Origin of the sequence: uncultured Lactobacillus sp. (genome assembly GCF_947367085.1) — a bacterium.
Taxonomy (GTDB): Bacteria; Bacillota; Bacilli; order Lactobacillales; family Lactobacillaceae; genus Lactobacillus.
Genome location: NZ_CANBCP010000007.1, coordinates 1 through 57,671 on the forward strand (window position 1 = coordinate 1; position 57,671 = coordinate 57,671).

The following is a 57,671-nucleotide window of genomic DNA, read 5'->3' on the forward strand; positions in this document are numbered from 1 at the left end:
ATCAAAAGAAAAAGGACTTGCATCTGATACCAGCCAAAGCACAGATACAAGTTCCATGAGTTACAATTTATCTGAAAATAATAATACTATTGTCTTTGAGAAAAAAGAAAGAAATGATAATTTACCTCAGATAAGTTTTGGTAGTATGCCAAATGATGGTGGAAGTTTCATTATTTCAGACAATGAATTTAGGTCTTTACCAATAAGCAGAAAAATTCTTTTTAAAAAGTATGTAGGTTCATCTGAATTTATTAATTCTAATATTAGATATTGCTTGTGGCTTTATAACGTTAAAGAGAATAAATACGCTGATGATATTTATGTGAATAACATAATCAACAAAGTGAGATCTTATAGACTTGAGAGTAAGAGAACGGCAACTCAAAAATTAGCAAATTATCCACAACTATTTGGAGAAATCCGATGGCATAATTCAAATGCAATTATCATAACGTGTATCTTCAAAAAATAGATTGTATGTTCCGATGGGGTATATACAACCAGATACGGTTATTTCTGATTCTGCTATGGCTATATATGATGCACCTTTATGGTTACTAGGGCTGCTTGAATCACGTATGCATATGACATGGTTAAGGGCAGTTGGTGGACGATTAAAAACGGATTATCGTTATTCAGCGAGTCTTGTCTATAATACTTTTCCGGTTCCTAAATTGTCTACTCGTCGTATTAATGAAATAGAAGGTCTTATTTTAAATATTCTGGATATTCGTGAAGAAGAAGGTGGAACCTTGGCAGAATTATATGGTTCTCCACTTGCTGAAAAGAATCCAAAACCAATGAATTCACGTCTTTTAGATGCTCATCAAGAACTTGATGAGGTAGTTGATAGAGCATATAAGTCTAATGGATTTAAAGATGATAATGAAAGATTGTCATTATTACTTGATATGTATAGTGAAAAGGTAGGGAAGGGTAATGAGTAGAGTGCCATATGCATTATTAATAGGAATTGAAAATCAATTAGAAAGTATATTTAACACTAAACAAGAATTAATTGATTTGACTCAATACTTTGCTAAAAGTGTTGGTAAAGAAGTCCCCCTTACTGACGTTGTGGATGGGACTAAACGAGAAATTTTAAGAAAAAATATAGGCTGCCTTTCTGATGATGAAATTTTTGACTTCATGTCCCAATTGGAAAAACTTAGTTATATAAAATATGAAGAGTATCTTTGTGAAGAAATAGATGAACTATTATCGTATCAAGATAATGGGAGTAGTAAATCAAGAGGAAGTATCACGGATTTGTTAAGTTGTTATCCTCAAAAAATAAAAAATCAATGGAGAAAAGCTTGTTTATTCTTTGATAAAGGGGATTATAGAGAATCACTGGATGATATACGGCTGACAATAGAATTATTGGTTAAAGAAATTACAAGATCAGAAAAGTCATTAGAAAATCAAAAGAGTAATTTGGGGAAATTCTTTAAAGTGAAAGGTATTAATAATCAAATTGTAAATTTATTCTGGAAGATGCTTGATATGTATATGAATATTCAAAATGATGAAGCAAAACATGATGTGCCTGAAAATCTAGGACATGAAGAAATAACCTTTTTAATGAATCAAGCTAGCTTAATTATTAGGTTCTTAGTAGATTGTGATAGTAAGGAATTTTAATTATGCAAGATAAAAATGTTGTTGAAGTAACATATCATCAAACCGGTAAAAGTACAAATACCAATGAATTAGGAATGCGTGAGATGCAGGCGCGTGTTTATCAACATAGAAATACTCAATATCTTTTAGTTAAAGCTCCACCTGCATCTGGTAAATCTAGAGCGTTAATGTTTGTTGCTCTAGATAAGCTAGCTAATCAAGGTATCAAGAAGGTTATTGTAGCTGTACCAGAAAGAACAATTGGTAGATCTTTTACAAATACAGATTTAATAAAATATGGTTTTTATGAAGATTGGCGTGTTGATCCTAAATATGATCTAACACTACCAGGCAGCGATAGTGGTAAAGTACAGAAATTAGTAGATTTTTTAAATTCAAAAGATGGAAGAATTTTAATTTGTACGCATGCCACTTTGCGCTTTGCTTACGATAAAGTAGGGGATGATCATTCATTTGATGATATCTTCCTAGCAATTGATGAATTCCATCATGTTTCTTCTGAAGATAGTTCAGTACTTGGAACAGCTTTGAAGAATATTATGCATAATTCTTCTGCACATATCATGGCGATGACCGGCTCATACTTTAGAGGAGATTCTGCACCTATTCTTTCGCCAGAAGATGAACAATTATTTGATAAGGTTACTTACACTTACTATGAACAACTAGATGGCTATCAATATTTGAAATCTTTTGGAATAGATTATAAATTTTACAGAGGTTCATATTTAGATGCTTTAGATGAGGCGTTAGATACTGATAAGAAGACAATTATTCATATTCCAAGTATTAATTCCAGTGAATCAACTAAAGATAAATATAATGAAGTAGATTCAATTTTTGACGCTATAGGCGATATTGTTGATCGAGATGAAAAAACAGGTATTTACAATATTAAAGATAAAAGAGCTGGTAAAATCTTAAAGGTTGCAGATTTAGTCAATGAAGACGGAAGAGAAAAGGTACAAGATTATCTAAGAGAAGATCTTAAAGGTCCTGATGATTTAGATATTATTGTTGCATTAAATATGGCTAAAGAAGGCTTTGATTGGCCATGGGCAGAACAGGCTTTAACTATTGGTTATCGTCATTCATTAACTGAAATCGTTCAAATTATTGGTCGTGTAACGCGTGACAGTTCTAATAAAACACATGCTCAATTTACTAATATGATTGAACAACCTGATGCTAAAGATGGTGATGTTGAATATGCCGTGAATCAGATTTTGAAGGCTATTACTTCATCCCTATTGATGGAACAAGTTTTAGCACCTGAAATTCATTTAAAGAGAAGAACTCATAAGGATCAAAAATCAACAGGTGATGCAGACATTCTAATTAAGGGTCTGAGAGAACCAACTTCTAAACGTGTTCAAAGTATTATTGAAAATGATTTGCCAGATTTAAAAGCTGCAATTTTACAAGACTCTGATGTTAAAAATGGTATTGCTGCAAATGTTGATGCCGAAGTTATGAATAAGGAATTAATTCCGAAAGTTGTTATGACACGGTATCCAGATTTAACTAATGATGAAATTGATCAAGTTAGCCAATATGCAGTGGCGGATACAGTATTACGGCATGCAGAAGTAGAAACTGCTAAAGATCAACAAGGCAATACAAATGCATTTTTAAAGATGGCAGATAAATTTATTAATGTTGATGATTTAGATATTAATTTGATTGAATCAATTAATCCATTTCAACGGGCGTATGATGTCATGTCACAAAATATTGATAGTGATACTTTACGGATAATTGAGAGAACAATTGATGCAAAGAAATATGATTTCTCGGATGAAGAACTTATACAATTGTATAAAAATTCTAAAGTATTCGTAGAAAGAGAAGGTCATGCACCAAATAAAGATTCAAATAATGAAGAAGAAGTCCGTATGGCATATGCTTTGGCTAAACTGAGTGATATGAGAGCTAGAAGGAATAATCAAAATGGATAATAATCGTCCTATTCATTCTTTAGATGATATTTTAAATGACGATTCTGCCCTGTTTACTAACAATACTTCTAAATCACTTAATTCAAAGTTATTTGATACAGGCAAATTAAGAGAGATTAAGAAGGAACAGGAGAATGTTCCTGAGAATAAGTCCCGTAGAAAAAAGATGGATGGCTTTAACAAATATCGTCCATTGTTTGAAAGAGTCCATCAAGAATTAGCTTCAGGCAAACGACAATTGGTTCGTTTTGATAATAATGAAATTGAGCGTCATAAATTTTATGTTCTTAATGGTCAATTATTATATATAGAATCAATAGGATCAGAATTTAAGAATAAAACGCGCAGTGCATCACAAACAGATGCTAGATTGCATGTGATCTATGATAATGGGACTGAAAATTATCCATTAAGAAATGGTTTAATTGCTTCGCTCTATGGTAGTAGGCAACGCGGGGTTTATGGTAAAGCTGTTACAGAACCAGATGAACAATTTACTTTTGAAAATGAAGATCAAATTACTGGGTATGTCTATGTATTAAAGTCTCTAAGTAATAATCTTGAAATTAAACGAATACAGGAAGATCACGAACTGTATAAGGTTGGTTTTACTTCTGGAACTGTAGAGCGTAGAATAGCTAATGCTGAAAATGAACCAACATATTTATATGGACCTGTAAAAGTTGTTGCAGAATATCAGGTTGTAAATCTAAATCCAGAAGTCTTAGAGACTTCACTACATCACGTATTAGAGCAATACCGTTTAGATGTAGATATAAAAGCGGGAAATGGTAAAATTATTCATCCTCGTGAATGGTTTTTAGTTGATTTTGATACAATTAATAAATATATCAATGAGATCATAAGTAAGCTGCAAATTTCTAGTAATTATTAAGAGGGCTCTTAGTTTATTTAAGTGGGTAACACTCATATTTTGTGATGCCAAAGAAAGTATCAAAGAGTGGTATGTCTGCAGGTGATAATTAGTACGAGTGCAGTTTCCAATATTTTGAATAAACATAATTATAAATGCGAGTAAAATATACCAAACAAAAAAGCCCCAACTTGTGTTGGAGCTTTTTTCTATAACCAATCTTAACTACTGTCTTAATTAGCTAACGGTCTAACCGTTATTTCCTCATGAATCATATTAGACTTTTTATGAAAGAGAGTCAATTAGTTTGGTTAGGATTGATATAAAAGTATTGATTTTTTGATTATCAGAATACCATTCACTGTGCCGATTGAATCTCTGAATAAGACGCTTCCCTTCTCTAACTCTGTGATCTGCTAACTTTTTGCTTTGAATTTTTCGATGAAGATAAAACGTGGAAATTAAGTCATTTATCTTCAAATCAGTGATATAGTCTTTTGAAATACCCATCTGTTCCCCAATTGACATAACAGCTGCAGATGGATGACGTAAAAATTCTTTGTCCGAAAAAAGATTTATCAAAAAGGGATCACTATGCGCACATGCATTTCTAATATTTTTACAAAACTTTAGATGAGCGTGGATTTGTCTAAGATTCTTAGTTTTATACTTTTTATAGTAAAAGTCAATAAATAGAGATAAAACACCAAATGATGAAATTTCCATAAAGACCCAAATTGGCATATTAGAATGATATTTATTATACAAATCCTGTAAATATCTATTTTTCTTTAATTGAGTTAACGTATGTTCATATTGCGTAGGATATTTATCTTTAAATTCTTGGATTATTGAGTAACCATCTTCATTTGGATTGTTGGAAATATTGGTAATAATAAAAGTTTTGATACCATGCTCTATGTCTAATGTAATCTCTAATAGATACTCTCTTAATTGCCCGTCAATTGCAGCTAAATCTGTTAGATAAGCAAAGTCTAAGTTAATGTATTTACCCTCGGTATCTTTAGCAAAATTTTTTCTATAAGAGCCCAATTTGAAATAATAGTTGGTTGTATCTAACATATGTTGGGCTTCTGATGTGTTCAGGTAATTGAAGGTTATTCCCTTAGTTTTAAGGTGCTGTATAAGCTCTGTTGTAGTACACATTTTTTTGTGTGACATATTTTAACCTTGATCTGTTAATGTTATATGTTAATTATATCAGATCGTATGTTCGCTAATATCTATACATTATTTTAAAATGTTAAAAATTTCCTTCTTATTCGTTTTTACGTTAGGTAACGCTTTGTGTTATAAGGTATATCATTCATGTTGTAACTTCAATTGATGGAATGACTGCAGACTTTGTGCAAATTCCATAAGATGTTTAAGTAAGATTTCTACACGAATTGTAGATAAAATGTAACCATATTAACCGGGTAGCTTATGATATCACCAGTAAGCTGTTTTCCACTATTGAGTGGGAATAAAAGTGGATATAAGATAAGCTCGCAATTAATTTTGCGGGCTTTTATTCATGCAATTGATTATATTTATTTCCCCATTTTTCCATTTCTAGAATTAATGGAGTGAGGGTTTTGCCTAATGCAGTTAGTTGATAGCTGGTTTTAGGTGGTACACTTGGAAAAATCGTTTTATCAATAATTTGATCATTTTCTAATTCCTTTAATTGAAGTGATAACATTCGTCTTGAACAGTTGGGCATCAGTTTTTGTAATTCATTGAATCGGCAATTCTTTTCTTTGATTAAATGATAGATAATAACGCTTTTCCATTTCCCTGAAATAATTTGAAGCGTACTTTCAACAGGGCAACCTTCGGCGCAGTTATAAATATGATGTGGCATTTTTTCATCCTTCTCGTATTGATATTAATATCATTCTAAAGCTTGCAATTTAAATGAGCTAGGGAAGAATTTGTTACTTAGTAAGAAAAAATTCACTTCTTGTTTTTATCATTCATCTACTTACAATTAATTAGTAAATAGAAAAGGAGATAAAAAATGAAAGCAATTGGATTTAAAAAGCATTTAAATATTGATGATCCCGAAAGCTTGATTGATTTTGAAACGCCAAAACCAACTGTTAAAGGACATGATTTATTGGTCAAAGTAAATGCAGTATCAGTTAATCCGGTAGACGTTGGAGTGAGAAAAGGTGGACGTGCAGTGTTAAAAACTCCAAAAATAATTGGCTGGGATGCATGCGGTGTAGTTGAAGAGATAGGATCTGATGTTAGCTTATTTAAACCAGGTGATCGAGTATTTTATGCAGGTTCATTTATTCGTTCAGGTAGTGATAGTGAATATCAACTTGTTGATGAAAGAATAGTTGGTCATGCTCCTAAGTCTTTAAAAGATAATGAAGCAGCCGCAATGCCTTTAACTTCACTTACAGCTTATGAAGCCTTATTTGAACAAATGGGGTTACTTTGGAGTCAACAAAGTAATCAAGATAGAACAATTCTAATTATTAATGGTGCAGGTGGAGTAGGATCAGTGGCTACTCAATTAGCTCATTTGGCTGGCTTAACCGTTATTGCTACTGCATCTCGTCCAGACAGTATTAAATGGACGCAAGATCATGGTGCTGATTATGTCGTAAATCACCGTGAGGACTTGGTAAAACAAGTAAAAAGATTAGGATTCAAATATGTTGACTATATTTTAGAACTAAAGGATTTAGATGGTCACTGGAAAGAAATGTGTGAACTAATTAAGCCTGAAGGACACATTGTTTCAATTACTGAAAATCGTCGACCAATCAATTTGAGATTATTAACTAAAAAGAAAGCGCACTTTTCATGGGAATGGATGTATACCAAATCCTATTATCAGACCGAAAATATGATCAGCCAGCATGATATTTTAGATAAAGTTGCTCAGATGTTGGATAGTAGAAAACTTAAATGCACTATGACCAAGTCATTAACACCTTTGAACGCTACCAATTTGCGAAAAGCTCATAAATTAGTAGAAAGTGGCCATATGACTGGTAAAGTCGTGGTTTCTAGTTGGAAGAACTAAATATAAATAGTTATTGGAAATAATGATTATTGATAAAAAAGCTCGCAATTTGCAGACTATTTACAATATTTTTCTTGTTGAGAAAGGTAAAGTCTAATCAATCATACTAAGTTCCCCTGTTCTCATTTTGAAAAAGAAAGTAGCCATTTCTTTAGCTGAATAGTAAGGATGTAATGTCCAGAAACGAATGATTCCGATTAAGGCAGAAATCCCGTAAAAGGAAAATAAATCCTGCATATCTTTTGAAATATCTAAATGCATAATGGGATGCGACAGTTCTTCCATTTGTAGTAGATGAGTCATTAATTTATTTGAAAAAGCTAAATCACCATTATCACTTAGGAGAATTTTTATCGTATTTAAATTTTGTTCAAAAACCTTTAAAAAATTAGTTAAATATAGAATGCCGTTTTCAGATTTAACAGATAATTTATTAAGCATTTTATTGTGCGGCTTAGTAATTTTAGTGAAAAAATCTTGCTCAATTTGTTCTACAATTCCCCATTTATCATCAAAATGACGGTAGAGGGTAACTCTATTAATTCCGGCTTGTGCCGCAATTTCGCTCATAGTGACTTTATTTAGACTTTTTGAATTCATTAACTTTAAAATCGCAGTTTCGATCTTCTCATTTGTCTGATTATTTTTATTGATATATTTATTCAAAATGCAACACTCCATTTAATTTTGTAGTTAAAGTATAACCGATTTTCTTATAAGATTAGACCAACAAATAAGAAATGAGGAAGTAAATATGACAACTACTTTTAAGAAACACTGGTCAGATTATAAATACAATGACAATATGCTGCAAGATGCTTTGATTAAACACGTCATGGATTTGATGCCATATCGTATGAGTGATGAAGGCGAAGTGCTTGAAGTAATTATGAATATTAAGGAAAGCGACGAGCAAAGCTGGATTAGTGCTTGGAGTAATATGGCAGCTCATTTACAAAATCGAGCTCATCATTTTGAGAAGGATGGTAAGAAAATTAGTGCATCTAGCAGTTATTTACGTGCTTCGACTTATTGGCGAGTATCGCTAATGTATTTCGGTGATTGGCAAGATCCTCGGATGAAAGATTACTCTCAAAGAAGCCAAGATTGCTATGATCGCTCTCTTGAATTAAGTGGCTATCCCGGTGAAGCGATAAAGATTCCTTATGAAAATACATATTTGCCTGGTCATTTTTATCGCTCACCATATGCTAAAGATGAAAAAGCACCGCTACTAATTGTAGTTCCTGGTCGAGACACCTGGGCAGATGACACTATCTGGGTAACTGATGCGGCAATTAAGCGTGGCATTCATGCTTTAACATTTGATGGTCCCGGTCAAGGAATGGCTTTGAGATTGCAAAACTTAAAATTTAGACCTGACTTTGAAAATGTGCTGGGACCAGTAATTGATTTTGCACAAGGATTAGATGAAGTAGATGACAATCGAATAGGCGCAATGGGAATGAGCTTTGGTGGCTTTCTAGTTCCCAGAGCTGCTTCATTTGACAATCGTTTGAAATTCATTATTTCTGATCCAGGCAACATGAACTGGGGTGGCATGATTGCTGGACGCTTAGAAAAAGCACTTAAAATGCCTGCAATGATCAGACCTAAGATGATTGACTTTGTTTTAAAAGATTATGAATGGAAGCACGGGGCAACTGATAAGACAATTATTAATGAATTGCAAAAGTACAATAATACAGATATCGTTGATGATATTAGGACAAAGACTTTAGTATTAGATGGCTCTGCAGAGGTTACACACGGTGCTGCTAAAAAGTTCTATGATGCTCTGAATTGTCCTAAAGATTACATGTTGTTTGATGAAAATTCCACTGCGCAGCAACATACACAAATGGGTGGCTATGCCACTGGAACGGAGTATATCATGAATTGGATTGAAGATAATATTTAGATTGGTGATGTCATATGAAAATATTTTTAATAGGTGCTACTGGTCGAACTGGTACAGATGTGTTAATGCAAGCTTTAGCACAAAATGATAAAGTTGTTGCTTACGCTAGACACCCACAGAAGTTGAGTGAACATTCCAACCTGAAGGTAATTAAAGGAGAATTGACTGATATTAATAGAATGTCTAGAGCAATGAAGGGCTGTGATGCAGTTTTAGTAACGCTGGGTAATCCAATGTCAAATAGTAGTGGTCGGCTATTTGCTTTTGCAATTTCAAATATCATTAAGGCAATGGATAACTCGGGTGTTAAAAGATTAGTTAGTCTATCTGCTTTAGGTGTAGGCAAGACTTATGACAATACCAGATATCCTTATAAAATGGGAGCTAAGGGATTCTTAAAGGGAAACTTTGCTGACCATGAAGCTGGAGAAAGTAAATTATTTGCGTCTGATTTAAATTGGACAACTATACACCCGGGTCCACTATTTAATGGTGATAAAACTAAGAAGCCACTAGTGAGGGATGCCGAATCGGGATTCAAAATGCCAGGTGCACCTCGTACTTATCGTGGTGATGTAGCTCAAGTAATGCTTAGAATAATCAATAATCCGAAAACGTACGGCAAGCAGCTAATTATGTGCTCAAAACAAGATAATGTGAAATAAGGAACATCATAAAAACATAGATCTGTTAATTATAATCATATTTTTACCCTTGCATTATTAACAAAACCCCACTTTTGTTAATAATTAATTACACTGGTGGGTAAGGTAATTGACAAAATGGTCATTTGTCAAAATAAGAACGGATGTATATTTACTATTAGCATAGAGAACTAAAGCTGCTATTGATCAACTAGAACAAATGAGCTGGATTAAGAAAGTTGGTTCTAGGCCTAAGCAACATCAATTGAATGTGTAGATTTTAGTGTACGCTAAAAGGCGTTACTTTATAGTGGTTAAAGCTATTGAGTAACGCTTTTTTATTTTAGTGAAAATTATAGTGATTAATTTTATTTAGATATTCCTTTCGTTGCCTCAAAGTAGAATTTGTAACACCACCAAAATGAATCCAATGACGATCTTGCATCCCTAATTGGTTGAGAGTTTTATTAATAAAAATACGTTTAATACCGTTTCCTAAAAAGAACTTGACATAAAAAGTTGGTGAAGTTGAAGTAGTCAGAACATAAGTATGTTTAATGTTGGTTAATTCGCCATGAATGCCAGTTTTGCTTACAGTATGTGATAAGCCTTTTCCTTCTTTCATAACTTTGTCAATAAAGCCTTTAAGCATTGACGGGATACTGTTCCACCAAAGTGGAGTAATGAAAATTATTGCTGAAGCTTCTTTTAAGTAATTTAAGTATTTTGTTACTAGAGGATCATGAGTTTTGCCAGTGTGAAATAAACGTAACTCTTCTTTATCATAAATGGGATTAAATTGTTCCTGATACAAATCAATTACTCTAAAGCTTTTGTGATTATGAGCTAAATTTGATTTTACTGATTCTAAAATTGCATGGTTAAAACTTTTTTCGTAAGGATGACAATAGATGATTAAGTAGTCCAATTTAATTCTTTCCTTTCAAAAATTGATCTAATGTGTATTCCAATAATTGTGCGTTCTAGTAAGTAATTGCTATTTAGATGAAGGGGGTTGATAATCGTTAGTGTCGATTAGGTGAATAGTTTGATTTATAAGTTGTTCTTCTGTTGTCATTTTTATCCTCTTTTTTATAATGCTGTTATTTCTACGATTAAATGATAACACCGTTATCATTACGCTGCAAAAAATTTATTATAATGCGAGCTAAGGAGAGTAAAAATTCGATTAATAGCCTGAATATAAGTAATGACTTTACCATATTTATTAAAAAAGGCACCATTTAGTAAGAGTTTTCAACCAATTATTAACATCTTGTTATTTGTGCCACTTTAATTGTTATACTTAGCTTATCTTTTAACAAAAGGAGAATAACTGTTTGTGAAGATTAATTGTCATGTTGATAGTTCGCTAGATGAGGAACATGGCGAAATTTGGGTTCGCCAAATCACTCCAGAGCTGACAAATCTACTTAACTATTTGAATGGTCATAAACAAGTTTTATGGGGTTACGCCGATGGTGAACTAAAACCTATTAACTATCAAGATATTTTTGCCATTCAAACGAGCAGCCAAGGAGTTGACATTACTACAATTAACCACCATTACAAGTACCATAAACGAATTTCAATTTTGAAGAATGAATTAAATGCAGATTTTATTGAAGCGTCCCAAAGTGCTATTTTCAATTTTCGTCATATTGATCACTTAGAATTGCTTGATAATGGAATGATTAACGTTATTCTGAAGAACCATCAACGTATACCAATAAGTCGTAGGAAAGTTAAAAATTTGAAAGAGAGGTTAGGCATATGAAAAAATATCATTTGTTGCTAATTAATGGGATAGCTCTGGGTGAATTATTTGGATTAGTATTCTCTCTCTTCTTTAGTTACCTCTATGGTTTAAATAATTATGTTCCTTCAGCTCCAACCTTTACAGATCATTTTACGCGTCCACTGAATGCCGTTTTAGTTTCAGTAATTTTGTGGGGTCTAATGGGATTAGTCTTTAGTGCTGGTGCATTAGTATTTAAAGTGAATTATTGGACACTTCGTAAACGTACGATTGTAAATTTTGCTGTTTATTACTGTGGATTTACCCCTCTAGCAATTCTGGCCGGCTGGTTTCCTTTAAATGTAACTAATTGGCTATTTTTCACTGGAATATTTGTCCTCGTTTACGTTTTAATGTGGATGATAAATATGTATTTGGTCAAACGAGAAATAAAACGAATCAATCAAAAAATTAGAAGATAATGCGCACAGGTCCCAATATTTTGCGTTTTTTTGATTTTAGTGAAAATTATAGTGATTAATTTAGATATTAACAATCAAAATTACAGTTTATTGTAAACTTGTATATACAAAATGTATAATTGTAATTACAAAGAGGCGGCGAAAGGATTGAGTATGATTACCCAGCAGCCCAAACGGGTTTTGTTTGGACATGAACTATATCCAAACATTTGGCTTAAAGGGGCTTTTATTTTACAAAAAATTACTAAGAAACATATCTTTGCGGATGGAAATAAGCGAACAGCTTATGTTGCTACTAAACTATTTTTGAAAAAGAATGACTATCATTTTGAATTATCTAAGAAGGAAGGCATTATAATGATGCTTGAAGTAACTACCAAAGAAGACAATGAAAAAAGCTCGCAATTAAATTTGCGAGCTTTTAGTATAAGTGATTAGATGAATCTACTCTGCTTTTTCCCTGAAAAAGAAATATGTAAATAAGCAATAAACTATAAAACCTAAGTATAGGATATTAGCAGAATTAATGGTGTTAATTACATATCTATCAAAAATATAAGCGAGTCCCAAAACAACAAAAAGATAGCCCCAACTGCCATAGATGAATAATCGATGTAGATTAGGTGGGAGATGCTTTTTATGTTTGATTAAAAGAGAAAGATAATTTCTTTGAAACGCATAAAATGCAAATAAGTATAAGGCTATGCTAAGAATTAGGAAGGTTATGCCCCAAGTAATAAGTGATCCCATACTAGAAAAGTGACTAAAGCCATTGATCATTGGCCCAATAAAACTTAAAACACTTAAAATGCTAGCAACGACAATGAATTTATCGTAAGTTTGATGAAATTCTTCAATTGTAGATGTCAATTTATTTCTTTGCTCAGGAATATCAAAGTTTTGCTGCTTCAGATGATTAAATTTACGCATAACAAGAAGACTATAAATTAATAGTCCAAACGCAATTGCAAGGGTAGCAACTGCTGCTGCATATCCGGTCATAGCAATAATCTGATATAGCTGCTTATTTGACTCGAAAAATCCTGCCAAAGGCATGCCAAAAGAAATCCATACAGGACTGAAAACAACAAGGGCTGCAGCTAAGGCACGCAAGTTTGAACTTTTCTTAGCAGCAGATAAATATTTTTGCACTAAGTCATCAGATAAAATAGGGAGCTTTTCATCTACTGGTACATCTTCTAGCTTTATTTCAAAAGATGGCGCACCACTTTTCAACAAATAATCTGTAGTAACACCGAACAGCTCTGATAAATTAACGATTTTTTCGATATCCGGAATAGATTGATCACTTTCCCATTTAGAAACGGCTTGGCGGCTGACATTCATTTTTTCAGCTAAGGTTTCTTGAGAAAGATTATTCTTTTTACGCAATTCTGCGATTTTTTGACCTAATCTCATGATTAAATGTCCTTTCTTCATTTGAATGATCTCAATTTATAAAAAATCTTAGTTGCAGACAACCACTTTTTGTTTGCATAGCATGCAACTAATGGTTGCAAATTGGGTGAAAGAGTAAAAAATCATACTGAAGTATTAATTATAAACCTTTATGGGACGGTTTTTATAAGTATTATTTCCTAGGAAATAGGTCAAAAGAAAATAGGAGTGATTTCAGATAGGAAAAACCTTTATACTTAAGATAGATAAAGACATTTATAAGTCAGTAAAAGGAGAAAGAGCGACTTTTGACTAAAAAGAAATTAATAAAAAAATACTGGTGGCTTGCTGCTATCTTAGTAATAATTTTGTGTGGAATATTTTTTCTACCTTGGAACTCCAAAAATAAAGTCCCTGTACATCATCGCTTAAAAAGGCAGCCTGCCTTAATTGATAATACAAGCACTCGTCCAGCAGCCTATTCAACAAAGCAATTTAAGGAGGTCTTGTCTAAAAATTATCCTGATGTATACAAAAATTTGAATTTTAAGCAAAAACCGACTTTTTATGTAATACCGGGTTTGATTCAATCAGCAGCAATTAAATATACTCCACCAAATCAGGGAAAACCTGGGATTGCTTATGACATGGATCCACAAGGTCTAGCGATAATTCACCACAAATATTTAATTATTTCCGCATATAGCAAAAGTAAAACTTTTGACTCAGTTCTTTGGGTACTCGATTTTAAGACGGGCCAGTTTGTAAAAACAATTGCTTTAAACAATATTGATCATGTCGGTGGTATCGCCTATGATGATGACCACGATCGCTTATGGGTAGCCACGATCAATCAATATCAACGAGCCCAAGTTCAATCAGTGACTCTAAAAGAAATTGAAAAGTATGATTTAAAAAAGCAAAAACGTCCGATCAAGTTTGAACATGCAACCAATTTAGCAGCTCCATTAAAGACATCATATTTGACTTATCATAAGCATAAACTTTATATAGGTTATTTTGACAAAATTCATGGTGGGCAGCTTTTTGCTTATAAGCTTAATAAAAAAGGTTTGTTCAAAAAAGATAAAAAGGAATATGATTTTGCCTTTCCAGATGAAAATTGGTCTACATATTCTCAAATTCAGGGAATAAGTTTCGACAAAAAAGATATTTTACTATCTGAATCGTATGGTGACTTTAATTCCCAACTATTAATTTTCAAGAATAAATTAGATAAGCCTAATTACAATCTTGATCCAGCTGAAGCTGATAAGATCATTGTTTTACCGCCGTATTTAGAGCAGATTATCGGAAAAGATGGAGAAATATACCTACTTTTTGAATCTGCTACAGCATTATATCGTCAAAATCCTAACGTAGTCCACATGGATCGGGTCGTTAAGTTAAAAGTTAAATTTAAAGATGGAGTGGCTACTGAAAGATAGCTACAAAATAAGGAGAGTTAATAATGTCGTTAATAATTAGAACGGTAAGAATGTCCGACCTAGACGCAATTGTTGAGCTTGAATCAAGCGCTTTTGACATGCCACAAGAGATGACGAGAAAAGATATGATTGGTCGAATTGAAAATTACCCTGATACCTTTTTAGTTGCACAAAAAGATGGCAAAGTAGTGGGACACGTTTTTGGTCCCGCAGCCGTGGATCGCTATATCAAAGATGAATTGTATTTTAAAAATCATCCTAATCGCAAGGAGGATCAGTACCAGACTATCTTAAGCTTAGCCGTTTTGCCTGAAGTGCGAAAAAATGGAATTGCGACACAATTACTCATGCAAATGGATAAGATTGCTAAAAAAGCAGGCCGAAAGGCTGTTTCACTAACTTGCTTACCAGAATTATTCAATTTCTATGAAAAGCGCGGTTTTGTCAATGAGGGAAAGACCTCAGAGGACATCCCTGATCCTGATGGGGTAAGTAGTTATAACATGGTCAAAGAGTTGAAATAAGAAGCCACTTGTGAAGGATGCGCTAATTTTTCCCATTGTTAAGTGCAAAATTTCGTGATATAACAACTAATATCTTAGGTACTTGCAGGCGATACCTAGCACAACATTGCCGTTGACAGAAAGGATATTCAATGAGAATTAATGTTTTGCAACATACGCCAAATGAAGGCCCAGGTACTATTGAGCAATGGGCACAAGATTATGGTCACGAGATGTATATCTATCACCCATATCAGTTTGGCAATCTTCCAACTGCTGAAGAAACTGATATGCTGGTAGTTCTTGGTGGTCCAATGAGTCCGAATGATGATCTGCCTTGGATTAAGCAAGAGCGGCTTTTGATTAAGCAGTTGCTTGACCAGCACAAGCCAATTTTTGGAGCATGCTATGGTGCACAACAGATTGCTAAGACGCTTGGCTATGATGTGAAAAAAGCACCACATAAGGAAGTGGGTTGGGCGCCAGTATATTTAAAGAGTAATCTTATCTCAGATATTCCTGAGAAGTTAACGGCCCTTCACTGGCATGAGGAAATGTTTGAAGTTCCAAAGCAAGCGGAGTTGCTCTTTAGCAGTGATTTGGTTAAAAACCAAGGATTTGTAATGGATAATGTGATTGGGCTTCAATTTCACTTTGAACCTGCGGCAGATAATGTGCGTGAAATTGCTATAAACGACGATCAGTATCCATTAGATCACAACGATTTGCACCAAACTAGCGAAGAGATTATTGCTCATGGTGTTCCTGCTGAGAATAAGAGAGTAATGTATCGCTTGTTAGATTATATTGCTGAGAGACAATAACGTTAGTTCGAATATATATCTAAAAACCGCGATCATTTTTTTGACCGCGGTTTTTGTATAGGGATGATGCATGATGAGAAATATTAGTTATCAGACGATAAAAACACCTATTGGTTTACTTGAAATTTCTGCTACTAATGAGGCGATTGTTACAGTTAAGCCAACGAAAATTGAAAAAGAATTAACATCTTCTGCAGCTTCTAGTAAATTAGTAGAAAAATGTGCCAAAGAATTAGAAGAATACTTTGCAGGTCAACGCCAGCAGTTTGATATACCATTAAACCCCGAAGGGACCGATTTTCAAAAGCGAGTATGGCGGACACTTGAAAAAATTCCATATGGTGAAATCAGAATTTATGGTGAAATTGCACAAATGATGGACAAACCGAAAGCTGCTCGAGCAATTGGAATGGCTAACCATAATAATCCGATTTTGATCTTAACGCCATGTCATCGCGTTGTTGGGGCTGATGGCAGCCTGACCGGCTATGCGGCCGGGATTGAGAATAAGAAGTATTTGCTTGAACTCGAGAAAATGAATGTCGGGCAATTTCATTAACTTGTTTACCAAAGCTATTTAATCTTTATGAAAAACAAAAGATGAAGGAAAAACTTCAGATGATCTTTCTGGTCGTGACGGGGTAAGTAGTTATAATATGGTTAAAGAGTTGAATTAAGAAACCTTATAAAGAAAGGTATACGCTAGTCAATGTTTACACGTTGGGTAGCGTTTTTTATGCTCTAAAATTTTCCATTCATGTTTAAATTCTAACCACTCATTTGAAAGTTCGATACACCAATCTTATTTATCGCTATTCTTTAGTTAAATCAAAGAAAGGAAAGTAATTCTATGTTAATTGAAACTTATGATTTAACTAAAAAATATGGTCAAAAGCTTGCTCTAGATAATGTTAATTTAAAAATTGATCGAGGTCAGCTTGTAGCCTATCTTGGTACAAATGGTGCAGGAAAGTCTACTACGATAAATATTTTAACTGGGCTGATGAAGCCGACTTCCGGCACAATCAAGTATGCAAATAATTTAAAAATTGGCGTTGTTTTTCAAAATAGCGTTCTAGATGATAATTTGACGGTCGAAGACAATCTTGATTTACGAGCCCGTATGTATAAAAATTTTTCTAAAAAATGGCTTAATCAACTAATTGATTTAATTGGAATTAAGAAATTTTTGAAACAAAAATATGGCACTTTATCTGGTGGACAAAGAAGACGGGTAGATATTGCTAGAGCTTTGATTAATCATCCAGATTTGCTATTTTTAGACGAACCAACGACAGGATTAGATTTACAAACTAGATTAGTAATCTGGAATTTATTACAAAAATTACAAAAACAGCAGGGCTTAACCATCTTTTTAACAACCCATTACTTGGAAGAAGCTGAAAATGCAGATCGAATGTATATCCTAGAAAATGGTGAAATTTTAGCTGATGGCTCAGCTCAGCAAATTAAAGAAAAGTATGCACCGACTAAATTGCTCATTGATGTCCAAGAAAAAGCAAAATTAAGAACTAACTATAAAGTAAGGATAGTCTCAAGTCATCAACTTGAAATTGATGGCTTACCTGCAAATGAAGTAATTCAGTTTTTAGATGAAAATCACAATATTATTAATGATTTTGAATATCAAAAAGGTTCAGTTAACGACGCTTTTATTAAGGTTGCAGGAAAGGAGCTTCAATAATGTTGGCTTTACTTCAAAGAAATATTAAAATTTACTTTTCAAATGTTCCGGGTGTAATTATGTCATGTCTCGGTGCATTGATTTCCTTCTTCATCTATATTGGCTTTTTACAAAAAAATTTAGAAAGCTCTTGGTCAAACGTACCCAAAGCTAGTGAAATGCTAGACTTGTGGATGATTGCGGGAATTATAGCGATTGCCGGAATTACTACATCATTTCAAGCATTAGGACAGTTAGTAAAAGATCGCGAAACTAGGACTAGTGATGACATGAAATTAACTGAGATTTCATCTGCTGGTCAAAATTTGGCTTATGTTTTATCTAGTTCATTTGTTAGCTTTGTAATGCAGATTGTTACTTTTATTGTTATGGGTGTTTATTTTACTGTAGTTGATAAAATTACAATTCCAAGCAGTGCTTATTTTCCAGCTTTAGGATATATGTTACTAGGAGCGATTGGAGCTACTTTGCTTAATGAGATAATTGTTTACTTTATACATTCATCGACTACTTTTAGTAGGTTGTCAGCAATTATTGGTGCAGCGGCTGGATTTGCAGTAGCGACTTATATGCCATATGGAACTTTATCTCATACTGCACAAACTTTGGTAAAATTAATTCCAAGTAGTTATGAAGCTTCAGCTATGAGAAGTTTATTGCTTAATCACATTAGTAAAAGTCAATTGAGCCCAAGTATGAGAACAGAATTGATTAATTATCTTGGAATTCATTTCAAGATCAATGGTTATCGTCTAACAACGCTTGATAATGCATATGTGATGCTGGGAATGATTGCATTGTTGATTGGAGTTATTGTAATAATGTCTTTTCAAGCTGATAGAAAGGCAAAAGCATAAGTTGAAAATTAAATTTCAAAAAGACTCATCCCTAGAATTAGACGAAATTGAAGTTGAAGTTCGAGCATTAGAAGAAAATACTACAGTTAAAAAATTAATTAATTATGTAAATAAATTTGGTAAACGAAATCGTTCTCTGTTACCAATTAAAACAGAAGATCGAATTGCTACAATTAAAGTAGATGATGTAATTAAGATTGAGGTTCAGTCGACAAGTTTAACTTATTTCACTACAAATGAAATGATAAAAACGTCGGGAAGACTGTATCAGGCAATCGAAAATTTAAATGAAAATTTCGTACAAGTTTCGCGGCATTCTGTTATTAATTTAAATTATTTGGAGTCAATTGAGAGTGGCTTTGCTGGTAATATGGTGGCAATCTTAGCAGGTAAGTTGAAAGCAGACGTTTCACGCCGCTATTTGCCGGAGTTAGAAAAGGAGCTGGGACTTTGATGAGATTGTTTGGTAAATGTTTTGACTACTTTGTTACAGGAATGGGCTTCGGTGCGATGTCTTATTTATGTATTTTAGCTTTTGCTAATCCTGGAGTTGCTCCAACTGTTAAAGGTGTAGTGTCTGTTTTTATTATTTCGGGATGTATTGGGCTACTTGCACTTCTTTTTAGTTCTGACTTACCGATCACCATTGCTATTGGAATTCATTTTGTGGGTACGCTTTTGCTGTTTTTATTAATGGAGTTAATCAATAATTGGCCAATTGATATTTGGACTTTATTAGTCTTTATCCTACTTTATGTTATTATTTGGATAATTTGTATTTTAGAACAGTTAAAAACAATTAATAAGCTTAACGATAGGATTAAGCGTAGAAATATGAATCGAAAATAGCAACAATTTATCTTAGCTAATCATGGAATAAGAGTAAGAAAGGTTAAAATCATGAAATTTAATACAATTGATGTCCATGGGTTAAAGATGTTTTACCGCGAAAGCGGTAATGAAGATTTGCCCGCATTTTTACTTTTACATGGCTTTCCAACTTCAAGTGCATTATTTAGAAACTTAATGCCAATGTTAGAAAATAACTTTCATGTAATCGCGCCAGACTATATTGGTTTTGGTCAATCAGCTTCACCAAGCCATACAGATTTTAAGTATACGTTTGAAAATTTAACTGACTATGTAGATGATTTTTTAACTGAATTGAGAATTGATAAGTTCTACATGTACGTCTTTGACTATGGTGCACCAATTGGCTTCAATCTTGCGGTGCGTCATCCTGAGAGAATCTTAGGTATTGTCAGTCAAAATGGGAATGTCTATCAAGAAGGTTTGGGCAAAAAGTGGGAAGGACGCAAAGAATATTGGGCTCACCAAACCAAGGAATTGCGTGAACAATACAAGTCCGCTTTTGCACCAGAAACAATTAAGGGTCAATATCTAGGTGGTGAAAAGCCAGGGGCTGTCGGTCCAGATGGTTATACTTTAGATATTTTTTACACGCACAAGCCTGATTATGCGGAAAATCAATCTGATTTAATCTTTGATTATCAAAGCAATGTCGCAAATTATCCTAAGTATCAAGAATATTTGCATCAATACCAACCGGAGCTGATTGCGGCTTGGGGCAAAAATGATCCAAGTTTTATTTATCCTGGTGCTCAAGCTTTTGAAAAAGATGATCCAAATGCGGAAGTTCATCTGCTTGATGGTGGACACTTTGTTCTTGAATCACATTGGCAAGAGATTGGCCAATTAATCTTAGATAAGTGGGCTAAATAAAAAACTCCCTAAAAAGGGAGTCTTTATCATTCGCAATCTCGATAAAAGTAAATATCGGCTTTATTTTCTTGAGCAGTTGCGCGGTAATCTCGATTATTAAAGCCACCAATTTCAAAGTGATTCTTTAAATAAAATAGGCAAGCTGACAAATTATTATCTTGTGCGATTGTATAAACGCCTTGCATTTTTAATGTGTGTGCTTCATTTATGCATGCTTCAATTAACTTACTGGCAATGTGGTGGCCGCGATAATTTTGGTTAACTTTTAAATCATCTAGATAAAGATACTTAAACATTCCTCTACTTAAAATTGCAATACCAACACATTTTTCCTTATCATAAGCACCAAAGTAAATTAACTCAGGATTGTATTGATAATCTTCATCAGGAAAGGGTTGTGAACTTATAGTTGAAAATTTTTTAATCTCATAGTCCCATAGTCCATTTTTTAAGCTTGGAATTAACTTACCCCAGATTTTGAATGGTTCGTTTGGCAAGTTAATATCTTTTTGGTTGGCTGCGTTTATTTTTTTGATTTCAATCATAATATTTAATCTTTCATTAGTAAAAAACTCCCAAGTTTCATTTTAAACTGGGAGTTTTACTTATTTAGTTAACTTATGTACTTTATGAGCTAAGACCATTTCTTTATTGCGGTCTTCATAAATAACGTCTTTAAGGTAGTACCATGGTACCATTAATGTACCGCGGTTATTCTTACGGAAAAGAAAATCAGCATGATGATTTTCAAGATGGCGTAAGTATCTTTTAGCATTTTGAATTTGAGTATGATGCTTCAAATTCAATCTTGGCTCAAAATCAATAATCTTGTGATTACTATTGAAAATTGGTCTTACCTTGTGATGCCAATGATGAGCACTAGCAACATGTTGGCTAACCTTTTTACCTGCTTCTACAATATTTTCTTTGGTGGCTAAACTATTCCGATCCTTCAACTCCGCATGTGGATCCAAATAATAGTTGCCTAAGCCATCTTGACGATAAAGCCGGAGCTTTTTAAATGACTGGTTCTTTTTATCCATCTTTACTTCAATAACGTCACCATTTTTGTCATTCATTAAGTACATGTGATGTTTTTTAGTGTAATTTACACCTTTCATGATCAGAAATTCACCCCTTATATATTGACTATACGCCGTATTATTATAGACATATTTTTATTTTATGCCAAGATAAAGAGCTCGAATTTAAAAAACTTTGATTACTTGATATAGTAGTCAAAGTTTTTTTCTTAGTGATAAGTGTTATTTACCTTTAATAACTTGGGTTCGGGGATTATGGGGAGTTTGTGCTTTAGAAATGACGCCTTTTTCAACTAACTCTTCTATTTGGTCGGGATCATAGCCTAACTTAGATAAAATTTCTTTATTATTTTCACCTAAGTCAGGAGCGCGATCATAAGTTGGCTGATAATTGGAAAGAGTAAATGGTAAACCAATCGTCTTAAAATTACCACGATTGCCGCCTTGATCGATGGTGACAATTGCACCATCTTTATTTAAATCAGGATCATTTTCAAGTTCGTACCAATCAAGAACAGGACCTACTGGCACGCCGGCTTTTCCTAATTCGTTAGTTAAAGTATATTTATCGTATTGCTTAGTATAAGACTCAATTAAAGGATAGAGTTCTTCTTTATGAAGCTGCCTATGTTGCCAATCGATAAATCTTGGATCAGTCTCCCATTCAGGATGGCCCATTGCTTCACAAAGCTTATCCCATTTCTTGTTTTCGTTTTGAACAACAATGTAAACATAAGCATTAGGATCAGTTTCCCAACCTTTAGCCTTGTAGGTCCAACCGATAACTTGTCCACCTTCAGTGTTTTCTGCACGTGGAATTGCTTTGCCCCATTTATAATTTGGATAAACTGCATAATGAGGTAGAGCACCGAGATTGTCGAGCATGATTTGATCACGCAATTTAATTCGGCAAAGATTTAAGACAGCATCTTGCATTGATTGATAAACAAAAGTTCCTTCGCCAGTATGTTCACGCTGAAGCAGCGCTGCTAAAATACCAATTGCTAGGTGCATACCGGAGTTTGAATCACCTAAAGCAGCGGCGGATTGGGTAGGAACGTTGTCTTGGCCCTTATTCCAGCCGGTAGCTGAAGCTGCACCGCCAGCAGATTGAGCAACTGGCTCAAATGCTTTAACATTTTCAAAACGTGAACCTTGATTAAAGCCTTTTAATGAAGCATAGATTAATCGAGGATTCATCTCATGTAATTTATCCCAGCCAAAACCATTTCTATCAGCAGAACCAGGGGCAATGTTTTCTACGAATACATCGGCTTTCTTAATTAAGTCGTACATAATCTTTTTACCTTCTGGAGTTTTAATATCAACAGTTAAGGACTTTTTATTGGCATTGAGTTGTAGGAAGTAAAGACTCCAGGAATCTTTAATATCAAGTAATTCGTTTCTAGTAGGATCACCAGTGTTAGTACGTTCAATTTTAATAACTTCAGCACCTAGCCATGCTAAAAGTTGTGTACAAGAAGGACCAGACTGTACTTGAGTCCAATCAATAACCTTGATTCCTTTTAGTGGAGCATATTTGTTTTGCTCGTTTTTTTCATTTTCACTCATTTTTATTCCTCGTTCTTTTTTACTTTATCTTCTAGTGGTTTTAAGTTTAATACAGGATTGAGATTGCCAATATGGCCGGATTCTTTTCCCATTGATGGATCGATTTGAACATCGATAATATTTGGACGATCCGACTCAACCGCTTTAAAAAATGTGTCCTTCATTTCTTGATAATTTGTGACAAAATAATTGTCACCGCCAAATGCCTTTGCTAATAAATCATAACGTCCGGTTGGATCAAGAGTAGTTGGACCTAATTGATCAGGCACCACATTGCCAATTCCGTTATAAATACCACCATTATTGATAACTACAACTGTGATCGGTAATTTGTAGCGACAAATTGTTTCAATTTCCATTCCATCGAATCCAAAAGCACTGTCGCCTTCAAGCGCTACGACGTTTTTTCCCGTTTCAATAGCACTTGCAATTGCATAACCAAGTCCAACACCCATAACCCCCCATGTTCCGGTATCAAGGCGGTGACGAGCTAGCTGCATTCCGATCATATCGCGCCCAATATCTAAGGTATTGGCACCTTCACTTACCAGATAAGTATCGGGATGTTTTTGGAAATATTCGTTAATTGGTTCAATAGCACCATAATAACCAAATTTAGGATTAGTTTGACCAGCTGCAATTCTTTTAGCAAATTTAGCATCGTTTTTAGCAGTGTCTGCTGCAATTGCGTTTAGCCAAGTTGAATCAGTCTTATATTTAATCTTTGTAAGAGCTGGGATCAATTTTTTCAAGATAGAAGTCAAATCACCCTGCAGTGGGGCATCAATTTTTTGTGATGAATCAAATTGACTAGCATCAATATCTAATTGGATAAATTTGGCATCAGGATTAAATTGTGGGGCATTGCCATAAGAGAGCATCCAATTTAATCTAGCACCTACTAAAATGACTACGTCGGCATTGTTAAGCGATAATGAGCGAGCTGCAGCAGCTGAATGTTTGTCATTATCGGCAATCACGCCTTTGGCCATTGACATCGGAAGAAATGGAATATCAGTTTTAGAAACTAAGTCTCGAAGCTGACTTTCACAGCGATCGTATGCGGCTCCTTTACCAATGATTAATAAAGGTCGTTTGGACTTTTTAATAATACTTACGGCACGATCAATTGCTTGATCACTAGGAGCTTGACTAGGAGCTGGGTCGACTAGTTTGTATATTCCGAGGTCTTTTTGATCTAGTTCTTGATCAATAGCAGAAATAGTATCTGCAGGTAAATCTAAATATACACCACCCGGTCTGCCTGACACCGCAGTTCTGATTGCACGAGCAACGGCTAGCCCAATATCTTGAGGACGATCCACACGGTAGGCTTTTTTACAAAAAGGCTTAGCAATATTGTATTGATCCATACCTTCGTAGTCACCTTGTACCAAATCAATAATGTGGCGTTCAGATGAACCAGAGATCATAATAAGCGGAAAACAGTTTTTGTTTGCTTGTGCTAAAGCTGTTAATCCATTTAAAAATCCAGGCGCAGAAACGGTCAAGGCAACTCCAGGTTTTTTTGTCAAAAAACCAGCCGCCGCCGCAGCATTAACTGCAGAATCTTCACGCCGAAAACCATAATATTTCATCCCACGTAATTCAGCTAAACGAGCCAAGTCAGTAATCGGAATTCCAACGATTCCATATAAATTATTGATCCCATTGGTCTGGAGAGCTTTAATCAAAAGATTAGCACCAGTTTTGTCTAATGTGTTATTTTCCATAATTCTATCTTTCTATATATCTGTACCTATATAAGCTCGTTATAAACTTATTTGTTAAAATTTACAAATAAGATGAGTCAAGTAAATTGCTCGTAGAGCCAATAGACAAGGTTTTTAAGTAAAATAAAAAACACCTCAGATTTATTTTGACCTGAGGTGTAGGATTATTTTTTAAGATTCAATTATTCTATCTTGGAACTGCATTTTTCTTCTTGCTTTACTGAATTCAATATGTAACATCGAAATGCCAGCACAGAATATTATAGCTAGCCATTGAACAAAATTGAGATCCACAAGGTGAAAAATTTCTTGCAATTGTGGTGTAAACAAAATTACTCCCATAAAGAGGGTAGAAATAAAAAATGAGATAAGCAGCCACGGATTGCGTAGAAAACTCTTTTTAGTAATCGTTTCAACGTTGGAATGTAAGCTAAAGCTACGTAATATTTGACATGAGGCAAGTACGCTAAACGCCATTGTTTGCCCAGTAGCATAATTTTGCCAGTTGCCTATTATAAAAGCGGCTAAGGTTAAAATAGCAACTCCGAATCCCTGAAAAAGAATTTGCTTAACAAGACCTTTTTCAAATAGAGTACCCATTTTTGCGGGCTTTTGCTGCATTATATCGTTTGCAGCTGGATCTACCCCTAAAGCTAAAGCTGGTACAGTTGCAGTAGCTAAGTTAACCCAAAGTATATGAACTGCCAGTAGCGGCGCATCCCAGTTGAAAATAGTAGCTAAGGCCAGTGTTGAAATTTCTGCAATATTGCCGACTAATAAAAAGTGAATGATCTTTTGAATATTCCGATAAACCCGTCTGCCTTCTTTAATGGCACTAACAATTGTTGAAAAGCTGTCGTCTAGTAAAACCATGTCCGAAGCTTCGATAGCAACATCCGTCCCGTTTTGACCCATGGCAATACCGATGTGGGCAGCTTTTAGAGCAGGAGAGTCATTAACCCCATCTCCTGTCATTGCTACAATTTCATTATTCCGTTTTAAACTTTCAATGATACGCAATTTATCACTAGGAGAAACTCGTGCAAAAACGGTAGCTTTTTTGACACTTTCATCCAATTGCTTATCTGACATTTGGTTTAATTCCTTACCAGATATTGCGAAATCACCGTCTGTATAAATATTTAATTGTTTTGCGATTGCAACTGCCGTTAATTTGTGGTCACCTGTAATCATAATGGTTTTGATACCGGCATTTTGACAAGTTTGTACAGCTTGTGCTGCATCAGAGCGTGGCGGGTCAATAAGCCCTACCATCCCAATAAATGTTAGTTTCTCTTCTAGTTGTGAGTCTTTAGGACAATCTGAAGGTACAATCTTTTTGGCAAATCCGAGAACTCTTAAAGCATCATTTGCCATGATTTGGTTAAGAGCCAAGATTTGCTCCTTCTTAGCGTTTGTTAATTCAGTTTCACCTGTATTGTCAATTAAGATTTTGTCGCAACGTGAAAGTAGTTCATCAATAGCACCTTTTGTATAGGCGATATTTTGATCATCAATATGATGAACCGTTGTCATTAATTTGCGATCTGAATCAAACGGCTTTTCACTAAGTCGTGGATAAGATTTTCTAAGATCTGTAAGATTAAATTTAAAATGATCAACTAAATGTAGTAATGCTCCTTCAGTTGGATCACCAATAGTTTTAGTAGGATTACTTTTGTCAAAGTTAGCATCATTACATAAACATGCAGCCAAGGTTAGTTGTTTACTTACATAATTTACGGGAAAATCATTGATTTTTCTGATTTGGTGGTTAGAAAAGTCATGACCTAAAGCAAAATGAGTCACAGTCATCTGGTTACGTGTTAAGGTTCCAGTTTTATCACTACAGATAACAGTGGCATTGCCTAAAGTTTCAACGGCTGGAAGTTTTTTGATTAATGCTTGATTTTTTGCCATTCGCTTGACAGATAGCGCCATGACAATACTTGCAGTTGCAGGTAATCCTTCTGGTATGATGGAAATTGCTAAAGAAATTGCCACTAAAAATTGTGGCACAATAGGACGATTGTATACAATTCCGATTGCTAAGATAGCTACACAGATAATGAGACCAATGATAGTCAGCTTTTTGCCGATATCGTTTAATTTTTTCTTTAATGGAGTTTCAACATTATCTTGTTTCGCAATTAAACCAGCAATTTGACCAATTTCGGTATTCATTCCAGTAGCTACTACAATTCCTTTACCATGTCCGCAAGTTACAATTGAACCAGCGAAGGCCATATTTATTTGATCAGCAATAGGGCAGTCAATTGTCAATATCGCGTCAGCTTTCTTAGAAACTGAGATTGATTCTCCAGTTAAAGCTGATTGTTCAACTTTAAAGTTAGCTGTTTCAATCAATCTAAGATCGGCCGGAACCTTGTCTCCAGCGCTCAATTCTACAATATCTCCAACAACTAATTCTTTTGCTGGAATAAGTTGTTGAGTTTTTCGAATAACGCATGCAGTAGGGGCAGCTATCGAATTTAAGGCAGCTAAAGAACTCGTGGCCTTTTTTTCTTGAATAATACCGATTAAGGCATTTAAAACAATAATTGTCAAAATTACGATAGCCTCAACCCATTCATGTAAGACTCCAGCTAATAAACTAGCTGTTAGTAAAATAAAAATCATCGGATCCCAAATTTGTTCTTTGAGCAAGGTGAAAAATGACTTGGGAGGTTTTTGGGTTAGCTCGTTTAATCCCTGTTTTGCTAAACGCTTTTGAGCTACTTCTTGACTGAGCCCACTGCTATTTGAATTTAAATTTTGAAAAGCTGCAGCGTAGTGTTCACTATAATGCAGCCGTGACCTGTGATTATCCATAAAGGATATATCACTCCTTTCTTATTCTTTGATATGGATATAATTATATTTAATACTATATAATTTTGTAAAAATATATGCTTGTCAAAAAGGCTACCTAGTAAATTACTAGATAGCCTTGATTCGATATTTAAAGAAATAATAGATAAATTAATCTAATAAATCATATTTCAAAGTCATTAAGCCATGACCTTCGTTAACCATGTTGCCAAGCAATTCAACAGTATTGTTGTAAACAATATCAGCCATCTTTTGGTTAGCAGCATCAAGTTTATCTTGAAGTTCATCGCCGGAATAGTTTGTAGCTTCTTGATCAGTTTCATGTTGAACTTGGTGGCATTGAGCCAGACTCTTTTGTTCAAAATCGGCTTCTAATTCGCCGTACACACGAAAGTTAGTATCACCAAGTTGAGCAGTCAACTTGTTAAGCCAGAAAATCTTGTTTAAATCAAACTTAGGTCCCGTTTGAAAACTTGCTGGAGTAGTTGTGATGTTAGTATAAAATGGCACCATACTGTTAAAAGTATTTGGTCCAAAGGCTAACCATTGAACACCAGCGATTTTTTCTGGAACGTCATTTCTAATTTGCAAGATATGAGTTTCAAAGTTACGGTTAATTCCAATTGGACGGAAAGTTTTCTTTTGTTCAGCAGTTCCTTGATCGCCGTAAGCATCAAATGGTGTATCTTGGTAGTGAGAACTTTCAGCCCACTTAATATCTTCAATACTAATTTTGCGATTGGCATGGCAAATAAATGGTTGATCTTGATCACTAGGCTCGCCACCAAAATCAGGATTAAAGAAGTTGTGGATATACCAAGCACGAGGATTGTTATAGTGAGCATCTTTGATAGTGGATGAACCAAAAATATGACGCAAGTTATAACCTTCTAAATCAGGATTTAGGTGATATTTTTCAATTAAGTTTTGTAAATCTTGACTAGCAATGAAATCAGGATCGTCAAACTTGAATTCATCAATGTTTAAACGGTTAGGAGCAATTACATAAGCGTCATCTGGAATACGGCGGCCAGCCCAATGATGACCACCAATAGTTTCTAAGTACCAGATTTCATCTTTATCAGAAAATGCCATACCATTCATTTCGTAGGTGCCATATTTTTCTAATAAGTATCCCACACGCATGACGCCTTCACGAGCATTATGGATGTAAGGAAGAGTTAAAGTAACAAAGTCTTCTTCACCTAAACCGCCATTTTCTAATAATGGGTCGACTCCTTGGATACGAGAGTTGGTGGTGATTGTTTCAGTAGCAGTCATTGCTACGTTGTCAGAATTGATACCAGCTGCAGCCCAAATGCCATTTTTACCTGATGCATCGGGTGCGCTAGTGTAGCGAAGAGGGTTAGGTAAAAGATCGCTATCGTCAATTTTTTGATGACTGATGACACTTTCATAGTGCTTTGGTTGATCATCTGGCATCACAACATCAAAGCGTTCGGGGATAATTGTGCGTCCGCCATCTTCACTACGAGCAATCATAGTTGAGCCATCAATCGTTGCTTTTTTGCCGACTAAAATTGTGGTACATTCGGTTTGTTTCATAAAATTTATGTGGTCCTTTCTTATTCTCTATATCTATATTGTAAGTAAAAAATATTCTTTTTGCCAAAAAAGTTTGACAGATAAAAAAAGTCTATTTATACTTATGTTAATTATTTTTTAGGAGTTTTAATCATGAATACACAAGCTTTCTTTATTAATAATAGTTGGCAAAGCCGGTAGATCGGGTTGTGGAGTATAGATGCAACCTGAGATTTCCAGATTGTATCTGTGCCGGTTGTGTATTTGGTGTAGCCTGCATGGAAGTAACATGCAGGCTTTTTCTTTAGATTTTTTAAGTAGGAGCCTGGATGCAGGTTCCTATTTTTTGTTTGGAGGAAGAGCTATGAAGCGAATGTATGGCTTAATTGCAATTTTAGTGCTTTTTTTAACGGTTGCTTTTTTTAAAGAAGATCAAAATAAAACAAAGCAAACTCAAATACCAGAAGTTGGTGTCTTGACTTTGATGCATCATCCTTCTTTGGACGAGATTTATCAAGGGTTTTTGGATGGATTAAAGCAAAAAGGTTATCGAGATGGCAAGAATATCAAAATTGATTATCAAAATGCCAATAATGATCAAAGTAACTTGCAAACCATGTCAACACGCTTAGTTGATCAGCGTCCAAATGTTTTAGTAGGAATTACGACACCGGCCGCTCAAGCTTTGGCTAATGCCACAACTAATATTCCGATTGTTTTAGGTGCAGTAACTAATCCTCAAACAAGTGGTTTAGTCAAAAATATGGCTCATCCCGAAGCAAATATTACTGGCGTTTCAGATGCAGCTCCAATTAAACAGCAGCTTCAGCTGATTAAAGAATTTATGCCTAATTTACAAACACTGGGAGTTATTTATACCTCAAGTGATGCTTCAGCAGTATCAGGCTTTCATGAAATTGAGGCAGAATGTCGAAAAATGCATATAAAGTTAAAAGCCTTCTCAATTGCCAATAGTAACGACTTAAATCAAGTCTCTGAGCAAATGTTTAGACAGATAGATGCAGTAATTGTGCCAACTGATAATACGATTGCAGGAGCAATGCAAACTTTAGTAAAAAATGGTAATGCAGCAGGTAAACCCATTTTTCCAGCGGCTGCAAACATGGTTAAGCAAGGCGGATTAGCTACTTACAGTGTTAACCAATATGAATTAGGAAAATTAACAGCAGATATGACTGTGGATATCTTACATGGTAAAAAAGTTTCTTCATTACCAATCAAACGTATCCAAAAAGGACAGCCTGTGATTAACCTTAAGCAGGCAAAACGTTTGAAAATCAAGGTTCCTGAAAGCTTTCTCAAGCAATGTGAAAAACAAGGGGTGGTATATCGATGAACTTAGTAGTTTCAGCAATTGGACAGGGTCTGTTATGGGCTTTGCTTGGATTAGGATTATATTTAACTTTTAGAATTTTAAATTTTGCGGATATGACTGTTGAAGGAACTTTTCCTTTAGGCGCTGCAGTAGCAGTAGCTTGTATTTCAAAGCAAATGAACCCATATTTGTCTACTTTAATGGCACTTCTGGCGGGAATGTTAGCCGGGTTAATTACCGGGCTTTTATACACTAAAGGTAAGATTCCAATTTTATTAGCAGGAATTTTGACGATGACGGCTATTTATTCGGTCAACCTACGTATTATGGGAGGCTCTAATATATCTTTATTAGGTAAAAAGACCTTGTTTACTAATCAATTTTTACACAGCCTGCCCCAATATTTTGACAGCGTCATTTTAGGATTGATTGTGGTAATAATTATTACTTTACTGCTTATCTTTTTCCTGAAGACTGATTATGGTCAAGCCTTTATAGCGACAGGAGATAATCCTGTTATGGCAAAATCGCTGGGGATTCATACTGATTCAATGGTAATTGTTGGCTTGATGCTTTCTAATGGAATTGTAGCTTTATGCGGTGCTTTAATTGCGCAAAATAATGGTTATGCGGATATTAATATGGGAATTGGGACGATTGTTATTGCTTTGGCCTCAATTATCATTGGAGAAGTAGCTTTTGGCGAATTAACATTAAATCAGCGTCTTATGGCAGTCAGCTTAGGAAGTATTATTTATCGTTTGATCTTATTAGCTGTTTTACAGTTAGGATTTTCTGCTAATGATTTGAACTTAATTTCCTCAATTGTCTTGGCAATTTGTATGATGCTGCCACAACTTGAAAAAATAATTAACATTAAACAGCCAATTATGAAGGGAGTGAAAAAGCATGACTGAGCCTATTTTAGAACTTAAAGATGTTAAGACCACCGTTAAAACTGCAGATGGTCAAGTAGTGCCAATACTAAAAGGTATTAATTTAAAAATTAATACTGGAGACTTCATTACTATCATTGGTACAAATGGTGCGGGGAAGTCCACTTTATTCAACACAATTGCAGGAAACTTGCGTGTTACTAGCGGGCAAGTTATGCATAATGGTGAAGATATAACTAAATTGCCAGAAGAAAAGCGAACGAAGTTCATTAGCCGGGTTTTTCAAGATCCAAAGTTAGGAACGGCTCCGAGAATGACGGTGGCTGAGAATATGTTATTAGCAACTAAAAGAGGGATGAGACGTCCGCTTTTATTGAGAAAGTTAAAACAAAAAATGCCCGATTTCATTGAAATGGCAAAGACTATGAACAATGGTTTAGAAAACCGAATGAATACATTTGTAGGTGGCCTTTCAGGTGGACAAAGACAAGCATTGAGTTTTTTGATGGCAACAATTACCAAGCCAGATATTTTGCTGTTAGATGAACATACGGCTGCTTTAGATCCCCATACTAGCCAAAATTTATTAACTGTAACTGATCAAAAGATTAAGCAAGATAAACTAACTGCGTTGATGATTACTCACCATATGGAAGATGCTTTAAAATATGGAAATCGCTTATTAGTTTTAAAAGATGGTCAAGTCAAAGCTGATATTAGACAAGATCAAAAACAAAAACTGCACGTAGCAGATTTATATGATTTTTTTGAAGATTAAAAAAGGCAGCGTCTATTGTAGACACTACCTTTTTTAGATAGAATATTTCTAACTATTTAGGATGAGGAACGTACGTGTGAAGAAAAATAATATACATAAAATTAGTTTATTTTCTGCAGTTATGCTGGCACTTAATTCATTAATTGGTTCTGGCTGGCTCTTTGGTTCTGGTTCTGCCGCTCGAATTGCTGGTCCTGCTGCAATTATTTCTTGGATAATTGGTGCTGTGATTATCATTGCAATTGCGCTAACTTATGTAGAATTAGGGACTAGCTTTCCAGAAACTGGTGGAATGAGTAAATATGCTCAATATAGTCATGGGCCACTCTTAGGCTTTATTGCAGCTTGGGCCAATTGGATCTCTTTAGTTACTTTAGTGCCAATGGAAGCAGTAGCTGCGGTTCAATATATGTTATCTTGGCCATGGCAGTGGGCTAACTGGACAAAGCATTTTATGAATCAAGGCACGATTACGACTAGTGGCTTATTAGTAGTCTTTTTATTCATGTTAATTTTTACTTTGATTAACTTTTGGTCAGTCAAACTTATGACGCACTTTACAAATTTGATTTCGATCTTCAAAGTTTTACTGCCAACATTGACGATTGTGATGTTAATGATTTCTGGCTTTCATACTAGCAATTTTGGTCATGACTTACACAGCTTCATGCCATATGGTAGTCGGGCAATTTTTGAAGCAGCAAGTGGTGCTGGGATCATCATGTCTTATGATGCCTTTCAAACAGTTATTAATATTGGTGGAGAATTAGAAAATCCGCGTAAGAATATCATTCGAGGCGTCTTAATTTCGATGTTAGTGACAGCTGCGATTTATATCATGCTGCAAGTGGCATTTATTGGTGCGGTTGATCCCAAAATGGTAGCTAGAAGCTGGCATGGCGTTAACTTTAGTTCCCCATTTGCGGATATTGCAATCTTACTTGGAATTAATTGGCTAGTTGTTTTGCTTTATATGGATGCTTTTGTTTCTCCATTTGGAACAGGGGTTGCTTTTGCTGCAACGGCTTCTCGAGCACTAGCTGCTATGACGCATAACAAGCATTTACCAGCGTGGCTGGGAAGACTTAATAGAAGATATTTGGTTCCTCGTTTTGCGATGGTCGCCGATTTAATCTTGGCGATGATTTTAGTTAGTGTGTTTAGAAATTGGAACTTGTTAGCTACTGTTATTACTGCGGCAACATTAATTGCGTATTTAACAGGTCCTGTCACAGTGATGTCTTTAAGAAAAATAGCTCCCAATTTAAATCGCCCATATCATCCAAGCTACATGAAGTGGTTAGCTCCTGTGACATTTATTTTAACGAGTTTAGCTATTTATTGGACAATGTGGCCGACTACTATTCAAGTGATTTTTGTGATTGCTTTAGGAATTCCAATTTATCTTTATTACGAGATTAAACTTAAGCAAAAATCATTTAAACAAGAGTTTAAACATGCTGCTTGGTTAATTTTGTATCTTGTATTTATGTCATGCATGTCTTATGTGGGTAGTGAAGGCTTTGGCGGAATTAACTGGATACAATATCCGTGGGACTTTTTAGTAATTGCAATTATCTCATACGGCTTTTATCGCTACGCAATTGCCAGTTCTTTGAAAAAAGTTGATGACAGTGTGATCGCAGTTAATGAGAAGGTGAAATAAAAAGGGATAGAGAATTTTTAATTGGTGTAACTGATGCTATTTCATGATAGAATAAATTTGATATGACAAATTTAGAACGAAGATGAGTAGATGAAAGAGACACCCAAATATTTATTAATTGCCCAACGATTAAAAGAATTAATTACTTCTGGCGAATATAAACCTAATGACCAATTACCAAAAGAATATGATTTGGCAAATTCATATAATGTGAGCAGAATTACCGTACGAACAGCTCTTCAAGAATTAGAAAACGAAGGTCTAATTTATAGAATCCAGGGGGCCGGTACTTTTGTAAAAAGTCATTCACTGACACAATCTACAATTCAAGGGAGCTTAGAACCTTTAAATTTAAAAAAATATCATTTGAAGCTAGTTGATTTTGAAGTGGGGCAAGTACCAAAATTAATTCAAGAAGGCCTAGATTTAGCGCCATATGATGTGGTTTATACGATTAAGAGAATCGCTTTAGATAAAGCAAAAAAGTTGATTGCTTTTCAAAGATTATTTATTCCTGCTAAAGTAATTCAAGGTCTAAATATGAGTATGATGGAAAATTCTATTTACCCAATTATTGCTAAAAGAGTAAATGACAAACCTCAAAAAGCTGTTCGTGAAATCACCTTAACTAAAGCTGATGATGAACTGCAGGCCGAAAATGAAATTCCAGCAGGTTTAGTTCCTAAAGATGAGCCTGTCTTAAAATGTGTTCAACATTCATATTTATCTGGGGGTAAACCATTTGAATGGAATGAAACCTACTATCGAATTACCCAAAGTCCTCTCAAACAAGTAATTGTTTTATAAATAAAAATGTCAAAACTAAAAGTTTTGGCATTTTTTGTTATATCAAATATTGACAAAATTATAATTTGTTATAACATTTAATTGTAAGCGGTTACTAAAGCCTTGGAGGGAAAATTATGAAAGATTTTACTAAGACTTCTGGATGGCAGAAGTTTAAAAATACATTTATTAAGACCGCAGGTAAAATTGCGGGAAATAGATTACTACTGACGCTGCGTGATACGTTCGTATTAGTTGCAGCAACAACTATGATTGCTGGTTTTGCAATCATGATTCAAAACGTTATTGTTGATCCAGTGAATGGACTTATTTTTGGTAAACAAGGTCTTCAGATTGGCCGTCTTATTTCTGGGTCATGGGGTGCGTGGGAAGCATCTGGCTTTTGCCATGTTTTAAAGACGATTGCAAACCTGATTGCCTTAGTTTCAAATGGTTCTTTGAATATCTTTTCATTATTAATTGCGATTGTCTTTGCTTATGAAGTTTCAAAGCACTATTTTGCTGATAAAGAAGAGCACATGACAGATGTATTATTTGCTATCGGTGCATTTTTTATCTGCTTACCTTGGAACTTTAAGTATGCTATTGCTGGTACTAAGAAAACTGTTGATATCTTAAATTATGTTGATACACAATACTTTGGTACACAAGGGGTATTTGCAGCTGTTCTTATTTCAGGATTTGCTGTTTGGCTATATAACTTTTTCTTGAATAAACATTTTACGATTAAGTTGCCAGATTCTGTGCCACCAGCAGTTGCACAAAGTTTTGCCTCATTAATTCCTGGTACATTTACTTTGGGTATATTTATTATTTTAACTGGTATTTCAACTGCATGTACTGGTAAAACGATGCCGGTCTTATTCTTATCAGTCTTGCAAGCACCAGCTATGGCAATTGCTAAGACTGGAGCATTTGCGTTTGTTTCTCAGTTTACTTGGAGTTTATTACAATGGTTCGGTATTCACCCAACTTCAATTTGGGGACCAATCTTTGGTTTGACTTGGACAATTAACGATACCCAAAATATGCTGGGACAAGCTCACCACATTTATTCAACTTTGTTCATGAACTTCTCCACTATTGCTGCTGGTACTTTCTCATTGTCACCAGTTCTGGCAATTATGATTGCATCAAAGAGAGTAGGAGTTCGTAAAATTACAAAAGTTGCTTTACTTCCAGCTGTTTTCAATATCTCAGAACCTATTACTTTTGGATTGCCAATTGTTTTGAATCCAATTTACTTTATTCCATTTGTATTAGCTCAACCGATTGCCTTCTATATTGGTTTGTTCTTTACGAAGATTGGGTTTATTGCTCCAATTGTAAACAACGTTCCATGGACTGTCCCAACTCTTCTTTCAGGATTGTTGTATACAGGAAATATTCGTGGTGTGATTGTGCAAGCGATTGCTTTAGTTGTGACGACACTACTTTATATTCCATTTGTGAAAATTGATAATAAGTTAAATGCTGAAAGGATCCAAGAACAAGAGATGGATCAAGCGTTAAAAGAAGATGGACAATAATGAAGTTAAATCAAAATATATTAGCTGATTATTTTCAAGATGGGATGGTTTTACCCAGGAATAAAGAATTTTATTTAGGAGGTAAAGTTGCATCTGAAAGTTTGGTGAAGATTAGTTTTAATGGTAAAACTACTAATGTTTTAAGTGATGATTTAGGCAACTGGCACCTACATGTTGGTGCGATAAGTAACTTTAATGGTGAAGCTGAGATTAAAGTTATGTCTAACAAGCACAGCCAAGTTATTAAGAATCTTCACTTAGGAAAAGTTTATTTACTTAGTGGACAGTCAAATATTGAGTATCGTTTAAAAGATGAAGCTGACTTTAGCCAGGTTAAAAAGGATCTAGATAATTGTAAATATCAAAATCTATATTATTATAATGTTCCTCAAATTGATTTTCTTGATTCAAAAACTGGCAAGATTTTACCCAAAGATCTAAAAGAAGAAACCTGGCATCATGTTAATTCCAAAAATGCTGGTGATATGTCTGCAGTAGGTTATTATATGCTACAAAAATTATCTGAGATCAATCCACATGAGCCACTAGCTATCGTAGACTGTTTTAAAGGTGGCACGAGTGCTAGTGTTTGGATTGATAAAAGAGATTTATCATCTGATCCGGAACTAAATGAAGCATTCATCAAGCCATACCAAAAAGCAATTGCAGGTAAAACAAAAAAAGATTTTGACCAAGAAACTAAAGAATATAACCTCAGAGTTGAAAAACATAATCACGATCTTAATGAGTACCTAAGATTGCATCCCGACACAACACTCAGTGATGCTAAAAATATCGTTGGCCACACTCCGTGGCCGCCTCCCATGAGACCGGAATTATTTACTCGGCCAGCTGGACTTCATCAGACTATGATGGATCAGATTAAATATGGAAGCTTTAATATGCTGATTTGGTATCAAGGTGAAAATGATACCGATCGCGCACAGTATTACCATAAATTGTTACCCATGCTAATTTTTACGTGGCGTAAGACTTTAAAAGATCCATCTTTACCCATTAAAGTGATTCAGCTGCCTGGATATGCAGATTATCCACAGGATTCGGCAGCGCTTATTCGCCAAGTTCAATTAGATACAAGTCGTCAACTAACCAACGCTGATTTAGTTTCATTCGTTGATGGTGGAGAAGAGCATAATATTCATCCTACTCACAAAAAGAAAATGGGACGTAGATTAGGCAGCATAGTCAGTGGGAGAAATTATCTAGGTAGTCCTTATGTGGATAAAGTCATCCAACAAGATAAAAGAATACTTCTACATATCACTCGCTGTGAAAGTTGCAAGCTTTCTGGAAAAGCGACTATCAAGTTGATTGGTGGTCAGCAAAGCCGCTCTTATGAGGTTCAAGAATCAGATTTGAATAAAAATTATATATCTATCCCTCTCAAAATAAATGATCTTAGGCAAATCTCTTATGGATATGAAAACTATCCTCAAAATATTGGACTTTATAATGAACTGGACTATCCACTTTCTCCATTTAAGATTGAAGTGAATAACGTGTAATTAAATGCTAAATCAATTAACTGATCAATTAATTGAGAGCAAGATTTTTTATTCTATAGGTAGGATAGACTTAACTTAACTATTCAATAAATTTTATGAGTGAAATATATCAGCGAACCGAATCATTTGATTCGGTTTTTATTTTGCGGATTGAGTCGCGAATAACTAACTTACTATTGAAAATAATGCGAATAGACATGTTTCTACCGCTAGACACCCTAGCTTTAATAGTATCAACTGCTAATTTTCCCATTTCAAAAGAATCGATATGAACAGAAGATAGTGAGGGCGAGAAATACTTTGCACTTTCAATATCGTCAAAACTAAAAATAGAGATATCTTGGGGAATTTTTAACCCTCTTTCTTTGATAGCTTTATAGACTCCAATTGCCATTGGATCACTTGCTACAAGAATAGCAGTTGGAGTGAATTCATTGAGTAATTTTTTTGTGTTTTGATAACTATAATCAGGTCCCCAATCACTTAAATAAGCTTTTGCGTATTGGGTTAAATCGTGTAATTTCATCCATTTCAAATAAGCTTGGTAGCGAACTTCGTTTTTGCTATTGTGAGTGATGCCATTTTGATTAATGATACTTGAATAGCCGCCAATATAAGCAATTTTTCTATGACCATATTTATAAAATAGATCAAGTATATTAGTTGTTTGATCATAAAAATCAGATTGGATAATATCAACTGATGAGATTGTGCCATAATAGTCCACTAAAAGTAAATTTTGGTTGTATTTACTAGCATTAACTATTGTAGCTTTATCAAGATTTCCGATAACTAAGACAGCATCGTACTTAGACAAATCAGTCCACTTTTTATCAGCATCTCTCATATTGAAGATAGTTCTAGCTTCCATTCCCCATAAGGCGCACTCTTTTAGGATGCCTTTTTTTATTTCAATAAAATATGGATCTGAAGTGATCTCATTGGGATATTGATTTACGATAAGGCCTATTTTGAATTTGGTTTTTCTTTCTAAAAAGCTTTTCCCATGTTGATTATGATAATTCAGCTGCTTAGCAATCTTTAAGACTCGAGATCGTGTTTCTTCATTAACTTTGAAAGTCGGATCTTGTTTTAAGATTCGTGAGACAGATGCTACTGAAACTTTGGCTAAACTAGCAATATCTCTCATATTTGCCATAATTATTCGCCTTTCTTTTTAGTAAACTTAGTAAACAATAAAGTGCTTGACATTGTTCTTAGCTATATTGCCTATAAGAGTAGAATACGCTTATACTTTAAATAAAGAAAGCGCTTTTAATAGAAAGTCTGTTTACTAGATTTATTAAAAAGGGGAGAAAAAATAAGATGGATAATAAATATAAAAGTTTTATAAATAAACATATTATTCCACCTGTTGTTAAGTTCGTTAATTTGCGGGCAATGAAGGCTTTAGCAAATGGTATGGTTTATACATTGCCATTTATTTTGGTGGGATCAATCTTCTTGATTTTAGCTAATATCCCTATTCCTGCAGTTGCCAATGCAATAAAGGCGTCTGGATGGGAAGTTTTATTTAACCAAGTTTATACTACTTCGTTTGGTTTTATGGCTTTATGGGCAGTTTTTGGTATTGCTTATGAATACACAAAAGCAGATGGTCACGGCAAACCTGCATCTTCTGGTTTAATTGCCTTAGGCGTATTTTTCCTTCTACAATCTTTACAAATTGCTAATCCATTAGTTGCTGCGATGGGAAAAAGTGGCTTAGGCATTACAGATGCGGCTGGTAAAGTTTTATACACAGGAAGTCAATTAACGCATCAGATTGATAAATTACCTGATGCAGTTCAAAACTTTTTGACTTCCCCAGTGACAGGTGTGATTAATAATACCTGGCTTGGTGGACAAGGAATGGTAGCATCAATCATTATTGGTCTGTTAGTTGGTTGGAGCTACTCTGCTATTATTAAACGCGGCTGGAAGATTACTTTGCCAAGTCAAGTTCCAGGCAATATCGCAGATCAATTTGATGCAATGATTCCAGCAGGAATTATTTTGACTGTGTCAATGTTTGTTTTTGCATTCTTCAAAGAGATTTTACATACTGATTTCTTACAATTTATTTATCATACTATCCAAATTCCACTGCAAGGAATTCCAGATTCATTCTGGGGAATCACAATTATGGCATTCTTTGTTTCCTTCTTCTGGTTATTTGGTGTTCACGGTGGTATTATTGTTGGCTCTATCACCAGTGCAATGCTTTCAGCTAATTCATTTGATAATGCTGCATTATTTAAAGCTGGAAAATTATCTGTTCAAAATGGGGCTCACATTGTAACAGCTGAATTCTTTAATAACTTTGTCAATATTACTGGTTCAGGTATTACTATTGGATTATTGATCTATGCTTTGGTATTTGCTAAGTCTGTAAAATTAAAGAGTATGGGTAAGATTGAAGCTATTCCTGGTATTTTTAACATTAATGAACCTTTCTTATTTGGCTTGCCAATTGTTATGAATCCCTGGTTAGCAATTCCATTCTTCTTAACTCCGGTGATCTCAGTAATGTCAACTTACTTACTAATGAAATCGGGCATTATTCCACCATTAACTGGTATTTCCGTTCCATGGACAATTCCACCAATTATTCAAGGAGCAATTGCTGGAGGATGGAAAGTTGGATTATGGCAAGCAGTAGTATTATTGATCTCAGTCGTAATTTATCTTCCATTTGCTAGAAGATATGATAAATACTTAATGTCTCAAGAAAAGGCAGTTTCACAAGAAAAATAGGTATAAAAATTGATTGATATTGAGAATAATAAGTATTTCCATTTACATAATGAAAACATTAGCTATTTATTTTACGTAATGGAAAATAAGGAATTAGGATCGTTATATTTTGGTAAAGCTTTAGGTGATTTATCTATAGATGATCTAACTTATATATCGACCTATCATAATCCATCGGCAGGTGTAGTAAACTTTAGTCCCAACATCCCTAATTTTACGTTAGCTGATCGACGCCAAGAATATCCAACTTATGGTACGTCAGATTTTAGAGAAGGAGCGATTAATTTAAGTCGGGATGACGAATATCTATATACAGATTTTGTTTATGAATCTTTTGAAGTAAAAAAAGGCATTGCTCGCAACTTATCTTTTCCTAGTGCATATGGCGATGATGGTGAGGAATTAATTATTAAACTTGTGGATAAAGGCCATGAACTCGAATTATATTTATCTTATTTTATTTTTCCACAAGTCAGTGCAATTGTGAGGCAAGTTCAAATCAAAAATGTGGGTAAGTATGCACTTACTGTTGAAAACTTACAAAGTAGCGTTTTAAGTTTACCGAATAGTAATTATGATTTTTTACAGTTATCTGGAGCTTGGACGAAAGAGCGTCATATAAAAAAGCGTCCGCTTGTTCAAGGTATTACTAAGGTTGAATCTTTGCGTGGTGCGTCTAGTCATCAAGAAAATCCATTTATTGCTTTAGTGGATAAAAATGTGACTAACTCTACTGGTGAAATCTACGCTAGTAATTTGATCTATTCAGGAAATTTTGTTAGTCAGGTCCAAGTGGATGAATGGAATACTACACGCCTTATGACTGGGATTAATCCACAGCAGTTTTGCTGGAAATTTGAAAAAGATGAAAGTTTCACTTCCCCGCAAGCTGTCTTGTTTTACACAAGTAACGGCTATAACGGCTTAATGAGGCAGACGCATAGCTTTGTTAAAAACCATATTGTGGATTTGAAGTGGAAAAAGCGAAAACGGCCAATTGTTTTAAACAACTGGGAGGCGACTTACTTTGATTTTAACGAAGATAAGTTACTAAATTTAGCCAAGCAAGCGAAAGCCTTAGGGATAGAATGCTTTGTTTTAGATGATGGCTGGTTTGGAAAACGTGATAATGATCGGACTTCTTTGGGAAATTGGACTGTTAATATGAGAAAGTTTCCACAAGGTTTAGGTCATTTTAGTGATCAACTGCATGCTTTAGGGCTGCAATTTGGGCTTTGGTTTGAACCAGAAATGGTGTCACCAGATACAGAGATTTTCAAAAAGCATCCGGATTGGATTGTTCATCATCCTTATGAACGCTATAGCGTAGGACGTGGTCAATATGTTTTAGATTTTGCAAATCCTGAAGTTGTGGATAATATTTACCAACAGATGGCTCATATTTTGAGTAATATCAAGATCGATTATATTAAATGGGACATGAACCGCAATATCACTGAAGCATATTCTCCCTATTTAAAAAAGCAACGTTTGCCACAAGGCGAATTTTTCCACAGATACATTCAAGGCGTTTATCATTTATATGAAAAACTGCTCAGACATTTTCCTGATTTACTTATTGAGGGATGTGCAAGTGGTGGTGGACGCTTTGATTTAGGAATCTTATTTTATAGCCCACAGATTTGGCCAAGTGATGATAGTGATGCACTTGAGCGCCTTGATATTATGCAAGGGACACTGCTTGCTTATCCCTTATCAACATTTAGCAATCATGTTTCAGCAGTTCCTAACGATCAAGTTAAACGGATGACAAGTTTAAGCTTTAGACAAAACGTTGCCTGTTTTGGCCCCTTAGGATATGAACTTGATTTAAACAAATTGAGTGAGAAGGAAAAAGAAGAAATCAAGCAAGAAATTAGGTGGTATAAAGAAAATCGAAATTTGTTAGTTAATGGAAAATTTGATGAATTATTATCTTTGAATAACAATAATACTTATGCTTGGAGTGTAAGTTCAAAGCGTAAACAAATAATTGGATTTTACCGTAAACTTGCTAGACCAAATGAAGAATTAGATCAATATTTAATCCCCTCCAATATTGATTTAAATGCCCAATATCAAATTAATGATCATACTTTAGTATCTGGCAACGTTTTACACAATTTTGGTTTACGCGAACCTTACCAATTTAATGCAGCTAATGAAAATACTGCTGAATTATTTGGAGATTTCCAATCTTATCTTTATCAGCTTGTGCATAAGTAGAAAAATACCTTGAAATTAGTGCTTGAAGGTGCTATTCTTAATTAGTCATATTAATCTATGGTCTGAAAGACTGACCATGGCAAAGGAGATTAAAATTATGAAACAAGGCATTCATCCAGATTACCAAGAAGTTGTTTTCATGGACTCAGCAACTGATGCTAAGTTCTTAGCTGGTTCTACTTTAAAGCCAACTGAAACAATCGATTACGAAGGTAAGACTTATCCATTAGTTCGTGTTGAAATTTCATCAGATTCACACCCATTCTACACTGGTAAGCAAAAGTTTGCTCAAGCAGATGGACGTATCGAAAAATTCAACAAGAAGTACGGTATTTCTTCAAAGAACTAATATTTCTTGGTTTTCACCAAAAGAGCAGTTCCGTGTGGGACTGCTCTTTTTAACGTTTTGCCTCAATAATATGACTTGATTGGCGAGCTCTATTTGGCTTACAAGACTAAAGTAAGTATAATAGGCTATATGCAATTTTAATTGGGAGTAATAGAATTTATGAAAATGCAACTCGCAGAGATCGCTAGTGCTCTTAATAGCGATTTAAATAAAGGCGAAGATACTGTAATTACATCTGTAGTATTTGATTCAAGAAAGGCTACTGAGGATTCTTTATTTGTACCATTGGCTGGCCAAAGAGATGGCCATGAATTTGTGGCTAATGCAATTAGCCATGGTGCAAAAGCAACTTTATGGAAGAAAGGTCATCCAAATAAGCCGGAATCAATTCCAGTTATTGAAGTAGATGATCCACTCACTGCACTGCAAGATTTGGCACAATATTATTTGAAAAAGGTAAATCCAACGGTAGTCGGAATTACTGGATCAAATGGTAAAACCACCACTAAGGATATGGTAGCAGCAGTTTTATCGAAACGTTTTAATGTTCATAAAACGCAAGCTAACTTCAATAATGAGATTGGAGTTCCAGTCACTATTTTAGAAATGAAGCCATCAACTGAAATTTTGGTTTTGGAAATGGGGATGGATCGTCCTGGTCAACTTCATCATTTGAGTAGTTTAGTAAAGCCAGACGTTTGTGTAATTACAATGATTGGTGAAGCTCATATTGAATTCTTTGGTACACGCGACAAAATTGCCGATGCCAAGATGGAAATTACTGATTTTCTCAAAGAAGACGGTAAATTTATCTATAATGGTGACGAACCATTACTGGTGCAACGTGCTGAAAAGATCAAGCAAAGTAAGTCAACATTTGGCTTTGAGCAAGACGATACTATTTATGCTACTAAGTGGCATTCTTATATGCATCATGCTTCTTTTGAAATCAATAACTCTGATGAAAAATTTACAATTCCAATGATTGGTAAACATAACGTGTCTAATGCGATGGCTGCTATAAGTGTTGGGCGCCACTTCCATGAAAGTGATGAAGAAATCGCTCAAGCGCTGAGTAAATTCACACCTACTGCCAATAGAATGCAATGGAAAAAAGGCGATGTTGGAGAAGCAATTATGGATGATGTTTATAATTCCAATCCAACTGCTGCCAAAGCAGTTTTGACTTCTTTTGGACAAGTAAAGATTAAGGAAGCTGGCCGTCGAATTGCTGTTTTAGGTGACATGTTAGAGTTAGGAGAAGCTTCGCCTAAATTACACGCAAGTTTAGCTTCAGCACTTGATCCTGCAATAATTGATGAAGTGTATCTTTATGGTCCAGAAATGAAGCACTTAGCTGATGCTTTGACTACAAAATATAGTAAAAATAATGTTCATTACTATCCACAAGAAAATATGGATCGAATGATCGAAGATTTAAAGAATGATATAAAGCAAGACGATATTGTGATGCTCAAAGGTTCTCATGGCATGCATCTAGAAAAAGTTTTAGATCGTCTGCTGTAGGAAGGAATTAGATATTTGAAATTTTCAGAATTAGGCTTAAAGCCAGAGATTTTAAAGGCAATTAAGCGTGCTGGTTTTGAAGAGGCAACTCCAATTCAAGCCCAAACTATTCCCTTAGCTTTAAAAGGTGAAGATGTAATTGGACAAGCTCAAACTGGTACTGGTAAGACTGCCGCTTTTGGTTTGCCAATTTTACAAAATTTGGATAAACAACACGATTCAATTCAAGCTATCGTTATTGAACCAACGCGTGAATTAGCAATTCAGACTCAAGAAGAGTTGTTTAGACTAGGTCGTGATGAAAAAGCACGTGTTCAAGTTGTTTATGGTGGAGCCGATATTAGACGCCAAATCCACGCTTTAAAACAAACACCTGCAATTTTGGTAGGTACTCCGGGACGTTTACTTGACCATTTGAAACGTAAGACGATTGATATCTCACAGGTAAAAACGATCGTTTTGGATGAAGCAGATGAAATGCTCGATATGGGCTTTATCCAAGATATTGAGAGTATCTTGAAATATGCTTCAAGCAAGCACCAAACATTGCTATTTTCTGCAACTATGCCTAAACCAATTATGCGTATTAGCGAAAAGTTTATGCATAAGCCAGAAATTGTTCAAATTAAGGGAAAAGAATTAACTGCTAACTTAATTGATCAATACTTCGTACGGGCAAAAGAAAACGAAAAATTCGATATTCTTTGTCGCTTGATTGATGTTCAAAATCCTGATTTAGCCGTTGTTTTTGGTAGAACTAAACGTAGAGTAGATGAATTAACTCGCGGACTTCAAGCACGTGGCTACAATGCTGCTGGAATTCACGGTGATCTTTCTCAAGCTAAGAGAATGAGCGTTTTGAAGAGATTCCGTAAAGGAAAGCTTGATATCTTAGTTGCAACCGATGTTGCAGCCAGAGGATTAGATATTTCTGGTGTTAGTCACGTTTATAACTATGATATCCCTCAAGATCCAGATTCTTATGTTCACCGTATTGGTAGAACGGGTCGTGCTGGTAAAAATGGAATGTCAGTTACTTTTGTAACCCCAAATGAAATAGGTTACATGAGAACAATCGAAAACCTGACTCATAAAAAGATGATGCCACTTCGTCCACCTTCTGATGAAGAAGCATTCAAGGGACAACTTAGCGCAGCAAATAAGAAGGTTCAAGAGCTTTTAGACAGTGACTTGAGTAAATATACTGATGGAGCTGCTAAGCTCTTAGACGACTATTCAGCAGTTGACTTGGTTGCAGCTTTATTAAAGGATCTTTCAAAAGATGCTGATAGTGTAAAAGTTAAGATTACTCCAGAAAAACCTTTGCCATATAAAGCAAAACGTGATTATTCACATTCTAAGCGTAACTTTAAACATGGTGGCGATCGTAATAGCAAATATCGTCGGCGTCCAAACTCACGACGTGCTGGCCGTCACAAGAATAATCATGACTTTGTAATTAAGAAAAAAGATTAAAAAAGGCGCCTGTGGCGTCTTTTTGTTTAGGAGGAGTTTATGAGCGTTAGAGGAATTGGAATCGATATTTTAGATTTGGATAGAGTTAAAAGATTACAAGAAAAATTGGGTGATCGTTTTGCCAAGAGAGTTTTAACTCCTAACGAATTTGAAAAGTATAAAGAATACAAAGGTCAACGTCAAATTGAGTATTTAGGTGGGCGTTTTTCAAGTAAGGAATCTTTTTCAAAAGCATATGGAACTGGTCTAGGAAAAGAAGTAGGGTTTCAAGATATTGAAGTGCTGCAAGATGAGATTGGTCATCCGATTATGACGTCTTCCAAATTTAGTGGTAAAATTTTGGTTAGCATTTCACATGAAAGAAAATATGTGGTAACGCAAGTTTTGTTAGAGGAAGGTTAATTTTAATGGTACCTGCAATTCACCGGCCAGCACAAATTAATGTTGACTTAGATGCAATTAGACAAAATGTTCAAAACGAAATGAAAAACTTGGATTCCGGCCAAAAAATGTGGGCAGTAGTTAAAGCAAATGCTTATGGACATGGGGCTGTGGCTGTAGCAAATACCGCACTTAAAGCAGGAGCAAGCGGCTTGTGTGTAGCAACACTTGATGAGGCTTTGCAATTAAGAAGCTACGGCATTACTCAAACTATCTTAGTTTTAGGAATTGTTTCTGAAAGATGGGCAACATTAGCTAATCAGAATAATATTTCTTTGACTGTAGGGAGTTTAGATTGGCTTAAGAAAGCTCAAAAGTACCTTGAAGCAGAAGATGCAAAATTAAAAATTCACTTAGGTATAGATTCTGGAATGGGTAGAATCGGCTTTAGCGAAGATGAAGAATTCGTACAAGCTAATGAATTCTTGAAGAATAATCAAAATTTTGAAGTGGAAGGGATGTTTACCCACTTTTCAAAAGCGGATTCTGCAGATACTTCTTATCTTGATTATCAGTTAAAACGCTTTAACCATTTAAAAGACTTATTAACTATTACACCAAAGCATATTCATTTAGATAATAGTGCTGCAAGTATTTTTAAACGTAATGTAAAAAGTGATATTGTGCGTTTTGGAATTGCAATGTATGGACTTAATCCTTCTTCAGCTCCAAATAGTGAAGATTTAAAGTCAGCAATTGAATTAAAGCCAGCACTAACATTTACTTCTGAATTAACTTTTGTTAAACAAATTCACAAAGGTTATGGTGTGGGTTATGGTGTAACTTATAAAGCTGAAGGTGACGAATGGATTGGAACTGTCCCAGTAGGCTATGCAGACGGCTGGCAACGTTCAATGCAAGGTTTAGAAATTAAAGTTGGTGACACTTATTGTCCGATTGTAGGCCGGGTATGTATGGATCAATTTATGGTACGCTTACCTAAGAAAATGCCGGTTGGAACTAAGGTGGAACTTATTTCTGATGATCCATCTGCTCCTAACTTTATTAAAAAAGTTGCTGATAAAGCAAATACTATTCATTATGAGATTGAATGTTTGCTCAGTGATCGTTTGCCACGCGTATATAAAGAAGCAAAATTTTAAAAGAAAAGAACTGCTTGAGTGAAAATTGATGATTCACTTCTGAGCAGTTCTTTTTAATATTTTTTTGTTAAATTAGTCAGCTAAGAATTCGCCAGGCTTTTCGTCACTTCTAATTGTCATACCTGATTGAAGGTCTTCAATTTCCGCAACGACAAAGCCTTTCTTTTCTAATTTTCTAACAATTGTTTCCATGGTATCGCGAGAGACACCGACTGGTAATGTGAAAAGATTACGTCTCACTAATTCACCAGTCTTAACATCCAAAGTCAAACATCCAGCAATATTAGTATATTTAGAGATAATCTTAGCCATTCTAACCAAATTACCACGGTCATTATCAGATAAGATAGTCAAAACGTAGGAACCATTGTTAATGTTCCAAGCATCAGATAACATATCTAATAAACGAGAGTGAGTTAGAATCCCATAGAAATGGTTTTGTTCATCTAAAACAGCAATGTAAGGTAAGTCCTTGATGTTGAAGAAAACTCTAAAGAATGGTGAGTCAACTTTGATAGTTTTTGTAGCATTTTTGAGCAAATAAGTTACAGGTAAATTCATATCTCCGCCTTGAGATTTATGACGGTAGATGTGCATCTTATAGATGTTTCCTCTAAAAATAGTGCCAGTATCATCTAAAATAGGTACACAACGAAAACCTGAATCTTCAAGGATTTTAAGAGCTTCTGCAAGAGTAGCTTTTTCATTAACTGTTGTTAAATAGTTTTTCTTATAAACCAGCGATTTGATAAGCATTAAGTGACGCCTCCGTTAAATTGATAAATTTAATAGCAATTATACCATAAATAGCCAGATAAATTAAAGTATAATTAAATACCTATAAGAATTTAATTTAGCCTAATCTCAAATATATTCTATCAATTTAAAGCATAATAAAAAAGCATTTGTTGCCAAATGCTTTTTAAATTGAATATGAAGATTATTGACGAACTTTAACGCCAGTTTCTTTAAAGGCTTTGTCCATAACTTCCTTCAATTGTTTTGCGGAAGCTTCCATCTTAGCTTGTTCATCAGCGTTCAATGGCATTTCAATAACTTGTTCCAAACCGTGACGTCCAACAACAGCTGGAGTACCAATGTGAAGGTCGTGTAAACCATATTCACCATCCATTGGTACTGAAAGTGGAAGAACTCTGTGTTCGTTGTTCAAGATAGCCTTAGTGATGAATGCTAAAGCAGTACCGATGCCGTAGAAAGTAGCACCTTTCTTGTTGATAATATCGTAAGCCATGTCAGCAACTTCCTTGTGGATTGCTTCAAGCTTGTTTTCACCAACTTCTGGGTGAGCTTTTACCCAGTCACTAACTTTAACGCCACCAACATTGTTGTAGCTCCATACTGGGAATTCAGTATCACCGTGTTCACCAAGCATGTAAGCATTAACTGAACGAGGATCAACGTGTTCCATTTCGCCGATAACTTTTTGAAGACGACCAGTATCAAGTGAAGTACCTGAACCGATAACACGATCCTTAGGAAATCCTGACATTCTCCAAGTTGCGTGAGTTAAGATATCAACTGGGTTAGCAGCAACTAAGAAGATACCCTTAAATCCAGATTCAACGATTGGTTCAACAATTGAAGATAAAATCTTCAAGTTCTTGTTAACTAAGTCAAGACGAGTTTCACCTGGTTTTTGAGGTGCACCAGCTGAGATAACAACTAAATCTGCATCTTTTGCGTCTGAATATTCAGCTGAGTAAATAGTCTTTGGTGCAATCCAAGGAGTAGCATCTGCTAAGTCAATAGCATCACCTTGAGTTCTTTCCTTGATGATGTCAACGATACCTAATTCTTGTGCAATACCTTGTTGTACTAATGAAAATGCGTAAGTAGAACCTACAGCACCATCACCAACAAGAATAATCTTATGAATTTTTTCTTCTGTCATGTCAAATTCATCCTTCCACATTTAGTGATTTTTTTAACAACCAAAATTATATCATATGTAAAATGTATTTTTAAAGCAGAATAAATTGGCTGTATGCTATAATCATCACGCTAAGTAAACTAGTTTAAGGAGAAAAATGATAATGAAGTTAATTGCTGCTTTAGGAAATCCTGGACAAAAATATGAAAAGACAAAACATAATACTGGATTTATGGCTTTAGATCACTATTTAAGCGAAAATAATCTAAATCTTGATAAAGATAAATTTGAAGGCTTTTGGACTAAACAAAAAATAAAAGGTGAAGATGTTATCTTACTTGAGCCACAAACTTATATGAATGATTCTGGAAAATCTATTGCTCAAGTTGCCAATTTCTTTAAAATCAAGCCAGAAGATATTTTAGTAATTCATGATGATATGGATATGCCAATTGGCAAAATCAGAATTAGAAAAAACGGTAAATCAGGTGGTCATAATGGTATTAAAAGTATCATTGCTTGTTTAGGAACAACGGATTTTAATCGCTTAAAGATTGGAATTCAGCACCCTCAAAAGCAAAGTGTAGTTTCTTGGGTGTTAACACCGTTTAATGGCGAACAACAAAAATTAATGGATCAAGCATTTGAAACTAGCGAAAAAATCATTAATGATTTTGCTAGCGGTAAAGATGCTCAGTATTTGATGAATCAGTATAACTAAGATGCAAGTTTCAACAATAATTGAAAAAGATAAACAATTAGAAGATTTTATTGATCAGTTGCCTCACGCAAAAAAATCTCTCTTAACAGGGGTTAATGGTGGGGCTTTTAGTGCAATTATTAAGCAACTTTTGGATAAACAAAATAAGCCTCTGATATTAGTTGAAGAAAATGAGGATAAGGCACAACGACTGCAAAATGAGCTCTCTTCATTTTTATCGGAAGATATTGTGCACTATTTTGCAGTTGATAGTACTTTAGCCACCCAAGCAGCAGTAGCTTCACCAGATGAATTGAGTCAGCGAATTACGGCTCTTAACTTTTTGCTTGCACAAAAAACAGGGATCGTAATTACAACAGCGCAGGGTTTGCAATATAAATTATCTGCGCCTGAATTGTTTGCTCAAGCTAATAAGAGTTTGCAAATTGGTCAAGAACATGACTTAAAAAAGTTAACTCAGTGGTTAATTGCTAATGGATATAAGCGCGATAGCATTGTGGCACGGCCAGGAGAATTTGCACTGCGTGGTGATATTTTAGATATTTATCCACTGCAAAATCAAGATCCTGTTCGAATAGAATTTTTCGGAGATGAAATTGATACTATTAAGCGCTTTGATGCAGCCACTCAAAGAAGCTTAGAAAGCATTGAAGAAATTACAATAACTTGTGCTTTGGATCGCGTATTTTCTCAAAAAGATATTGTTAAAGCAGTTGATGCAATTGAAAAAGATATAAAAGACTCAACAGCGGATAAAAAATCGATTGATAATCATTTTGCTTTAGCTTTAGAAGCGTTAAAGCAAGGGCACCTACCAGAAAATTATGCTTTTTTAGTAGATTATTTACTTCCAAAATCATATTCGTTATTAGATTATCTTGCTTCAGATGGGTTAATTTTATTTGATGATTGGTCTTTGATTCAAAAAAATGTGGCTGAAGTTGATGAACAAAATGAAAGCTTTATTTCTGAAGAAATTAAAGCTGGTGCTATGCTTGATAGTCAAAAGTTACGCAATAATTTCACTCATCAATTAAAGAAAGCTAAGCAAAGTAGGCTATATTTTTCTCTTTTCCAAAAAGGGATGGGGAGATTAAAGTTCGATCAACTGCTTAACTTTACTACTCGTGAAGTTGAGCAATTCTTTAGTCAGATGCCACTAATTAAAACTGAACTTAAAAGATTTCATACTCAAAAGCAAACTGTTGTCTTGCAAGCTGATTCAAAAATTCGTGCTCAGCAAATTCAACAAAATTTAGTTGATTATGGGATTGATGTGCCAGTAGTTAGTGATGACCAAATTCAAGAAGGTCAGACGCAAATAATTATAGGTGATTTTCAAACTGGTTTTAGTCTCCCAACGGTAGATTTAATTTATATCACTGAACGAGAGTTGTTTAACCAGAAAAAGCATCATAAAAAACGCATCAAAACTTTAGAAAATGCGCAAAGACTGAGAAATTATACCGAACTAAAGCCAGGCGATTATGTAGTTCATGTCAATCATGGAATTGGACGTTTTGAAGGAATTAAGACATTAGAAGTTGACGGCAAAAAGCGCGACTATATCACTATTACCTATCAACATCATGACCAATTATTTGTTCCAGCTGATCAACTGGGGCTTGTTCAAAAGTATGTTGGCTCTGAAGGACGCGTGCCACATATTAATAAATTAGGTGGTACTGAATGGGCAAAAACTAAGCGACGTGTCCAATCCAAGGTTGAAGATATTGCTGATGATTTGATTGAGCTTTATGCTAAAAGAGAGTCAGAAAAAGGTTATGCCTTTAGTAAAGATGATGAATTACAAAGAGCCTTTGAAGATTCGTTCCCATATCCACCAACCGCTGATCAAAAACGATCTGTTGAGGAAATTAAAGCTGATATGGAATCACCACGTCCAATGGATCGATTAGTAGTTGGGGATGTTGGTTTTGGTAAAACCGAAGTTGCATTGCGTGCTGCATTTAAGGCAATTAGAGATGGTAAACAAGTCGCCTTTTTAGTTCCTACTACAATCTTAGCTCAGCAGCATTTTGAAACAATGCAAGACCGGTTTAAGGATTTTCCAGTTAGAGCAGCTATGCTTTCACGTTTTCAAAGCGATAGTGAAGCAAAAGAAATTTTGGAAAAGTTAAAAAATGGTCAAATTGATATGGTCGTGGGTACGCATCGTATTTTATCTAAAGATGTGAAGTTTAAAGACTTAGGCTTGTTGATTATTGATGAAGAGCAGCGCTTTGGTGTAAAGCACAAGGAAAGATTAAAGCAGCTTAAATCAAATGTGGATGTTTTGACTTTGACAGCGACGCCGATCCCGCGCACGTTGCATATGTCGATGGTTGGCGTACGCGATTTATCAGTTATGGAAACTCCTCCAACAAACAGGTATCCGATTCAGACTTATGTGATGGAAGAAATGCCAAGTATCGTACGTGAAGCATGTTTGCGTGAGATGAGACGTAATGGTCAGATTTTCTTTTTACATAATAGAATTGATGATATTGATAAAGTTGTCAGTCAACTGCAAGAATTAATCCCTGAAGCCAAAATTGAATATATTCATGGTCGGATGAGCGAAAATCAACTTGAAGATATCATGTATCGCTTTGTCAAAAATGAATTTGATATCTTAGTGACAACCACTATTATCGAAACTGGTGTCGATATGCCAAATGTTAACACCTTAATTGTTGAAGACGCTGATCGCTATGGGTTGAGTCAACTTTATCAGCTGCGTGGTCGAATTGGGCGTAGCGCAAGATTAGCTTATGCATATTTTTTGTATCAACCAAATAAGGTTTTAACCGAAGTCGGAGAAAAAAGGCTGAGTGCGATTAGAGACTTTACTGAATTAGGTTCTGGATTTAAAATTGCGATGCGTGATTTGTCGATACGTGGAGCAGGAAATATGCTAGGCCAGCAGCAACATGGCTTTATCGATAGTGTGGGTTATGATTTATATTCACAAATGCTTGATGAGGCAGTTAAAAAGCGTAAAGGTGAAAAAATCGCTGTTAAAACCAATGCTGAAGTTCAGTTTAACTTTGAAGCTTACATACCTGATGAATATATTAGTGATCAAGAACAAAAGATTGAATTTTATAAGAGGATCAAAGAAATCGATGATCGCAAGCAAGCTGATGATATTGCAGATGAATTGATTGATCGCTTTGGTGATTATCCTGCTGCTGTCGAAAACTTGTTAAATGTATCAGCTTTGAAGTCAGATGCAGATAAAGCGCAAGCTTTGAGCGTAGTACAAAAAGATAACCATGTTCAAATTATTTTTAATAATAAAGCTAGTCAAGAACTAGAAGGTCCTAATGTTTTTAAGGCGCTAGAACATGTTACTTTAAGAGCACGTGTAAATATGGATCCTAAACAGAGAATGAATGTGGTTTTAGAGGTTTCAGAAAAGATGTCATCTAGACAATTATTTAGTGAGATAAGAGAATTTTTAACTAAGGTACAAGAAATTGTCCAAAGATAATTGAATCAGGAGAAAATCATGAGAATAGATAAATTTTTAAAAGTTTCTAGATTAGTAAAAAGAAGAACTGTTGCCAAAGAAATGGCAGATCAAGGCCGAGTAAAAGTAAATGATCGAGTTGTAAAGTCCAGTTATGACGTAAATTTGGGGGATGTTATTGAAATCGGTTTCGGTAATAAACAAATTAAAGCAAAGGTGCTTGATCTTAGAGAAACAACAAAAAAAGCTGAAGCAAGTGACCTATATGAGATAATTGACTAATGACATTTTGCTAAATAGATGTTATATTAAGAATATTGTATAGTGAAATTGATTTTAATTATCATGTTATTAGTCGAAAATAATGAAGGTAGGTTAAGCTTATGAACAAGGGCCCTAGAATTTATAATGCTTTAAGTGATGAAGAAAGAATTGCGCGTTTGCAAAGAAAAGCGGCTCGTAAGGTTAAAGAAGTGCATCGGGTTAGAAGAAATAGAATTGTAGCTATTTTTGCAATTATTTTCGTTTTCTTTGGCATTCAATTAATTATGGTCCACGTTCAAACCAATCGGATTAATTCGCAAGTTGAAGCAAGTAAAGTTCAATTGGATAAAATAAATCAAAAAAATAAAAAGCTTGAGGCACAAAGTAATGATTTAAAAGATCCAAGCTATGTTGGAAAAATGATCCGTTACAAGTTTTACTACTCAAAGCCTGGTGAAGCTATCTACAGTATCCCAGAAAAAGAGGATAACAATTAATGAAGTTTCCTGTAGGTCTACGCATTAACGGGCACGTAAATAATGTAACTGAACTTGGCGTCTTTTTAGATCTACCACATCATCATCATGGTTTGATACACTATAAAGATTTTGGCGATAAGTGGAATACTCAAAAGCACAAAATTAAGCAAAATGATGAGTTGCGTGTAGTAGTTATTAATAACTATAAGGGAAAAATTGCATTATCTTTGAGTCGAGTTAATGATTCAAATTTAATAGATCCGACTAACTCTTTTAATGATCAAGAAGATTTTGGAAAGAGCTTGACTAATTTACTTGATAATTCAAAACATGAAATTAAACTTCTAAAAGAAGACTTGAAATAAAGTGACCACGAGGTCGCTTTTTTTATGAGGTGAGTTATGGAATTAACGACTTTTTTTTCTCGTAATAAATTACCTACTGATAATAAAAAGTTCTTGATTGCTACTAGTAGCGGGCCTGATTCAATGGCTTTGTTGGATATGATGAGGAGATTAGTTAAAGATTCAAGTCATCAAATTTATGTAGCTCATATTGATCATTGCTTGAGAAAAGATAGCTTTTTAGAAAGTCAGCTCATTAGTGAGTATTGTGATAAATATAATCTTGTTTTTTTTGATAAAAAATGGGAAGTGGGCCTTCATCCAAAAAGTGGAATTGAGGCTAGTGCGAGAAAGTTTCGGTATGATTTTTTTAAAGAATTGATTAATCGATATAAAATTGATTATTTGATTACAGCGCATCACGGAGATGACTTGATAGAAAATATCTTATTGAAATTTATTCGCTCAGGTAATGTCCAAGAAATGAATTCTTTAGTGGAGATAGGGGATTTTGCGTCAGCTAAGATTGTACGTCCTTTGCTATCTTGGAGTAAGGAAGAATTAAAACAATATGATATAGAAAATAAGGTTGACTATATTCAAGATAAGACTAATTTTGAAGATGAGGTATTGCGTAATAGACTAAGGCATCATGTTGTCCCTTTGTTAAAAAAAGAAAATACAGATTTAATTGCAAATGCGAATAATTTCTTAAACAGTGAAAAGGCTCTGGAAGATGATCAAAGTAGCTTGTTTTCGGCAGTTAAAAGGCCAAAAATTATTTTAGACAGCATCACTGGAGAACTTTCAGATATATCTACGTTTAGTAATTCACAAAAGAAACGTTATTTTGAATGGTTGCTTGCAAAAAAATGGCATCGAAAAGTTCATTTTCCAACACAAGATTTTACTAAGGCACTTACTTTACAAAAAGATGGCTTTGAATTAATCATTTATCAAGACAGTTTTTATATCACTAAACAGCTGCAAGACAAGGCGATGATGATGCCAATATCTTTAGACAAACCCTTTAATTTTCTTAATAAACAATACGTAGTTTCGCTCAAGGATAGCTGGCCAGAGATGACTAAAATTGATTATTTTTATAATATTCCTGATCTCAAATTCTATGCTGGTAGTTTAGAAAATGGGTCCAAATTGACTTTGGCTGATGAAACTATGGTCAAAGCAAAGAAAAAATTTGCTCAAGCAAAAATTCCCAGACAATTACGTAATCGATGTTTATCAATTAAAACTGATAAATCTATATTGTATGTGGAACATACATATCGCTGGCAACAATATAATGAAAAATATGTATGTTTCAATATTTTTTCAAATTGTGAAGATTCATTTAAATAATTAGGGAAAAGCGCAAATTTATGGTAAAATTTTGAGAGTAATTCCAAGAAACTTCATGGAGGTTCAATATGAAAAATAGAAGAAACAGACTGCTATCGAACGGTCTTTTCTATATTTTGGTATTCGTGATCCTCTTAGGAGGAATTAACTGGTTCGTAGGTGGTTCTGGATCAAGTGGTTCTTCCGAAAATATTAGCTATTCAACTCTTGTTAAAGATTTGAAAGCTAAGAGAGTCAAGAGTATCAATATCCAACCAGCTAATGGTGTTTATACTGTTACTGGTACTTATAAAAAAGCACATAAAGTTAAAAATCAAAAAAATAATAGTTTAGACTTCTTCGGTGGTACAACTAGTGGTAATAGTGTGGATCGTTTTAATACGACCATGCTTCAGAATGACTCCATGGTTAAGAATGTCTCTAATTTAGCTCAAAAATCTGGAGCTACAATTTCTGGCCAGGGAGAATCTCAATCTGGCACCTGGATCTCAACTATTGTCATGCTTGTTCCTACTTTGATTTTCATTGTCATGTTATGGATGATGATGAATCAAGGTGGCCAAGGTCGTGGTGGCGGCATGATGAGCTTTGGTAAGTCTCATGTTAAGCCACAAGATCCAAGCAAGAACAAGGTTCGCTTCTCGGATGTTGCAGGTGAAGAAGAAGAAAAGCAAGAGCTTGTTGAAATCGTAGAATTTTTGAAACATCCATCTAAATACACTAAGCTTGGTGCTCGTATCCCAGCGGGTGTGCTTCTTGAAGGCCCTCCTGGTACTGGTAAAACTTTACTTGCTCGAGCAGTGGCAGGAGAAGCAGGAGTACCATTTTATTCAATTTCTGGTTCTGACTTTGTTGAAATGTTCGTTGGTGTCGGTGCTTCTCGTGTTCGTGACTTATTTGAAACTGCTAAAAAGAATGCTCCAAGTATTATCTTCATCGATGAAATTGATGCAGTTGGACGCAGACGTGGAAATGGCGTTGGCGGTGGACATGATGAACGTGAACAAACTTTAAACCAATTACTTGTTGAAATGGATGGTTTTGAAGGTGACGAAGGCGTTATTGTTATGGCTGCCACCAACCGTTCAGATGTCTTAGACCCAGCTTTGCTTCGCCCAGGACGTTTCGATAGAAAAGTTTTAGTTGGCCGTCCTGATGTTAAAGGCCGTGAAGCTATTTTGAAAGTTCACGCCAAAAATAAGCCACTT

At 34.8% G+C, this 57,671-nt stretch carries 55 protein-coding genes (1 of these 55 running past the window's edge); 41 read left to right on the forward strand and 14 right to left on the reverse strand.

Translation table 11 applies throughout. The features are described from left to right. The 5 genes from Q0Y70_RS02100 to Q0Y70_RS02120 all read left to right on the forward strand — a co-directional run. Positions 1-472, forward strand: a 472-nt coding sequence (locus Q0Y70_RS02100) for a type IIL restriction-modification enzyme MmeI (RefSeq protein WP_367270333.1), incomplete at its 5' end; no start/stop codon positions are given. A gap of 13 nt (positions 473-485) precedes the next feature. After that, complete coding sequence (locus tag Q0Y70_RS02105) at positions 486-947, forward strand: type IIL restriction-modification enzyme MmeI (protein WP_297815952.1); 462 nt, start codon at positions 486-488, stop codon at positions 945-947. Beyond that, the gene (locus tag Q0Y70_RS02110) at positions 940-1,644 is read left to right on the forward strand and encodes a hypothetical protein (RefSeq protein WP_297815955.1); all 705 of its coding nucleotides are present in this window, start codon (positions 940-942) and stop codon (positions 1,642-1,644) included. The genes Q0Y70_RS02105 and Q0Y70_RS02110 overlap by 8 nt, the downstream gene beginning before the upstream one ends. A gap of 2 nt (positions 1,645-1,646) precedes the next feature. Beyond that, a complete protein-coding gene (locus Q0Y70_RS02115; protein WP_297815957.1) occupies positions 1,647-3,602 on the forward strand; it encodes a DEAD/DEAH box helicase in 1,956 nt (651 codons plus the stop codon). Next, positions 3,595-4,497 (forward strand): GIY-YIG nuclease family protein, encoded by a 903-nt coding sequence (locus tag Q0Y70_RS02120; RefSeq protein ID WP_297815960.1) that lies wholly within the window; start codon positions 3,595-3,597, stop codon positions 4,495-4,497. The genes Q0Y70_RS02115 and Q0Y70_RS02120 overlap by 8 nt, the downstream gene beginning before the upstream one ends. Before the next feature lie 264 nt (positions 4,498-4,761). Here the strand turns inward: Q0Y70_RS02120 and Q0Y70_RS02125 are convergent, their stop codons facing one another. Further along, on the reverse strand, positions 4,762-5,559 hold the full coding sequence (locus tag Q0Y70_RS02125; protein WP_297815962.1) for an Abi family protein: 798 nt from the start codon (positions 5,557-5,559) through the stop codon (positions 4,762-4,764). Between the two features lie 448 nt (positions 5,560-6,007). Then, complete coding sequence (locus Q0Y70_RS02135; protein ID WP_297815964.1) at positions 6,008-6,343, reverse strand: helix-turn-helix domain-containing protein; 336 nt, start codon at positions 6,341-6,343, stop codon at positions 6,008-6,010. Between the two features lie 156 nt (positions 6,344-6,499). Between Q0Y70_RS02135 and Q0Y70_RS02140 the strand changes: the two genes are divergently transcribed. Beyond that, a complete protein-coding gene (locus tag Q0Y70_RS02140) occupies positions 6,500-7,522 on the forward strand; it encodes a zinc-binding alcohol dehydrogenase family protein (protein WP_297815966.1) in 1,023 nt (340 codons plus the stop codon). 93 nt (positions 7,523-7,615) lie between these two features. On the opposite strand, the gene Q0Y70_RS02145 is transcribed toward Q0Y70_RS02140, so the two are convergent. Then, positions 7,616-8,188, reverse strand: a complete 573-nt coding sequence (locus Q0Y70_RS02145; protein WP_297815968.1) for a TetR/AcrR family transcriptional regulator — start codon at positions 8,186-8,188, stop codon at positions 7,616-7,618. An 88-nt stretch (positions 8,189-8,276) separates the two neighbouring features. Here Q0Y70_RS02145 and Q0Y70_RS02150 point away from each other — a divergent pair, with 88 nt between their 5' ends. Together Q0Y70_RS02150 and Q0Y70_RS02155 are read left to right on the forward strand one after the other, a co-directional pair. Then, a complete protein-coding gene (locus Q0Y70_RS02150; RefSeq protein WP_297815970.1) occupies positions 8,277-9,443 on the forward strand; it encodes a S9 family peptidase in 1,167 nt (388 codons plus the stop codon). A gap of 14 nt (positions 9,444-9,457) precedes the next feature. Beyond that, on the forward strand, positions 9,458-10,108 hold the full coding sequence (locus tag Q0Y70_RS02155) for an NAD(P)-dependent oxidoreductase (protein WP_297815975.1): 651 nt from the start codon (positions 9,458-9,460) through the stop codon (positions 10,106-10,108). A 322-nt stretch (positions 10,109-10,430) separates the two neighbouring features. On the opposite strand, the gene Q0Y70_RS02160 is transcribed toward Q0Y70_RS02155, so the two are convergent. Further along, entirely contained in the window at positions 10,431-11,015 is a 585-nt protein-coding gene (locus tag Q0Y70_RS02160) for an NAD(P)H-dependent oxidoreductase (RefSeq protein ID WP_297815977.1), read from the reverse strand. A 414-nt stretch (positions 11,016-11,429) separates the two neighbouring features. On the opposite strand from Q0Y70_RS02160, the gene Q0Y70_RS02165 reads away from it, so the two are divergent. The 3 genes from Q0Y70_RS02165 (at position 11,430) to Q0Y70_RS02175 (ending at position 12,745) form a co-directional block, all read left to right on the forward strand. Next, on the forward strand, positions 11,430-11,864 hold the full coding sequence (locus tag Q0Y70_RS02165; protein WP_297815980.1) for a LytTR family DNA-binding domain-containing protein: 435 nt from the start codon (positions 11,430-11,432) through the stop codon (positions 11,862-11,864). Further along, entirely contained in the window at positions 11,861-12,307 is a 447-nt protein-coding gene (locus Q0Y70_RS02170; RefSeq protein ID WP_297815982.1) for a DUF3021 domain-containing protein, read from the forward strand. Before Q0Y70_RS02165 ends, Q0Y70_RS02170 begins: the two co-directional genes overlap by 4 nt. 147 nt (positions 12,308-12,454) lie before the next feature. Further along, on the forward strand, positions 12,455-12,745 hold the full coding sequence (locus Q0Y70_RS02175) for a type II toxin-antitoxin system death-on-curing family toxin (RefSeq protein WP_297815984.1): 291 nt from the start codon (positions 12,455-12,457) through the stop codon (positions 12,743-12,745). Positions 12,746-12,751: 6 nt separating this feature from the next. Here the strand turns inward: Q0Y70_RS02175 and Q0Y70_RS02180 are convergent, their stop codons facing one another. After that, positions 12,752-13,726 carry a helix-turn-helix domain-containing protein gene (locus Q0Y70_RS02180; protein ID WP_297816084.1) on the reverse strand — a complete coding sequence of 325 codons (975 nt, stop codon included), beginning with the start codon at positions 13,724-13,726 and terminating at the stop codon, positions 12,752-12,754. A gap of 287 nt (positions 13,727-14,013) precedes the next feature. Here Q0Y70_RS02180 and Q0Y70_RS02185 point away from each other — a divergent pair, with 287 nt between their 5' ends. From Q0Y70_RS02185 to Q0Y70_RS02225, 9 genes are all read left to right on the forward strand, one after another. After that, the gene (locus Q0Y70_RS02185) at positions 14,014-15,153 is read left to right on the forward strand and encodes a YncE family protein (RefSeq protein WP_297815987.1); all 1,140 of its coding nucleotides are present in this window, start codon (positions 14,014-14,016) and stop codon (positions 15,151-15,153) included. 23 nt (positions 15,154-15,176) lie between these two features. Next, positions 15,177-15,677, forward strand: coding sequence for a GNAT family N-acetyltransferase (locus tag Q0Y70_RS02190; protein WP_297815990.1), 501 nt, complete (start codon positions 15,177-15,179; stop codon positions 15,675-15,677). 131 nt (positions 15,678-15,808) lie between these two features. Then, positions 15,809-16,480: a type 1 glutamine amidotransferase gene (locus Q0Y70_RS02195; protein ID WP_297815993.1), complete on the forward strand. Its 672-nt coding sequence runs from the start codon at positions 15,809-15,811 to the stop codon at positions 16,478-16,480. A 73-nt stretch (positions 16,481-16,553) separates the two neighbouring features. Next, positions 16,554-17,039, forward strand: coding sequence for a methylated-DNA--[protein]-cysteine S-methyltransferase (locus Q0Y70_RS02200; protein ID WP_297816087.1), 486 nt, complete (start codon positions 16,554-16,556; stop codon positions 17,037-17,039). Positions 17,040-17,330: 291 nt separating this feature from the next. Continuing rightward, complete coding sequence (locus Q0Y70_RS02205) at positions 17,331-18,185, forward strand: ABC transporter ATP-binding protein (RefSeq protein ID WP_297815996.1); 855 nt, start codon at positions 17,331-17,333, stop codon at positions 18,183-18,185. Further along, complete coding sequence (locus tag Q0Y70_RS02210; RefSeq protein ID WP_297815999.1) at positions 18,185-19,042, forward strand: ABC transporter permease; 858 nt, start codon at positions 18,185-18,187, stop codon at positions 19,040-19,042. Before Q0Y70_RS02205 ends, Q0Y70_RS02210 begins: the two co-directional genes overlap by 1 nt. Position 19,043: 1 nt before the next feature. Beyond that, entirely contained in the window at positions 19,044-19,496 is a 453-nt protein-coding gene (locus Q0Y70_RS02215; RefSeq protein ID WP_297816002.1) for a LytTR family DNA-binding domain-containing protein, read from the forward strand. Further along, positions 19,496-19,891: a DUF3021 domain-containing protein gene (locus Q0Y70_RS02220; protein ID WP_297816089.1), complete on the forward strand. Its 396-nt coding sequence runs from the start codon at positions 19,496-19,498 to the stop codon at positions 19,889-19,891. Before Q0Y70_RS02215 ends, Q0Y70_RS02220 begins: the two co-directional genes overlap by 1 nt. 51 nt (positions 19,892-19,942) lie before the next feature. Then, positions 19,943-20,785 carry an alpha/beta fold hydrolase gene (locus Q0Y70_RS02225; protein WP_297816005.1) on the forward strand — a complete coding sequence of 281 codons (843 nt, stop codon included), beginning with the start codon at positions 19,943-19,945 and terminating at the stop codon, positions 20,783-20,785. Between the two features lie 26 nt (positions 20,786-20,811). Here the strand turns inward: Q0Y70_RS02225 and Q0Y70_RS02230 are convergent, their stop codons facing one another. The 6 genes from Q0Y70_RS02230 to Q0Y70_RS02255 form a co-directional block, all read right to left on the reverse strand. Continuing rightward, complete coding sequence (locus tag Q0Y70_RS02230) at positions 20,812-21,333, reverse strand: GNAT family N-acetyltransferase (protein ID WP_297816091.1); 522 nt, start codon at positions 21,331-21,333, stop codon at positions 20,812-20,814. Between the two features lie 57 nt (positions 21,334-21,390). Next, positions 21,391-21,906 carry a hypothetical protein gene (locus Q0Y70_RS02235; protein ID WP_297816008.1) on the reverse strand — a complete coding sequence of 172 codons (516 nt, stop codon included), beginning with the start codon at positions 21,904-21,906 and terminating at the stop codon, positions 21,391-21,393. 144 nt (positions 21,907-22,050) lie between these two features. Next, complete coding sequence (gene frc, locus Q0Y70_RS02240; RefSeq protein ID WP_297816010.1) at positions 22,051-23,400, reverse strand: formyl-CoA transferase; 1,350 nt, start codon at positions 23,398-23,400, stop codon at positions 22,051-22,053. 2 nt (positions 23,401-23,402) lie between these two features. After that, entirely contained in the window at positions 23,403-25,133 is a 1,731-nt protein-coding gene (gene oxc / locus Q0Y70_RS02245) for an oxalyl-CoA decarboxylase (RefSeq protein WP_297816013.1), read from the reverse strand. A gap of 171 nt (positions 25,134-25,304) precedes the next feature. Continuing rightward, entirely contained in the window at positions 25,305-27,965 is a 2,661-nt protein-coding gene (locus Q0Y70_RS02250; protein WP_297816016.1) for a cation-translocating P-type ATPase, read from the reverse strand. A gap of 150 nt (positions 27,966-28,115) precedes the next feature. Continuing rightward, positions 28,116-29,531 carry a C69 family dipeptidase gene (locus Q0Y70_RS02255; protein ID WP_297816019.1) on the reverse strand — a complete coding sequence of 472 codons (1,416 nt, stop codon included), beginning with the start codon at positions 29,529-29,531 and terminating at the stop codon, positions 28,116-28,118. Between the two features lie 343 nt (positions 29,532-29,874). Here Q0Y70_RS02255 and trpX point away from each other — a divergent pair, with 343 nt between their 5' ends. The 7 genes from trpX (at position 29,875) to Q0Y70_RS02290 (ending at position 38,048) form a co-directional block, all read left to right on the forward strand. After that, on the forward strand, positions 29,875-30,867 hold the full coding sequence (gene trpX / locus Q0Y70_RS02260) for a tryptophan ABC transporter substrate-binding protein (RefSeq protein ID WP_297816022.1): 993 nt from the start codon (positions 29,875-29,877) through the stop codon (positions 30,865-30,867). Continuing rightward, complete coding sequence (locus Q0Y70_RS02265; RefSeq protein ID WP_297816025.1) at positions 30,864-31,763, forward strand: ABC transporter permease; 900 nt, start codon at positions 30,864-30,866, stop codon at positions 31,761-31,763. The genes trpX and Q0Y70_RS02265 overlap by 4 nt, the downstream gene beginning before the upstream one ends. Continuing rightward, positions 31,756-32,520, forward strand: a complete 765-nt coding sequence (locus Q0Y70_RS02270; RefSeq protein WP_297816028.1) for an ABC transporter ATP-binding protein — start codon at positions 31,756-31,758, stop codon at positions 32,518-32,520. The genes Q0Y70_RS02265 and Q0Y70_RS02270 overlap by 8 nt, the downstream gene beginning before the upstream one ends. A 76-nt stretch (positions 32,521-32,596) precedes the next feature. Continuing rightward, positions 32,597-34,186, forward strand: coding sequence for an APC family permease (locus Q0Y70_RS02275; RefSeq protein ID WP_297816031.1), 1,590 nt, complete (start codon positions 32,597-32,599; stop codon positions 34,184-34,186). 90 nt (positions 34,187-34,276) lie between these two features. After that, on the forward strand, positions 34,277-34,993 hold the full coding sequence (locus tag Q0Y70_RS02280; protein WP_297816036.1) for a GntR family transcriptional regulator: 717 nt from the start codon (positions 34,277-34,279) through the stop codon (positions 34,991-34,993). Positions 34,994-35,109: 116 nt separating this feature from the next. Next, positions 35,110-36,522 carry a PTS sugar transporter subunit IIC gene (locus Q0Y70_RS02285; RefSeq protein ID WP_297816039.1) on the forward strand — a complete coding sequence of 471 codons (1,413 nt, stop codon included), beginning with the start codon at positions 35,110-35,112 and terminating at the stop codon, positions 36,520-36,522. Then, positions 36,522-38,048 carry a sialate O-acetylesterase gene (locus tag Q0Y70_RS02290; RefSeq protein WP_297816042.1) on the forward strand — a complete coding sequence of 509 codons (1,527 nt, stop codon included), beginning with the start codon at positions 36,522-36,524 and terminating at the stop codon, positions 38,046-38,048. Before Q0Y70_RS02285 ends, Q0Y70_RS02290 begins: the two co-directional genes overlap by 1 nt. Before the next feature lie 109 nt (positions 38,049-38,157). Here Q0Y70_RS02290 and Q0Y70_RS02295 read toward each other — a convergent pair whose 3' ends face one another. Beyond that, positions 38,158-39,207 (reverse strand): LacI family DNA-binding transcriptional regulator, encoded by a 1,050-nt coding sequence (locus tag Q0Y70_RS02295; protein WP_297816044.1) that lies wholly within the window; start codon positions 39,205-39,207, stop codon positions 38,158-38,160. Between the two features lie 167 nt (positions 39,208-39,374). Here Q0Y70_RS02295 and Q0Y70_RS02300 point away from each other — a divergent pair, with 167 nt between their 5' ends. The 7 genes from Q0Y70_RS02300 to alr all read left to right on the forward strand — a co-directional run bounded on the left by Q0Y70_RS02300 (position 39,375) and on the right by alr (position 47,927). After that, on the forward strand, positions 39,375-40,805 hold the full coding sequence (locus Q0Y70_RS02300) for a PTS sugar transporter subunit IIC (protein WP_297816046.1): 1,431 nt from the start codon (positions 39,375-39,377) through the stop codon (positions 40,803-40,805). A gap of 9 nt (positions 40,806-40,814) precedes the next feature. After that, complete coding sequence (locus tag Q0Y70_RS02305) at positions 40,815-43,031, forward strand: alpha-galactosidase (protein ID WP_297816048.1); 2,217 nt, start codon at positions 40,815-40,817, stop codon at positions 43,029-43,031. A gap of 97 nt (positions 43,032-43,128) precedes the next feature. Further along, positions 43,129-43,380, forward strand: a complete 252-nt coding sequence (locus Q0Y70_RS02310) for a type B 50S ribosomal protein L31 (protein WP_297816050.1) — start codon at positions 43,129-43,131, stop codon at positions 43,378-43,380. 159 nt (positions 43,381-43,539) lie between these two features. Beyond that, positions 43,540-44,907: a UDP-N-acetylmuramoyl-tripeptide--D-alanyl-D-alanine ligase gene (murF, locus tag Q0Y70_RS02315; protein WP_297816052.1), complete on the forward strand. Its 1,368-nt coding sequence runs from the start codon at positions 43,540-43,542 to the stop codon at positions 44,905-44,907. Positions 44,908-44,922: 15 nt separating this feature from the next. Further along, positions 44,923-46,383 carry a DEAD/DEAH box helicase gene (locus Q0Y70_RS02320; RefSeq protein ID WP_297816054.1) on the forward strand — a complete coding sequence of 487 codons (1,461 nt, stop codon included), beginning with the start codon at positions 44,923-44,925 and terminating at the stop codon, positions 46,381-46,383. Between the two features lie 39 nt (positions 46,384-46,422). Continuing rightward, positions 46,423-46,785, forward strand: coding sequence for a holo-ACP synthase (acpS, locus tag Q0Y70_RS02325; RefSeq protein WP_297816056.1), 363 nt, complete (start codon positions 46,423-46,425; stop codon positions 46,783-46,785). Positions 46,786-46,790: 5 nt separating this feature from the next. Beyond that, a complete protein-coding gene (gene alr, locus Q0Y70_RS02330; RefSeq protein WP_297816058.1) occupies positions 46,791-47,927 on the forward strand; it encodes an alanine racemase in 1,137 nt (378 codons plus the stop codon). 72 nt (positions 47,928-47,999) lie between these two features. Here the strand turns inward: alr and cbpA are convergent, their stop codons facing one another. Further along, on the reverse strand, positions 48,000-48,683 hold the full coding sequence (gene cbpA / locus Q0Y70_RS02335; RefSeq protein ID WP_297816060.1) for a cyclic di-AMP binding protein CbpA: 684 nt from the start codon (positions 48,681-48,683) through the stop codon (positions 48,000-48,002). A 184-nt stretch (positions 48,684-48,867) separates the two neighbouring features. Then, entirely contained in the window at positions 48,868-49,839 is a 972-nt protein-coding gene (locus Q0Y70_RS02340) for an L-lactate dehydrogenase (RefSeq protein ID WP_297816062.1), read from the reverse strand. A 142-nt stretch (positions 49,840-49,981) separates the two neighbouring features. On the opposite strand from Q0Y70_RS02340, the gene pth reads away from it, so the two are divergent. From pth to ftsH, 7 genes are all read left to right on the forward strand, one after another. Then, complete coding sequence (gene pth, locus Q0Y70_RS02345; protein ID WP_297816064.1) at positions 49,982-50,539, forward strand: aminoacyl-tRNA hydrolase; 558 nt, start codon at positions 49,982-49,984, stop codon at positions 50,537-50,539. A gap of 1 nt (position 50,540) precedes the next feature. Next, positions 50,541-54,035 carry a transcription-repair coupling factor gene (gene mfd / locus Q0Y70_RS02350; RefSeq protein WP_297816065.1) on the forward strand — a complete coding sequence of 1,165 codons (3,495 nt, stop codon included), beginning with the start codon at positions 50,541-50,543 and terminating at the stop codon, positions 54,033-54,035. 18 nt (positions 54,036-54,053) lie between these two features. Continuing rightward, positions 54,054-54,296, forward strand: a complete 243-nt coding sequence (locus Q0Y70_RS02355; protein WP_297816067.1) for an RNA-binding S4 domain-containing protein — start codon at positions 54,054-54,056, stop codon at positions 54,294-54,296. 101 nt (positions 54,297-54,397) lie between these two features. Continuing rightward, positions 54,398-54,775, forward strand: coding sequence for a septum formation initiator family protein (locus tag Q0Y70_RS02360; protein WP_297816069.1), 378 nt, complete (start codon positions 54,398-54,400; stop codon positions 54,773-54,775). Beyond that, complete coding sequence (locus tag Q0Y70_RS02365) at positions 54,775-55,122, forward strand: S1 RNA-binding domain-containing protein (protein ID WP_297816070.1); 348 nt, start codon at positions 54,775-54,777, stop codon at positions 55,120-55,122. The genes Q0Y70_RS02360 and Q0Y70_RS02365 overlap by 1 nt, the downstream gene beginning before the upstream one ends. Before the next feature lie 36 nt (positions 55,123-55,158). Beyond that, complete coding sequence (tilS, locus tag Q0Y70_RS02370; protein ID WP_297816072.1) at positions 55,159-56,463, forward strand: tRNA lysidine(34) synthetase TilS; 1,305 nt, start codon at positions 55,159-55,161, stop codon at positions 56,461-56,463. 68 nt (positions 56,464-56,531) lie between these two features. Next, positions 56,532-57,671, forward strand: the 5' portion of a protein-coding gene (gene ftsH, locus Q0Y70_RS02375; RefSeq protein WP_297816074.1) for an ATP-dependent zinc metalloprotease FtsH. The gene runs 1,029 nt beyond the window's last position; 1,140 of the gene's 2,169 nt are visible here — the first part of the coding sequence; the start codon lies at positions 56,532-56,534; its stop codon lies off the right edge, out of view.

Bases quoted from the DNA above. Each gene is read 5' to 3' on its own strand.
- Q0Y70_RS02105 (WP_297815952.1), top strand. From the start codon at position 486: ATGGGGTATATACAACCAGATACGGTTATTTCTGATTCTGCTATGGCT.
- Q0Y70_RS02110 (WP_297815955.1), top strand. From the start codon at position 940: ATGAGTAGAGTGCCATATGCATTATTAATAGGAATTGAAAATCAATTA.
- Q0Y70_RS02115 (WP_297815957.1), top strand. From the start codon at position 1,647: ATGCAAGATAAAAATGTTGTTGAAGTAACATATCATCAAACCGGTAAA.
- Q0Y70_RS02120 (WP_297815960.1), top strand. From the start codon at position 3,595: ATGGATAATAATCGTCCTATTCATTCTTTAGATGATATTTTAAATGAC.
- Q0Y70_RS02125 (WP_297815962.1), bottom strand. From the start codon at position 5,559: ATGTTAGATACAACCAACTATTATTTCAAATTGGGCTCTTATAGAAAA.
- Q0Y70_RS02135 (WP_297815964.1), bottom strand. From the start codon at position 6,343: ATGCCACATCATATTTATAACTGCGCCGAAGGTTGCCCTGTTGAAAGT.
- Q0Y70_RS02140 (WP_297815966.1), top strand. From the start codon at position 6,500: ATGAAAGCAATTGGATTTAAAAAGCATTTAAATATTGATGATCCCGAA.
- Q0Y70_RS02150 (WP_297815970.1), top strand. From the start codon at position 8,277: ATGACAACTACTTTTAAGAAACACTGGTCAGATTATAAATACAATGAC.
- Q0Y70_RS02155 (WP_297815975.1), top strand. From the start codon at position 9,458: ATGAAAATATTTTTAATAGGTGCTACTGGTCGAACTGGTACAGATGTG.
- Q0Y70_RS02170 (WP_297815982.1), top strand. From the start codon at position 11,861: ATGAAAAAATATCATTTGTTGCTAATTAATGGGATAGCTCTGGGTGAA.
- Q0Y70_RS02180 (WP_297816084.1), bottom strand. From the start codon at position 13,726: ATGAGATTAGGTCAAAAAATCGCAGAATTGCGTAAAAAGAATAATCTT.
- Q0Y70_RS02190 (WP_297815990.1), top strand. From the start codon at position 15,177: ATGTCGTTAATAATTAGAACGGTAAGAATGTCCGACCTAGACGCAATT.
- Q0Y70_RS02195 (WP_297815993.1), top strand. From the start codon at position 15,809: ATGAGAATTAATGTTTTGCAACATACGCCAAATGAAGGCCCAGGTACT.
- Q0Y70_RS02200 (WP_297816087.1), top strand. From the start codon at position 16,554: ATGAGAAATATTAGTTATCAGACGATAAAAACACCTATTGGTTTACTT.
- Q0Y70_RS02205 (WP_297815996.1), top strand. From the start codon at position 17,331: ATGTTAATTGAAACTTATGATTTAACTAAAAAATATGGTCAAAAGCTT.
- Q0Y70_RS02210 (WP_297815999.1), top strand. From the start codon at position 18,185: ATGTTGGCTTTACTTCAAAGAAATATTAAAATTTACTTTTCAAATGTT.
- Q0Y70_RS02220 (WP_297816089.1), top strand. From the start codon at position 19,496: ATGAGATTGTTTGGTAAATGTTTTGACTACTTTGTTACAGGAATGGGC.
- Q0Y70_RS02225 (WP_297816005.1), top strand. From the start codon at position 19,943: ATGAAATTTAATACAATTGATGTCCATGGGTTAAAGATGTTTTACCGC.
- Q0Y70_RS02235 (WP_297816008.1), bottom strand. From the start codon at position 21,906: ATGAAAGGTGTAAATTACACTAAAAAACATCACATGTACTTAATGAAT.
- frc (WP_297816010.1), bottom strand. From the start codon at position 23,400: ATGAGTGAAAATGAAAAAAACGAGCAAAACAAATATGCTCCACTAAAA.
- oxc (WP_297816013.1), bottom strand. From the start codon at position 25,133: ATGGAAAATAACACATTAGACAAAACTGGTGCTAATCTTTTGATTAAA.
- Q0Y70_RS02250 (WP_297816016.1), bottom strand. From the start codon at position 27,965: ATGGATAATCACAGGTCACGGCTGCATTATAGTGAACACTACGCTGCA.
- Q0Y70_RS02255 (WP_297816019.1), bottom strand. From the start codon at position 29,531: ATGAAACAAACCGAATGTACCACAATTTTAGTCGGCAAAAAAGCAACG.
- trpX (WP_297816022.1), top strand. From the start codon at position 29,875: ATGAAGCGAATGTATGGCTTAATTGCAATTTTAGTGCTTTTTTTAACG.
- Q0Y70_RS02265 (WP_297816025.1), top strand. From the start codon at position 30,864: ATGAACTTAGTAGTTTCAGCAATTGGACAGGGTCTGTTATGGGCTTTG.
- Q0Y70_RS02270 (WP_297816028.1), top strand. From the start codon at position 31,756: ATGACTGAGCCTATTTTAGAACTTAAAGATGTTAAGACCACCGTTAAA.
- Q0Y70_RS02280 (WP_297816036.1), top strand. From the start codon at position 34,277: ATGAAAGAGACACCCAAATATTTATTAATTGCCCAACGATTAAAAGAA.
- Q0Y70_RS02285 (WP_297816039.1), top strand. From the start codon at position 35,110: ATGAAAGATTTTACTAAGACTTCTGGATGGCAGAAGTTTAAAAATACA.
- Q0Y70_RS02290 (WP_297816042.1), top strand. From the start codon at position 36,522: ATGAAGTTAAATCAAAATATATTAGCTGATTATTTTCAAGATGGGATG.
- Q0Y70_RS02295 (WP_297816044.1), bottom strand. From the start codon at position 39,207: ATGGCAAATATGAGAGATATTGCTAGTTTAGCCAAAGTTTCAGTAGCA.
- Q0Y70_RS02300 (WP_297816046.1), top strand. From the start codon at position 39,375: ATGGATAATAAATATAAAAGTTTTATAAATAAACATATTATTCCACCT.
- Q0Y70_RS02310 (WP_297816050.1), top strand. From the start codon at position 43,129: ATGAAACAAGGCATTCATCCAGATTACCAAGAAGTTGTTTTCATGGAC.
- murF (WP_297816052.1), top strand. From the start codon at position 43,540: ATGAAAATGCAACTCGCAGAGATCGCTAGTGCTCTTAATAGCGATTTA.
- acpS (WP_297816056.1), top strand. From the start codon at position 46,423: ATGAGCGTTAGAGGAATTGGAATCGATATTTTAGATTTGGATAGAGTT.
- alr (WP_297816058.1), top strand. From the start codon at position 46,791: ATGGTACCTGCAATTCACCGGCCAGCACAAATTAATGTTGACTTAGAT.
- cbpA (WP_297816060.1), bottom strand. From the start codon at position 48,683: ATGCTTATCAAATCGCTGGTTTATAAGAAAAACTATTTAACAACAGTT.
- Q0Y70_RS02340 (WP_297816062.1), bottom strand. From the start codon at position 49,839: ATGACAGAAGAAAAAATTCATAAGATTATTCTTGTTGGTGATGGTGCT.
- pth (WP_297816064.1), top strand. From the start codon at position 49,982: ATGAAGTTAATTGCTGCTTTAGGAAATCCTGGACAAAAATATGAAAAG.
- mfd (WP_297816065.1), top strand. From the start codon at position 50,541: ATGCAAGTTTCAACAATAATTGAAAAAGATAAACAATTAGAAGATTTT.
- Q0Y70_RS02355 (WP_297816067.1), top strand. From the start codon at position 54,054: ATGAGAATAGATAAATTTTTAAAAGTTTCTAGATTAGTAAAAAGAAGA.
- Q0Y70_RS02360 (WP_297816069.1), top strand. From the start codon at position 54,398: ATGAACAAGGGCCCTAGAATTTATAATGCTTTAAGTGATGAAGAAAGA.
- Q0Y70_RS02365 (WP_297816070.1), top strand. From the start codon at position 54,775: ATGAAGTTTCCTGTAGGTCTACGCATTAACGGGCACGTAAATAATGTA.
- tilS (WP_297816072.1), top strand. From the start codon at position 55,159: ATGGAATTAACGACTTTTTTTTCTCGTAATAAATTACCTACTGATAAT.